Annotated in this window: 44 protein-coding genes (1 of these 44 cut by a window edge); 10 read left to right on the plus strand and 34 right to left on the minus strand. The window is 58.7% G+C overall.

The annotated features are described in order from the left end of the window. On the minus strand, positions 1 to 549 hold the start of the coding sequence (hflK, locus tag LOY31_RS29155) for a protease modulator HflK (RefSeq protein WP_258712657.1). 1,398 nt of this gene lie to the left of the window's left edge; only the first 549 of its 1,947 coding nucleotides appear in the window; its start codon is at positions 547 to 549; the stop codon falls past the left edge of the window. A 210-nt stretch (positions 550 to 759) separates the two neighbouring features. Here hflK and lpdA point away from each other — a divergent pair, with 210 nt between their 5' ends. Continuing rightward, positions 760 to 2,160, plus strand: a complete 1,401-nt coding sequence (gene lpdA, locus LOY31_RS29160; RefSeq protein ID WP_258712658.1) for a dihydrolipoyl dehydrogenase — start codon at positions 760 to 762, stop codon at positions 2,158 to 2,160. Positions 2,161 to 2,197: 37 nt separating this feature from the next. On the opposite strand, the gene LOY31_RS29165 is transcribed toward lpdA, so the two are convergent. After that, the gene (locus tag LOY31_RS29165) at positions 2,198 to 2,671 is read right to left on the minus strand and encodes an Lrp/AsnC family transcriptional regulator (protein WP_007954205.1); all 474 of its coding nucleotides are present in this window, start codon (positions 2,669 to 2,671) and stop codon (positions 2,198 to 2,200) included. 144 nt (positions 2,672 to 2,815) lie between these two features. Between LOY31_RS29165 and LOY31_RS29170 the strand changes: the two genes are divergently transcribed. Then, a complete protein-coding gene (locus LOY31_RS29170) occupies positions 2,816 to 3,445 on the plus strand; it encodes a LysE family translocator (protein WP_258712659.1) in 630 nt (209 codons plus the stop codon). Here LOY31_RS29170 and LOY31_RS29175 read toward each other — a convergent pair. From LOY31_RS29175 to LOY31_RS29205, 7 genes are read right to left on the minus strand one after another with little or no spacing between them, the layout of a single operon-like run. Beyond that, complete coding sequence (locus LOY31_RS29175) at positions 3,442 to 5,580, minus strand: hypothetical protein (protein ID WP_258712660.1); 2,139 nt, start codon at positions 5,578 to 5,580, stop codon at positions 3,442 to 3,444. The genes LOY31_RS29170 and LOY31_RS29175 overlap by 4 nt on opposite strands. Then, complete coding sequence (locus tag LOY31_RS29180) at positions 5,567 to 6,760, minus strand: DUF3142 domain-containing protein (protein ID WP_258712661.1); 1,194 nt, start codon at positions 6,758 to 6,760, stop codon at positions 5,567 to 5,569. The genes LOY31_RS29175 and LOY31_RS29180 overlap by 14 nt, the downstream gene beginning before the upstream one ends. A gap of 48 nt (positions 6,761 to 6,808) precedes the next feature. Next, positions 6,809 to 7,627, minus strand: coding sequence for a class I SAM-dependent methyltransferase (locus LOY31_RS29185; RefSeq protein ID WP_007954201.1), 819 nt, complete (start codon positions 7,625 to 7,627; stop codon positions 6,809 to 6,811). Then, a complete protein-coding gene (locus tag LOY31_RS29190) occupies positions 7,621 to 8,775 on the minus strand; it encodes an acyltransferase (RefSeq protein ID WP_258712662.1) in 1,155 nt (384 codons plus the stop codon). The genes LOY31_RS29185 and LOY31_RS29190 overlap by 7 nt, the downstream gene beginning before the upstream one ends. Then, a complete protein-coding gene (locus LOY31_RS29195; protein WP_258712663.1) occupies positions 8,772 to 9,668 on the minus strand; it encodes a class I SAM-dependent methyltransferase in 897 nt (298 codons plus the stop codon). The genes LOY31_RS29190 and LOY31_RS29195 overlap by 4 nt, the downstream gene beginning before the upstream one ends. Further along, positions 9,665 to 10,969, minus strand: a complete 1,305-nt coding sequence (locus tag LOY31_RS29200) for a glycosyltransferase (protein ID WP_258712664.1) — start codon at positions 10,967 to 10,969, stop codon at positions 9,665 to 9,667. Before LOY31_RS29200 ends, LOY31_RS29195 begins: the two co-directional genes overlap by 4 nt. After that, a complete protein-coding gene (locus tag LOY31_RS29205; RefSeq protein WP_258712665.1) occupies positions 10,963 to 12,510 on the minus strand; it encodes a glycosyltransferase in 1,548 nt (515 codons plus the stop codon). The genes LOY31_RS29200 and LOY31_RS29205 overlap by 7 nt, the downstream gene beginning before the upstream one ends. Before the next feature lie 426 nt (positions 12,511 to 12,936). On the opposite strand from LOY31_RS29205, the gene LOY31_RS29210 reads away from it, so the two are divergent. Genes LOY31_RS29210 through LOY31_RS29245 form a run of 8 tightly spaced genes read left to right on the plus strand, consistent with a single transcriptional unit; the run spans position 12,937 to position 21,922 of the window. Then, complete coding sequence (locus LOY31_RS29210; RefSeq protein WP_258712666.1) at positions 12,937 to 13,851, plus strand: GDP-mannose 4,6-dehydratase; 915 nt, start codon at positions 12,937 to 12,939, stop codon at positions 13,849 to 13,851. Further along, complete coding sequence (gene gmd / locus LOY31_RS29215) at positions 13,848 to 14,819, plus strand: GDP-mannose 4,6-dehydratase (protein WP_007954189.1); 972 nt, start codon at positions 13,848 to 13,850, stop codon at positions 14,817 to 14,819. Before LOY31_RS29210 ends, gmd begins: the two co-directional genes overlap by 4 nt. A 3-nt stretch (positions 14,820 to 14,822) precedes the next feature. Then, positions 14,823 to 16,265 (plus strand): mannose-1-phosphate guanylyltransferase/mannose-6-phosphate isomerase, encoded by a 1,443-nt coding sequence (locus LOY31_RS29220; protein WP_258712667.1) that lies wholly within the window; start codon positions 14,823 to 14,825, stop codon positions 16,263 to 16,265. Continuing rightward, positions 16,266 to 17,063 (plus strand): ABC transporter permease, encoded by a 798-nt coding sequence (locus LOY31_RS29225; protein WP_258712668.1) that lies wholly within the window; start codon positions 16,266 to 16,268, stop codon positions 17,061 to 17,063. Continuing rightward, the gene (locus LOY31_RS29230) at positions 17,063 to 18,313 is read left to right on the plus strand and encodes an ABC transporter ATP-binding protein (RefSeq protein ID WP_127800772.1); all 1,251 of its coding nucleotides are present in this window, start codon (positions 17,063 to 17,065) and stop codon (positions 18,311 to 18,313) included. The genes LOY31_RS29225 and LOY31_RS29230 overlap by 1 nt, the downstream gene beginning before the upstream one ends. Next, on the plus strand, positions 18,310 to 19,677 hold the full coding sequence (locus tag LOY31_RS29235; protein ID WP_258712669.1) for a glycosyltransferase family 1 protein: 1,368 nt from the start codon (positions 18,310 to 18,312) through the stop codon (positions 19,675 to 19,677). Before LOY31_RS29230 ends, LOY31_RS29235 begins: the two co-directional genes overlap by 4 nt. Further along, positions 19,661 to 20,791, plus strand: a complete 1,131-nt coding sequence (locus LOY31_RS29240) for a glycosyltransferase family 1 protein (protein ID WP_258712670.1) — start codon at positions 19,661 to 19,663, stop codon at positions 20,789 to 20,791. Before LOY31_RS29235 ends, LOY31_RS29240 begins: the two co-directional genes overlap by 17 nt. Further along, complete coding sequence (locus LOY31_RS29245) at positions 20,792 to 21,922, plus strand: glycosyltransferase family 4 protein (RefSeq protein WP_258712671.1); 1,131 nt, start codon at positions 20,792 to 20,794, stop codon at positions 21,920 to 21,922. 84 nt (positions 21,923 to 22,006) lie between these two features. Here LOY31_RS29245 and LOY31_RS29250 read toward each other — a convergent pair whose 3' ends face one another. From LOY31_RS29250 to rpmH, 25 genes are all read right to left on the minus strand, one after another. Continuing rightward, on the minus strand, positions 22,007 to 24,826 hold the full coding sequence (locus LOY31_RS29250; RefSeq protein ID WP_258712673.1) for an ATP-binding protein: 2,820 nt from the start codon (positions 24,824 to 24,826) through the stop codon (positions 22,007 to 22,009). 136 nt (positions 24,827 to 24,962) lie between these two features. Then, positions 24,963 to 26,993, minus strand: a complete 2,031-nt coding sequence (locus LOY31_RS29255; protein ID WP_258712674.1) for a pyridoxamine 5'-phosphate oxidase family protein — start codon at positions 26,991 to 26,993, stop codon at positions 24,963 to 24,965. A 45-nt stretch (positions 26,994 to 27,038) separates the two neighbouring features. Continuing rightward, the gene (locus LOY31_RS29260) at positions 27,039 to 27,665 is read right to left on the minus strand and encodes a glutathione S-transferase family protein (RefSeq protein ID WP_258712675.1); all 627 of its coding nucleotides are present in this window, start codon (positions 27,663 to 27,665) and stop codon (positions 27,039 to 27,041) included. A 104-nt stretch (positions 27,666 to 27,769) separates the two neighbouring features. Continuing rightward, the gene (locus tag LOY31_RS29265; protein WP_258712676.1) at positions 27,770 to 28,696 is read right to left on the minus strand and encodes a LysR family transcriptional regulator; all 927 of its coding nucleotides are present in this window, start codon (positions 28,694 to 28,696) and stop codon (positions 27,770 to 27,772) included. Between the two features lie 73 nt (positions 28,697 to 28,769). Continuing rightward, on the minus strand, positions 28,770 to 30,602 hold the full coding sequence (gene glmS, locus LOY31_RS29270; protein ID WP_221534993.1) for a glutamine--fructose-6-phosphate transaminase (isomerizing): 1,833 nt from the start codon (positions 30,600 to 30,602) through the stop codon (positions 28,770 to 28,772). 2 nt (positions 30,603 to 30,604) lie between these two features. Next, entirely contained in the window at positions 30,605 to 31,381 is a 777-nt protein-coding gene (locus LOY31_RS29275) for a DeoR/GlpR family DNA-binding transcription regulator (protein ID WP_007954166.1), read from the minus strand. A gap of 130 nt (positions 31,382 to 31,511) precedes the next feature. After that, entirely contained in the window at positions 31,512 to 32,879 is a 1,368-nt protein-coding gene (gene glmU / locus LOY31_RS29280; RefSeq protein WP_007954165.1) for a bifunctional UDP-N-acetylglucosamine diphosphorylase/glucosamine-1-phosphate N-acetyltransferase GlmU, read from the minus strand. Between the two features lie 118 nt (positions 32,880 to 32,997). Then, positions 32,998 to 33,423, minus strand: a complete 426-nt coding sequence (locus LOY31_RS29285) for a F0F1 ATP synthase subunit epsilon (protein ID WP_007954164.1) — start codon at positions 33,421 to 33,423, stop codon at positions 32,998 to 33,000. A gap of 45 nt (positions 33,424 to 33,468) precedes the next feature. Continuing rightward, positions 33,469 to 34,845, minus strand: coding sequence for a F0F1 ATP synthase subunit beta (atpD, locus tag LOY31_RS29290; protein WP_007954162.1), 1,377 nt, complete (start codon positions 34,843 to 34,845; stop codon positions 33,469 to 33,471). Positions 34,846 to 34,872: 27 nt separating this feature from the next. Then, positions 34,873 to 35,733 (minus strand): F0F1 ATP synthase subunit gamma, encoded by an 861-nt coding sequence (gene atpG, locus LOY31_RS29295; RefSeq protein ID WP_007954161.1) that lies wholly within the window; start codon positions 35,731 to 35,733, stop codon positions 34,873 to 34,875. Between the two features lie 50 nt (positions 35,734 to 35,783). Next, positions 35,784 to 37,328 carry a F0F1 ATP synthase subunit alpha gene (gene atpA / locus LOY31_RS29300; RefSeq protein WP_085606310.1) on the minus strand — a complete coding sequence of 515 codons (1,545 nt, stop codon included), beginning with the start codon at positions 37,326 to 37,328 and terminating at the stop codon, positions 35,784 to 35,786. Positions 37,329 to 37,349: 21 nt separating this feature from the next. After that, positions 37,350 to 37,886, minus strand: a complete 537-nt coding sequence (locus LOY31_RS29305) for a F0F1 ATP synthase subunit delta (RefSeq protein ID WP_007911956.1) — start codon at positions 37,884 to 37,886, stop codon at positions 37,350 to 37,352. A 12-nt stretch (positions 37,887 to 37,898) separates the two neighbouring features. After that, complete coding sequence (locus tag LOY31_RS29310; RefSeq protein ID WP_007954149.1) at positions 37,899 to 38,369, minus strand: F0F1 ATP synthase subunit B; 471 nt, start codon at positions 38,367 to 38,369, stop codon at positions 37,899 to 37,901. A gap of 58 nt (positions 38,370 to 38,427) precedes the next feature. After that, positions 38,428 to 38,685: a F0F1 ATP synthase subunit C gene (gene atpE, locus LOY31_RS29315; RefSeq protein WP_003097235.1), complete on the minus strand. Its 258-nt coding sequence runs from the start codon at positions 38,683 to 38,685 to the stop codon at positions 38,428 to 38,430. A gap of 134 nt (positions 38,686 to 38,819) precedes the next feature. Then, entirely contained in the window at positions 38,820 to 39,689 is an 870-nt protein-coding gene (gene atpB / locus LOY31_RS29320) for a F0F1 ATP synthase subunit A (protein WP_007954148.1), read from the minus strand. A gap of 16 nt (positions 39,690 to 39,705) precedes the next feature. After that, on the minus strand, positions 39,706 to 40,113 hold the full coding sequence (locus LOY31_RS29325; RefSeq protein WP_003229783.1) for a F0F1 ATP synthase subunit I: 408 nt from the start codon (positions 40,111 to 40,113) through the stop codon (positions 39,706 to 39,708). Between the two features lie 148 nt (positions 40,114 to 40,261). After that, positions 40,262 to 41,134 (minus strand): ParB/RepB/Spo0J family partition protein, encoded by an 873-nt coding sequence (locus LOY31_RS29330; RefSeq protein ID WP_064600630.1) that lies wholly within the window; start codon positions 41,132 to 41,134, stop codon positions 40,262 to 40,264. A gap of 9 nt (positions 41,135 to 41,143) precedes the next feature. After that, on the minus strand, positions 41,144 to 41,941 hold the full coding sequence (locus tag LOY31_RS29335; protein ID WP_007954142.1) for a ParA family protein: 798 nt from the start codon (positions 41,939 to 41,941) through the stop codon (positions 41,144 to 41,146). Between the two features lie 18 nt (positions 41,942 to 41,959). Next, positions 41,960 to 42,604 carry a 16S rRNA (guanine(527)-N(7))-methyltransferase RsmG gene (rsmG, locus tag LOY31_RS29340; RefSeq protein ID WP_007911906.1) on the minus strand — a complete coding sequence of 215 codons (645 nt, stop codon included), beginning with the start codon at positions 42,602 to 42,604 and terminating at the stop codon, positions 41,960 to 41,962. Continuing rightward, positions 42,601 to 44,499: a tRNA uridine-5-carboxymethylaminomethyl(34) synthesis enzyme MnmG gene (mnmG, locus tag LOY31_RS29345; RefSeq protein ID WP_007954140.1), complete on the minus strand. Its 1,899-nt coding sequence runs from the start codon at positions 44,497 to 44,499 to the stop codon at positions 42,601 to 42,603. The genes rsmG and mnmG overlap by 4 nt, the downstream gene beginning before the upstream one ends. 551 nt (positions 44,500 to 45,050) lie before the next feature. Beyond that, on the minus strand, positions 45,051 to 46,421 hold the full coding sequence (mnmE, locus tag LOY31_RS29350; protein ID WP_085606314.1) for a tRNA uridine-5-carboxymethylaminomethyl(34) synthesis GTPase MnmE: 1,371 nt from the start codon (positions 46,419 to 46,421) through the stop codon (positions 45,051 to 45,053). A gap of 81 nt (positions 46,422 to 46,502) precedes the next feature. Then, positions 46,503 to 48,185 carry a membrane protein insertase YidC gene (yidC, locus tag LOY31_RS29355; protein ID WP_074689782.1) on the minus strand — a complete coding sequence of 561 codons (1,683 nt, stop codon included), beginning with the start codon at positions 48,183 to 48,185 and terminating at the stop codon, positions 46,503 to 46,505. 2 nt (positions 48,186 to 48,187) lie between these two features. After that, the gene (gene yidD / locus LOY31_RS29360; protein ID WP_010465488.1) at positions 48,188 to 48,433 is read right to left on the minus strand and encodes a membrane protein insertion efficiency factor YidD; all 246 of its coding nucleotides are present in this window, start codon (positions 48,431 to 48,433) and stop codon (positions 48,188 to 48,190) included. Then, on the minus strand, positions 48,426 to 48,827 hold the full coding sequence (gene rnpA, locus LOY31_RS29365; RefSeq protein WP_011336726.1) for a ribonuclease P protein component: 402 nt from the start codon (positions 48,825 to 48,827) through the stop codon (positions 48,426 to 48,428). Before rnpA ends, yidD begins: the two co-directional genes overlap by 8 nt. 16 nt (positions 48,828 to 48,843) lie before the next feature. Continuing rightward, the gene (gene rpmH / locus LOY31_RS29370) at positions 48,844 to 48,978 is read right to left on the minus strand and encodes a 50S ribosomal protein L34 (RefSeq protein WP_003213577.1); all 135 of its coding nucleotides are present in this window, start codon (positions 48,976 to 48,978) and stop codon (positions 48,844 to 48,846) included. Positions 48,979 to 49,546: the final 568 nt, after the last annotated feature.

Genomic DNA, 49,546 nt, shown 5'->3' on the forward strand with positions numbered 1-49,546 from the left:
CTGCGCCAGCTGTCGCTCGAGCACCAGCAGAGCGAACGCCAGCAGCAACGCGATGGCCGCGCCGACCGTGGCGGACAACCCCACTCCCGCCGCCGGCAGCGTCAGATTCCACATTTGCTCGATGCTTAACAACACCAGCACCGACCACCCGCCCAGCCACAATGTGGCCGCGCCGATCTGCCCGAGCAGGTGCAAACTGCGCTGACTCATCCGATCCAGCAGCCGTTCGTACCAGCCTTCCGGCGCAGTTTCCTCAGCAGCCGTAACCGGCACGACGGGATTGATCACCCGCGCCCGCCATTGCGTCACCCACCACGCCGATTGCAGACCGGCCACCAGCACCAGCAACGCCGCGCTCTGATTGACCAGCAACGCGGGCCACAGCGATTGCGGCGCAAACAGCCCGACAAAAAACGCCAGTACCCACCCTGCCCCGGCCAACGCACCCAGACCGATCGCCAGGCGACGCAAGCGCCGGCCCTGCGTTGCCGCTTGCTGAAAGCGCGGCAATCCGTTCACCGGCGTGCCTTCATCCAGATCGACTTGCATATCCCCCCAAAACCCTTGGCTCACTGCACATATCGTTACGATATAACGAAAGTCGTGAAATATTTGTACTCATTTGCATCATTCAAAGATGCGCAACCTGTCGCTTGCCTGAAGCCTTGACCGAAATGTCTGGAAACGCACATATTACGTTCGTAATTTTCAGTGCGAACTACTTTTACCGATCCGCATCCTTCAGCCAGGAGTAAGAGCATGAGCAACTATGACGTGGTGATTCTGGGCGGTGGCCCCGGCGGTTATAACGCAGCGATTCGCGCCGGCCAGCTGGGCCTCAAGGCCGCGTGCGTCGAGGGCCGCGTCACGCTGGGTGGCACCTGCCTGAACGTCGGCTGCATGCCGTCCAAGGCGCTTTTGCATGCGTCAGAACTGTACGAAGCGGCGCTGGGTGCGGAGTTCGCCAACCTCGGCATCGAGGTCAAACCCACGCTCAACCTTGCACAAATGATGAAGCAGAAAGACGAAAGCGTGAGCGGCCTGACCAAAGGCATCGAATTCCTGTTCCGCAAGAACAAGGTCGACTGGATCAAGGGCTGGGGCCACATCGACGGCCCCGGAAAAGTCAGCGTGACCGGCGATCAGGGCAGCCGGATCGAGCTCACCGCGAAGGACATCGTCATCGCCACCGGCTCCGAGCCCACTCCCCTGCCCGGCGTGGAGATCGACAACAAGCGCATCCTCGACTCGACCGGTGCGCTGTCCTTGAGCGAAGTGCCCAAGCATCTGGTGGTGATCGGCGCAGGCGTAATTGGCCTCGAACTCGGTTCGGTCTGGCGCCGGCTCGGCGCGCAAGTAACCGTGGTGGAATACCTCGACCGCATCTGCCCCGGTGTCGACGGCGAAGCCGGCAAGACTTTGCAGCGCTCACTGAGCAAACAAGGCATCAGCTTCAAGCTGAGCTCGAAAGTGACCAGCGCCACCTCCTCCGACACTGGCGTACAGCTCAGCGTCGAACCTGCCGATGGCGGCAGCGGGGAAATCCTTGAAGCCGATTACGTGCTGGTGGCCATCGGACGTCGTCCGTACACCCAGGGCCTGGGCCTGGAAAACGTCGGCCTGAGCACCGACAAACGCGGCATGCTCGCCAACAAACAGCATCGCACCGAAGCACCCGGCGTGTGGGTGATCGGTGACGTAACATCCGGGCCGATGCTCGCACACAAGGCCGAAGACGAAGCCATGGCCTGCATCGAACAGATTGTCGGCAAGGCCGGCGAGGTCAATTACGACCTGATTCCCAACGTGATCTACACCCGCCCGGAGCTGGCCAGCGTCGGCAAGACTGAAGAGCAGTTGAAGGCCGAAGGCCGGGCGTACAAGGTCGGCAAATTCCCATTCACCGCCAACAGCCGGGCGAAGATCAATCACGAGACCGAAGGTTTTGCCAAGGTCATCGCCGACGAGCGCACCGATGAAGTCCTCGGTGTGCACCTGGTCGGTCCGAGCGTCAGCGAAATGATCGGCGAGTATTGCGTGGCCATGGAATTCAGCGCCTCGGCCGAGGACATCGCCCTGACCTGTCACCCACACCCAACCCGCTCCGAAGCGTTGCGTCAGGCGGCGATGAATGTCGAGGGGATGGCGACGCAGATGTAAGCACTGTGCGAATACTTCCCGCGCAATGCGGGAAGTATCAGGACGGCAGATGCCCCAGCGGCAACGCGCCGGGCGTTTTCACCGTGTGGATCGCAAAATTGCTGCGGATATCGCTTACTCCCGGCAGCTTCAACAGGCAACCGGTGAGAAAGCGGTCATAGGCGCGCAGATCCGGCACCACCACTTGCAGCAGAAAGTCCGATTCCCCGGACACCAGAAACGCCGAAATCACCTCTGGCAAAGCCGTCACCGCCCGGTGGAATGCCTCGGCCTGTTCGTCGTTGTGGCGCTCGACCTTGACCCCGACAAACACCGTCAGCCCCAACCCCACTTCATCGCGATCCAGATTGGCCTGGTATCCGCGAATCACCCCGGCCTCTTCGAGCATCCGCACCCGGCGCAGACACGGCGACGCCGACAGACCGATTTCGTCAGCCAGCTGCACATTGCTCAGGCGCCCGTCCCGTTGCAGCGCGGCGAGAATCTTGCGGTCGAAGGCATCCAGTTTCATGGTTGGCAGATCCTGATGGTTTACGCGGTGAAAGAGCGCAGATTATGCCAATTCAGCGCCCTTTAGAAGCTGACTACGCAACCACCTGCCCTGCCCTTCAGCCCTAGACTGAGGCGACCGAATCGACAACGAAAGGGGTGCGACATGGCGAGTCTCTGGCTGTTTTTCCTGGCTTTGGCGGTGGTCTATCTGCTGCCCGGTCCGGACATGATCCTGCTGTTGCAAACCGGCGCCCGCCAGGGTCGCGGCGCAGCGCTGGCCACGGCGGTGGGTCTTGCGATTGCCCGGGGTTGTCATGTCGCATTAGCCGCTTTGGGGTTGGCGGCGCTGTTCAAGGCGGCGCCGTGGACGTTCGATGGCGTGCGGATCGCCGGGGCGGCGTACTTGCTGTGGATCGGCATTCAATGCCTGCGCACCACGCTGCTGCCGGATCTGGACGCCGGCACCGTAACGGACAGTCATGCACAGTGGCACGCAGCCATCCGTCGTGGCCTGCTGACCAACCTGCTCAACCCGAAAGCACTGCTGTTCTGTTCGGTGCTGCTGCCGCAGTTCATCGTGGCAAATGGCGCACCGGTGCTGACCCAATTCGCCGTGCTCGGCGCGATGCTAGTGGGCGCAGGCCTGCTGTTCGACAGCGCCTACGCCCTGACCGGCGCCGCGCTGGGCCGCTGGCTGAAACACAGCCCGACGGCCCAGCGAGTGCAGCAGTGGTTGTTCGGCAGCCTGTTGATCGGCTTTGCCGTGCGCCTGACGTTCGTCCAGCAGGCTTAGGTTTTGCGGGCCTTGCGCTGGCGGCGGGTAATGATCACCAGCGCAATGAAGGTCAACCCGACAATGGTGCCGATCTGTACTGCACGCTTGTAGGGTCGCAACACTCCGCGTACAGCATCGACAACCTGGGTGACGTAGCGTTTGTCTGCGTTGGCGAAATCCGGATAAGGGCATTGCTGGCCGAAATAGCCGCCCCAGCCCATGTACGGACCTTCTTTCACATATCGCTGATACAGCGCGCTTTGCTCTTGCAGGCTGCTATTGAAACCGGCTGCCGAGCACAACACCGCAGCAAACGCCTGACTGGTGTGCGGCAGATTATCCGCCGCACGGCTGGCCAGCGCCGTGGCAACAAACCGATAGTGATAGCGCTCATCCGGCTGCGCTTCACTGGCCTTCTGGCGCTGCACTTCAGCCTCGCTCACCAAAGGCCCAACTTTCAGTTCGGTGGTTTCCAGGCTGTAGTTGCCGCCGAAGGTCGCGTAATCCGGGGCCATTTCGTAGCCCAGGATGTCCATGCCCCACTCACGGGCAGTCCACGCAGCATTGAACAGTGCGCTGGCACGTTTGGTCGGCCACCATGCCGAATCGGCTTTGAGGCGTTGCTCACCATAGAGCCGCGCCTTGTTCTGCAGATCCGCGCTGTCGAAATAGCCAACCGCTTCTTCGTAGTGCCCCTCACGCAACAAACGCCGCCCCAGCAGATTACGCAGACTGGCGGCCACCGGCAGCGGCACGTAATTGTCGCGATCCTGCTGGCTCAGCGCGGGCGGTGCCGGGACGTTGTTATCAACATAGTTTTTCAGTTCCTCGACCGTCAGCACTCGCTCGGCCACGGTCGCAGCGTCGAACCAGTAAATGCTTTGGCTGCGATACAACTGATCGAAAGCCTGCAGATACTCGCCACGTTGCAGCGCCAGAATCGCGCTTTCACCCTCGACCCGGCATTTGGGCTGCACGCTTTCGAGATTCCAGTCGGCGGTGCGCCGCTCGCCCCAGGACTCGTCCTGCGGGAACGCTTGCGCGGCTTTCGCATAAGCCGCAGCCGCCGCGTTCCTGTCGCCATCGCGCACCGCCAGTTTCGCCCGCAGCCACCACGCCAGACCGCTGTCGCCAGCGTGTTCGAGGAACGCCTTGGCGCTGGCGTAATCGCCCTGTTGGTAATTCATCGCCGCCAGACGATCAGCGTTATCGAGGCTGCCGCGCGTACTCGCTTGCAGCGCCTTGACCAGCTTCTTCTCGTTCGGCGGCTCATCGCCGAACGACCAGCCGATCCGGCTGATCAACGAGGCGGTCACCAGTTGCTGCACGGCTTTGCCACGCAGCAACTTCTTCAGTCGATCCTCGGGCTCTTCGGCCAGATCGTTCATCAACAGCTTCAGCGAGGTGTAGCCGACGTTCGAACCATGCAGGTTTTGCGTGGCGTAGAGTTCGATGGCCTTGTCCCAACTACCCGCCGTGCGCAGCGCGCGCGCTTCTTCGCCAAGGCTGGCCACGCCCAGTTCCAACGGATCGCTGAAACCGTCGATGCTCAGTTGCCGCGTCTGGTGGAAGGCTTCGATGGCGTTTTCCAAGGCTTCGAGTGCATCGCCCGCTTCGCTGCTCATGGCAAAGAAAGCCCGGCCCAGCGAATAAGCGGCCCAGGTGCTGCGCAACGCACGTTGATCGGCCGGCAGCGCCAGCAACTGACGGAAATACTCGACAGCCAGTTGATGGTCACCGGCGCCGAACGCCACGGCGCCCGCCACATACAGACGCAGTTCCGCCGGCAGGCTCGCGCCCTCCACTTCAACCTGACGTGCATCGGTCAGGCTGCGCAGTTGTTTGACCAGCACTTGCTGTTCAGGCGTCAGGCCGATCTGCTCGGCCTTGGCGCGCACCTCGGCGGGTTCTGGCGCCTCGGCGTAGATGTCATCCGGATTGTGGGTGGCGGCGGTGACGTTCTTCAGCCCGGCAATGGTTTTGCCGAGGCGACTGATCTCGAACCTGAAGTTGCCCTCCGGCATTTCCGCCAGCGATTGCCCGCGATCGTCGAGCAGACGCATCGGGAAATCCGGGCCGCAGGCCAGCGCCGAGCCCAGCGGCAGGCTGAGGCTCAGGCAAAGCAGATGGCGGGGCCAGTTACGGGTCAACATGCGAACCTCCTTGATCAATATTTGCGCAGCGTGCCCAACCAATCGCACGCTGCCCGCCTGCCGGCAATCGGCCGTCGCGCAGGCGGGTGAAGGTAAGCAGATCCGCCGTCTGTTGCAACGCATAACCGGCGAGCGCATCGGCGCCTTCGCAGCCCCGGGCTTTGAGGGTGATGCGGGCAGGCCAGGCGCTGTCGAGGTTGCCGACGTTACGCAGGGCGATGTCTTGCAGGCCGTTCTGTTCGGTAAACGTCAGGCCAAGCTGGCTGCTCAATACATCGCCTCGGGCGACCGCACGCAGTGTGCTCAGGCTCCAGGCTCTGCGGTCGTTGGCCAACGGCAGCCGAAACCAGATCAGACCGGCCAGGTGCGCCGGGCGATCCTCGCGTAACTCATTGGCCAACCGGCCCAGTTGTTGTGGATCGGCGAGCAATTCGCGTCGCTGGCCACCCCGTTCGAGTGGCACTTCGCTTTCCACCACCGGAGCGCCATCGGCATCCGCCAACAACGCCACGCCATAGGCCGGCAGCGCCAGATAAAACGGTTTGTCGGTCACCCGCCCCCAGGCCTTGGCCCAGCGCTGCGCCTGCTCGGGATCGAACAGACCGCGACGCGGATCACTGACGGCGTGCACCTGCAACACACTGCTGTCGACGGTCGCCAGCAGCGCCGGTAATTGCGGGCTGTCGAGCCAGGCAGGCAGCGTGGTGATGCTCAGGGGCAGATTGGCCGGCAATGCGCCGCGCAAGTGAGCGAGGAATTCGGTATAGGCCGACAGTCGGGCACTGCCGGCATCATGGTCGATCTCGACCCCGGCCAGCGTGAGCCCCTGCCCTTGCCAGTCATCGAGCACTTGAAGGATTTGCGCCGTGACCGCTTGCGGGTCGAGCGCCTTGAGCTGGCCGTCGAGGCGAATTACCGCGATCAGCGGCCGGGCATCGCGTTTCAACAACGCAGAATCGACGCGTGCCCGACTCCATCCGGCATTCGGGAAAGCCTGCAACGCCAAGACCCGCAACGTCGAAAAGTCGTTGCGACTGTCGTTCAGGGCCTGTACATGGGCTGGCGTCCATTGCCGTTGCCAGACATATAGCTGCTGATCGAGCGGCACTGCGTCCTGTCGTTCACAAGCACACAGCAACAACACAGCCACCAGGGCTGACCACCCGATGATAAAGCGCATACCTTGCAGATCCCTGAGACATCAGGCTGCAAGGTTACACAAAAGCGCTCAGGGCTTGCGGGCAATGATGACCTGACTTTTCGCCACCACCGCATCCAGCGCCTGCTTGATCTGCGCGCCGCGCGGCGAGTCGAGCACCGCTTGCCAGGTATCGGCCCAATGGTTGAGCAGCGGATGATCCGGGTTGCTGAATTCGACCTTGGCTTCCCAGAACAACATCATCCACATCGACCAGTAAAAGCCGTACTGGCTATGGCTGATGATCTCGAGTCCCGCCTCGCTGACCATCGCCTTGAACTGCTCTTCGCTGATGATGCGAATGTGGTTGGGCTTCTGGAAATACTCCGGCGCGGCGATGTCCTTTTGCAGGTCTTCGGAGCTGGGGTGCGGCACACTTAGCAAATACAGCGCGCCCGACTGGCCGACACGCACCAGTTCGGCAAGGAACTGCGCCGGATCGTCGACGTGCTCGATGACTTCAGTGGACACCACGCGAGTGGCGGTGCCATCGGCGATCGGCAGCGGATTGCAGTCGGTCACATGGCATTCGACGCCACGCGCCGGCGTATCGCTCAAGCGCTGGCGAGTCGCTTCGACCTTGGCGCCGTCGATGTCGGCAATGATGATCTTCGCCCCGCGCATGCCGCAGAAATGCACGTTGCCACCGTCGCCGCAGCCAACGTCGAGCAAGGTGTCATCAGCGGTCACCGGGAAGCCTTTGAACAGCTCACCGGTTTCCTGGTTGAACCAGCCGCTGAGCATCGCGTCGTGCAGGCCGAGCATGTAAGGGTCCACCTTGTCGGCGACCGGTGCGACAGCTTGTGCGGGGGCCGGAGCCGCCGTGAGTTTTTTCAGAAGGCTCAGCATGAGGTGGCTCCAGAGGACGAGACGACGGTTCGCGAGGTGGCGAGGCGTTTCACCAGCGTGGCGCCTCGATTGCGCATGGGCATTTCGATCAAGCGGTAATTGAGTTCGCTGAGCAGCACGATCAGGCCACCGGCTATCAGCAGCGTCACGATCGGATGCCCGGCCGGGCTCGGCAGACCGGCGCCCTGCAAACGGAAGGTCAGTTCCCGCACCAGTTGATAGGCCGGGATGTGGATCAGGTAAATGCCGTAGGAGCGGCTGCCGATCCATGCCATCAGTCGTTGCAGGCCCCCGGCCGGCAGCAGGTAATTGCGGTCGTACGAAGCAATCCACACCAGTACGGCGCTGAGCACGGCGATAGACCCGATGCGGTAACCGGCAAAAGTGAAACGGTCGGTGGCCATGAAACTCAGCAGCGCTCCGAGGCCGACCAGCGCGAACACTCCGGCCCATGGCCGCCGCAGAAATACCGGCTCCCAGCGGCGATAACCGGGCTGCACGCTCCACATCGCCAACAGCACGCCCAGCGCCAGCGCATCGGTACGAATCACCATCAGCAGCGGCGTGCGCACGGTGAACAATTGCACCGCCACCAGCGCCAGCAATGCCCACACCAGATGCTTGCGGCACAGCATGATCAATAGCGGGAACAACAGGTAGAACTGCTCCTCCAGCGCCAGGCTCCAGTAGACGAAGCTACTGCCGTATTCGTAATGAAAGAACGCATCGGCAAAGCGGAAATTGGCGTACTGCAGCACCCCGGCCAGGGTGGCCTGGACGTTGGCGGACCACGTGCCGAACGCGCCTGATCGATTCAGAAACACGCACGCCAGCAGCATCAGCGCCAGCCACAGCCAGGCCGACGGCAGAAGACGAAACGCCCGGCGCAGCCAGAAATTGCGCGTCTGCTCCCAGTACTCCTGGCGATTGCTGCAGCCGCGCAGCGCCGGGATCAGGCTGCGGGCGATGACAAACCCGGAAATCGCAAAAAACAGGTCGACGCCCCACCACGGCTGCGCCCAGGCATGAACCCTTTCAAGCAGCGGCACCGGGTCGGTGAACAGGCTGCCCTGCAAGTGATGAAACAGCACGCCGAGTACCGCGACAGCGCGCAGGACTTCGATGTCCATGATCCGCTTGCCGCTCATGACACACGTCCTGCATCGAGCGGTTTGCGGGCGATGATCACCTGACTCTTGGGCATGAAACGGTCGAGCATCTGTTTGATCGCCAAGCCATCGGGCTGCGCCAGCAAGTCCTGCCAGGTTCTGGCCCAACTCTCCATCAATGGTGGATACGGCGCCTGGATCCGGTCGCGCACGGCCCCGCCGAGGTCACGTCCGCCAGCCCGTTCGCTGGCCCAGAAAAAGATCATGCCCATGACCCAGAAAAAGCCCGTGGCCTGACGATGCTCGATCACTAGGCCGGCATCCTCCACCAGTGCCGCGAAGCGTTCCGGGGTGAAGATCTGCACATGGTTGGGTGACTGGTAATAACCCGCCGGGGCAATGCCCTGCTGCAAATGCTCGCCCACCGGCGCCGGCACACTGAGCAGGTACAGCGCACCGGGACGGCCCATGCGCACCAGCTCGGCCATGAACGGCTCGGGCTGATCGATGTGCTCCAGCACTTCCATGCACACGACCTTGCTCGCACAGCCGTCGCTCAGCGGCAGTGGCAGACTGTTGCTGACCAGACCGAGGCTGGCCTTGCGGCTCTGCGCTTCGACTTGCCGGGCAAGATCGCGCACCTTGTCGTGTTCGCTGTCGGTGAAGATCACCGAGGCGCCCTGGCGCACGGCAAACAATGTCGCTACGCCCTCACCGCAACCCACGTCGAGCAGGGTGTCGTCCGCGTCAATGGCAAAGCCCTTGAGCAACTCGCCACTGTCGCCGTGAAACCAGCCGTCGAGCATGGCGTCGTGCAGGCCGACGTCCCGCGGCGACACGCCGGCAGCCAGCGGTTCAGGCGCAGCAACCGGCAAAGAGACCGGCAACGATCGCGCCACCGGACGCAAACGCCTCAGCAATGCGCGGATCATGTGCCCGTGGCTTCCGTTGCAGCGACAGCGCGAGATTCCTGCACTTGAGCGAGGAAATCACGCAAACGCTGCTCGGCCACCGCCTGACTGCAGAACGCCTGGAGACTGGCAACGGCTTGCGCCGACATTTGCGCATAACGCTGGGGATCGTTCTTCGCCACTGCATAGCTGTCGCGATAGGCCACACAGACCGACGCCCAGTTGGTCATGTAGCGCAATGTGCGGAACGCCTTGCGCGGGTCGTGAGGCCAGGCGGTGAGTTCATCGGTGGACTCGACCAGGAACGCGTTGTCGGTGCTCAGGTAATCGATCATCGCCGTGGTGCGCGGCGCCACGGCCGGTTTGCCGCAGGACATGAATTCCATCAGCGGCAGGCACTGACCCTCGCCGTAGGAAGTGTTCACCACGTAACGGGTGGCCTGCACCAGACGCTCGTAGTCCGTGTCCGCGAGGTAGCCGTAAATCAGCACGATGCGGCAGCGGTAGGACTGGTTTTTGTAAAGGTGATGAAGAATGTCGCCGAGCGCTTCTTCGGCATCGTGGTGCGTGAGCTTGAGCACCAGCGTTGCGTCTTCGACGTCGCGGAATGTCACGCAGAAAGCGCTGAGCATGTCTTCCCAGTTCTTGCGCCCGTCACCGGGATTGAACACCGATGTGTAGACGACACCGTCCAGCAGCAGCTCCTGCTCGCGAACCGGCGCCTGGAAATCGATGCCTTTGCCACGGCGCAGGTGTTTCGGGCCGAACGCATTGAGATCGAGCTGACGGCTGTCGACGACCAGCCCTTTGATCGTCAGGCGCACCGGCCCTGTCGAGGCCTGCCCCTGAAGCTGCGCGCCCCGGGCCGCGAAGCGATCCCACACCGGCGCCGGCACCGCGACAATCGGGTAATCGGCGCCCATGGCTTCGCGCACGGCGTTGACCGTGTAGGTGGAATGGGTGATCGCCGCGCCGCAGGCCCGGAGCACCGTGCGCCAGTCATTGCGCGGCTCGTTGTCGAAGGGTTCGTTGGGGATGGTGCTGAATTCCCAGGCGAACACCGGCAACGTCGGACATGCCAGGTGGATCGGCGTTCGGTGCGGCGGCGAGAACGACAGGAACACGCAGGGCTCGCCACGGGACAGGCATTCCAGATACAACGCATCGACTTCGCGCGCCGGATCGACGACTTCCACCACACGCCCAAGGCGTTCGAGCACCGGCCGGTACTCCTTGAGCACGAAATAATAGCTGTACTCCGAACGCCCCAGGTTCTGCGCGATGGTGTGCTGGTTGGTTTCCGAATGAATGATGATCAGCATGAGGCGTTGTCCGTCACAGGGGCGGCATCGGCAGCCAGCGGCACGAGGCCGAAAAAGTCCGCCATGCGCCGCTGTACCGGAGCAAACGCGCAGTAGTCGTGCATGCGTTCGACAGCGGCGGCAGACATGCGCGCGTATTCCTGCGGCTGTGCCTTGGCCATCCGGTAGCTGTGCTCATAGGCGCTTTTGAGCGAAGCCCAGTCCGGTCGATAGCGCAGGGTGCGGTAGAGGATGCGGGTGTCCTGGGGCCAGATCGTCAGCTCTTCGCTGGACTGCACGACGAAGGCCACCGTGTCGTCGATGTAATCTTCCATGGCCGTGTGGTCCGGGGCGATCACCGGTTTGCCGCTGGACATGAACTCCATCAATGGCAGGCACAGGCCTTCGCAGCGTGAGGCGTTCACGTAGAAACTCGCAGCCTTGTAGAGCCGCGCGTATTGCGCATCGTCCAGATAACCGTGCATCACCAGCACCCGGCAGGCGAACGGTGTCAGTTGCGCAAGCAGGGTCATCAGTTCGCTGTAGTAGGACGCCAGATCGTTCTGGGTAATCTTCAGCACCAGCGTCGCGTCGGGCGTTTCGCGAAAGGCCCAGCAGAACGCGGTGATCAGGTGGTGCCAGTTCTTGCGCCCGTCTTTGGGGTTGAACACGGTGACGTAGATCACGCCTTCCACCGCGGTCTCGACCACAGAAGAGGTGTCCGGCAGATCCAGCGGGGGTGGCTCGACCACCGCCACCGCATGCGGAGCGGCGATGGCCGGGAAACGTTTTTCAAGCCAGGCGTGTGCGCTGTCCGACAGCAGATCCTGCACACCTTCCCAGTACCAGTGGTGCAGGAATTTCACCCGTTCTTCACCCGCGCCCAGCAACCACAGACGCAGATAATGGCGGGCAATGACCAGGCGTCGTTTGACCGTCAGCGGTGGCGGGCGCAGTGCCTCGATTTCAGCCAGTTGTTCGGCGGTCAGCGGTTTGGGCAGCAAATCGTCGGCAGACAGTCCCAGCGTACGGCTGTCGAAAATGCAGCCCTTGATCGCCAGGGTCGCGCCTGGATTGATCGGCGCACTGACGTGCTGCTCACGAATGGCGGCGAAGTTTTCCCACAAAGGCGTCGGCAGCACGAGTACCGGAAAGTCCTCGCCCATGGCGCGGTGAATCGCGCGGGCGGTGTGGCTCGACAGCGTGATGACCCGTCCCTGTCGTGCGAGCATCTGCGTCCAGTCGTGGCGCGGATCATCGTCCCACGACTCGCCGGGGATCGAATCGAACTCCCATGCGATCACGCAGATCGTCGGGCATTCAACGTCGGTCGGCGTATTTTGCGGCGGCGTGAATGACAGGAAAACGCTGCTTTCACCGGCACCGAGCAGGGCTCGATAGAGTGGATCGACTTCGGCGCGGCTGGATACCACATGCACCCGACCCAGGCTTTCCAGCACCGGGCGATAGGCCTTGAGCACGAAGTAGTAGCTGTATTCGGGACGCCCGAGACTCTGGCTGATGGAGCGGTCGTTGACGTCCGAGTAGAGAATGAAATTCATGGCATCCCACGGTGAAACCGCCATCCCGGCAACTTCACGCTATGACGGCCGGGCGTCGGATCGAACCGGTATCAGCGGTGTTCGTCCTGCGTCATCGGGCACGTCTCTGTTCTTGTTTTAATGTTCGGTTTGACCCTGTCGCACGATCCTTGCGAAATGCCGCCGGGGATCGCGACGAGGGGCATTCTAAACACATCCGCCGAGGATTCGGGAACCGCCCGGCGAGAAAAACCCGACTACTCTGACGAGAACTGACCAGTCACGGTTTGGCCGGTTGAAATTGCTGCGCAATTGGCACAGATTGGCAACCAAACAACTACAACAACGGCTTCACCCGTCGTTCTGCCGGATTTTTCTCTCGGTCTGACAGACATTCCCTTAAAGCCTGTGGGAAGTGGTGAAAGTTAAAGACCAAGGGGTCGCTGTTTGAAAAAAAGTCTGTTCATCACGGGTCTCAGTGGATTCGTGGGACAACACATCCAGTCACGTCTGCAAGGGGAAGACGCGTCGTGGGAGCTGCTGCCTGCCGCCTCACCCTACGACCTGACAAAACCGGACAGCCTCATCGACCTGTGGCCTCACCTGCCCGATGCGGTCATTCACCTGGCTGGCCAGACCTTCGTTCCCGAAGCCTTTCGCGATCCGGCACGCACCTTCGATATCAATCTGCATGGCACCTTGAACCTGTTGCAGGCACTCAAGGCCCGGGGCTTCAAGGGTACGTTCCTGTATGTCAGCTCGGGCGACGTCTACGGCCAGGTTGAAGAACCCGCACTGCCGATCACCGAACAACAACCACCCTGCCCGCGCAATCCTTATGCAGTGAGCAAACTGTCGGCCGAATTTCTCAGCCTGCAATGGGGGTTGAGCGAAGGCTGGCCGGTGCTGGTGGCGCGCCCGTTCAACCACATCGGCACCGGGCAGAAAGAAAGCTTCGTCATCGCCAGCGCCGCGCGACAGATCAACCGCATCAAACAAGGCCTGCAAGCGCCGCAACTGGAAGTCGGTGACATCGATGTCACCCGCGATTTCCTAGATGTCGGCGACGTGGTTTCGGCCTACTTCGCGTTGCTGGAAAAAGGCACGCCAGGACAGGTCTACAACATTTGCTCAGGTCGTGAGCAAAGCATCCGCAGCCTCATCGAACAGATGGGCGACCTGGCCGAGGTCGAGCTGCAACTGGTTCAGGACCCGGCGCGCATGCGCCGCGCAGATCAGCGTCGCGTTTGTGGCAGCCATCAACGGCTGGCCCGAACCACAGGATGGACGCCGAAAATCACTACACAACAATCCCTGCGGGCGATCCTGTCCGACTGGGAGACGCGAGTACGACAAGAATGACAAAAAGTGCATTGATCACAGGGATTACCGGCCAGGACGGCGCCTATCTGGCCAGACTGTTGCTCGACAAGGGTTACAAGGTTCACGGCCTGGTGGCACGACGCAGCAGCGACTCGCGATGGCGTCTGCGCGAGATGGGCGTTGAAGCCGACATCGTTTACCTGGACGGCGACATGGCCGACGCCTGCTCGGTGCAGCGCGCGGTGATCAAGTCGGCACCGGACGAGGTGTATAACCTGGCGGCCCAAAGCTTCGTCGCGGCTTCCTGGGACCAACCGGTGACCACCGGCATCGTCGATGGCCTGGGCGTGACTCACCTGCTCGAAGCGATCCGTCAGTTCAGCCCGCACACGCGTTTCTATCAGGCTTCCACCAGCGAAATGTTCGGCCTGATCCAGGCCGAGCAGCAGGACGAGAACACCCCGTTCTACCCGCGCAGCCCTTACGGCGTGGCCAAGCTCTATGGTCACTGGATCACCGTCAACTACCGCGAAAGTTTCAACCTGCACGCCAGCAGCGGCATTCTGTTCAACCATGAATCGCCACTGCGCGGCATCGAATTCGTGACCCGCAAGGTCACCGATGCGGCAGCCCGGATCAAGCAGGGCAAACAGCAGGAGCTGGCCCTGGGCAACATCGACGCCAAGCGCGACTGGGGCTTCGCTGGCGATTACGTCGAGGCCATGTGGCTGATGCTGCAACAGGACAAGCCTGACGATTTCGTGGTCGCCACCGGCGTCACCACCACCGTGCGCGAGATGTGCCGCATCGCCTTCGATCATGTCGGTCTCAACTACCGCGACTACGTGAAGATCGATCCGGCGTTCTTCCGCCCGGCTGAAGTCGAAGTGCTGCTCGGCAACCCGGCCAAGGCCCAGCGTGTGCTCGGCTGGAAACCCAAGACCGACCTCGACACCCTGATCCGCATGATGATGGATGCGGACATGAAACGCGTCGCCAAGGAGTAGGCCATGCTGATCCCCGTGATTCTGTCCGGCGGTGCCGGCACCCGTTTGTGGCCGGTGTCCCGCGAGGGCCATCCCAAGCCGTTCATGACCCTGCCCGACGGCCAGTCGCTGCTGGGCAAGACCTACCGCCGCGCCGCCGCGCTGCTGGACGGCTGGGGCGACATCGTCACGGTGACCAATCGCGAGTACTACTTCCAGAGCAAGGATCACTATCAGGCCGCGCGCCTGTCCCGGCATCGCGGGCACTTCCTGCTCGAGCCCACCGGACGCAACACCGCGCCGGCCATCGCGGCGGCAGCACTGTCGCTGCAAGCCCTGCACGGTGATGCGGCAATCATGGTGGTGATGCCCGCCGACCATTTGATCGTCAATGAAGACGCGCTCAAGAGTGCAGTCGAGCACGCGGTCAACCTGGCGAAGGACGGTTATCTGGTGACCTTCGGCGTAGTGCCGACTACCCCGGAAACCGGCTTCGGCTACATAGAAACAGGAGCGCCGCTGGATGCCAGAGGCGCGGCCAAAGTGCAGCGTTTTGTGGAAAAACCCGATCTGCAAACCGCCACCCATTACCTGGAAAGCGGCAACTTCCTGTGGAACTCGGGGATGTTCTGCTTCACCACCGCGACCCTGATCGCCGAGCTGGAGCTCCACGCCCCCGAGCTGCTGGAGCAGACCCGCGCCTGCATGGCCGCCAGCGAACCGCTGGAAACCACGGGTTATCTGCAACAGGAACTGTCGCCGCAGCTGTTCGCCGAGATCACCGACATCTCCATCGACTACGCGTTGATGGAGCGTTCAGAGAAAGTCGTGGTGGTGCCCGCCGGTTTCGACTGGAGCGACATCGGTTCGTGGGGCGCAGTCGCCGCGCTGGTGCCGGCCGACGCGGATAACAACCGTGCGAGCGGAGAAGCGATCTTCATCGACAGCCGCAATAACTTCGTTCAAAGCGAAGGCCGGCTGGTGGCCGCTGTGGGTGTGGAAGACCTGATCGTCATCGACACCGCCGACGCCGTGCTGGTGGCCCATGCCGACCGTGCGCAGGATGTGCGGCGGGTGGCCAAGCAGCTCAAGGACAAATCCCACGAGGCCTATCGCCTGCATCGTACGGTCAGCCGTCCGTGGGGCACCTACACCGTGCTCGAGGAAGGCCCGCGCTTCAAGATCAAACGCATCGTGGTCAAACCCGGCGGCAAGCTGTCGTTGCAGATGCACCATCACCGCAATGAGCACTGGGTGGTGGTCGAAGGCATGGCCAAGGTCACCAACAACGGCAGCGGCACGACCCTGGTGGCGAAAAACGAATCAACGTTCATCGCCGCCGGTCACAAGCATCGTCTGGAGAACCCCGGCGTGATCGACCTGGTGATCATCGAAGTGCAAAGTGGCGAATACCTGGGAGAGGACGACATCGTCCGCTTCGAAGACCAATATGGCAGGACGGTGTGAATGCTGCTTTCCCTGTACCGCTCGCTGCACGACTACCGGGGTTTCATCCTCGGTAGCGTCAAGCGGGAGTTTCAAGCGCGGTATCGCAATTCGCTGTTCGGCGCGCTGTGGACGGTACTCAACCCGCTGTCGATGATCATCGTGTACACGGTGATCTTTTCCCACATCATGCGCGCCCGTCTGCCCGGCGTGGACGACGGCATGGCCTACAGCGTCTACCTGTGTGCCGGGCTGCTGACCTGGGGCCTGTTCTCGGAAATCACCCTGCGCAGCCAGAACATGTTTCTGGAAAACGCCAACCTGCTGAAGAAAATCAGCTTCCCGCGCCTGTGTCTGCCGGTGATCGTGTTGCTCAATGCCGGCATCAACTTCGCGATCATCATCGGCCTGTTCCTCGGTTTTCTGTTGATCACCGGACGCTGGCCGGGCATGGCCCTGTTGGCACTGGTGCCGCTGCTGGCGCTGCAAGTGCTGTTCTGCGCCGGGCTGGGGATGATCCTCGGCGTGCTCAACGTGTTCTTTCGCGATGTCGGGCAATTGTTCGCCATCTGCCTGCAATTCTGGTTCTGGCTGACGCCGATCGTGTACCCGCTGAGCATCCTGCCCGAGTGGGTGCAGCGCCTGCTGCAGCTCAATCCGCTGACCAACCTGATCGGCAGTTACCAGAACCTGTTTCTCTACGGTCAGTGGCCGGTGTGGAGTTCGCTGGTGCCGATCTTCGTGATCGGCCTGCTGTTGTGCGCGGTCGGCCTGCGCCTGTTCCGCCGCCGGGTCGGCGAAATGGTGGATGAACTCTGATGGGGCACATACGCGTCACCGGCCTGGGCAAGGCCTACAAGCAGTACCCCACTCGCTGGAGCCGTCTGGCCGAATGGCTGATTCCGTTTTCGCCCATGCGTCATCGCCAGCACTGGGTGCTGCAGGATGTGAATTTCGAAATCGCCCCCGGTGAAGCGGTGGGCATTGTCGGGGTCAACGGCGCCGGCAAAAGCACCCTGCTGAAAATGATCACCGGCACCACTCAACCCACCTGCGGCCAGATCCAGCTCGAGGGCCGGGTCGCGGCGCTGCTGGAACTGGGCATGGGTTTTCACCCGGACTTCACCGGTCGACAGAATGCGGTGATGGCCGGGCAACTGCTGGGCATGCAGGTCGAAGACATCGAAGCACTGATGCCCGACATCGAACGCTTTGCGGAAATCGGCGAGGCCATCGATCACCCGGTGCGCACCTATTCCAGCGGCATGCAGATGCGCCTGGCCTTCAGCGTTGCCACCGCGCGCCGCCCCGACATCCTGATCGTCGACGAAGCGCTGTCGGTGGGCGACGCCTACTTTCAGCACAAGAGCTTCGACCGCATCCGCAGCTTCCGCAAGGCCGGCACCACACTGTTGATCGTGTCCCACGACCGTTCGGCGATCCAGTCGATCTGCGACTCGGCGATCCTGCTCGAAGGCGGCCACATGGTCATGCACGACAAGCCCGAAGCGGTCATGGATTACTACAACGCCCTGCTCGCCGAACGCGAAGGCCAGACCGTGCGCCAGGAACTGCTCGATGGCGGCCAGGTGCGCACCGTGTCCGGCACCGGCGAGGCCGGGATCCTCAGCGTGCGCCTGCTCGATGAACGCGAACGTTCGATCGAAGCCGCCGAAGTCGGTCAGCCGGTGACGCTGGAAGTCGAGGTGGAAATCCGCCAGGACATCGAACGGCTGGTGCTCGGCTTCATGATCAAGGATCGCCTCGGCCAAGCCATGTACGGCATCAATACCCACCGCCAGAATCAGGCGCTGGATGACCTGCGCGCAGGCGAGCGCATCACCTATCGCTTCGCGTTCGTCATGGGCCTGGGCAAGGGCAACTATTCAATCGCCCTTAGCCTGTCGCGGCTGGATTCGCACCTGGACCGCAACTTCGAATGGCGTGACTACGGCCTGGTGTTCCACGTGATCAACAACCGTCGGGAAGATTTCGTCGGCTGTTCCTGGCTGGGCGCCAGCACCTCGATCACCCGCCATGCGGACAGCCTCGCGGAGCGTGCGCCATGACCCGCCTGCTGGTCGAATGCACCCACGTGTTCAAACACCCGAAGGTCAATTCGGGGATCCAGCGGGTGGTGCGCAATGTCATCAAACAGTTGCCGCCGAGCGCCGAAGGCGTCGAATGCGTACCGGTGGTTCTGCTCAAGGGCCAGCTATACCGTGTGAAGCGTCTGGCGCCGCTGGATTCGCCGCTGTTCAATGCCATCGTCACGTTTGGCGAACGCCTGGAGCGGCTGGCCCATCGCTTCTGGCAACTGCATCAGCGGCTTGACACGCGTTGCCGCACAAAACTGGCAAGACGCCTGTTGTACGTCGGCTATCGCCTGACCTCGTTCGGTGCATTCGGAGTACCGTTGCGGCTGGTCGGGCAGGTCAATCGCTATCAATTGCCTCAACGCTGCGAACCGCTGCAACACCAGCCGGGCGATCAACTGGTGCTGCTGGATTCGTCCTGGCATTCTGACTTTTTCCTTCATGCCGAGCGCCTCAAGCACGAAGGTCTGGGCATCGTTGCGGTGATCTACGACCTGATTCCCCTGTCCCACCCGCAGTTCTACGACACGCGGCTGGTCGAGGTGTACAGCGAGTGGTTCGACTGGATCGCCCGCAATGCCGACGGCTTCATGGCGATTTCAGCCACGGTGCGCGATCAGGTGCATGCAGAACTGCAACGTCGCCTTGGTTCGGCACAAGTCGGCAAACGCTGGTTCGACTACTTTCACCTCGGTTCGGAGCTGGATCTGCAAAGCGTCGAAGCCGCCGTCAAACCGCGTCTGCAACAGCTATTCGCCACACCCGAACCGGTGTTCCTGATGGTCAGCACCATCGAGCCGCGCAAGAACCACGACTATCTGCTGGATGCCTTCGACCATGCGTGGGCAAACGGTTCGAACGCCCGGTTGTGCATTGCCGGGCGCATTGGCTGGAAGTGCGACGCGCTGCTCGCCCGGATTCGCCATCATCCCGAGCTGAACCGGCGCCTGTTCATGTTCAACGACTTGAGCGACACCAGCCTTGAGCACGCCTACGCCCATGCCAGCGCACTGGTGTTTCCGTCGTTCGTCGAAGGTTTCGGCCTGCCGCTGGTGGAAGCCATGCAGCGCGGGTTGCCGGCGATGGGCAGCGACATCCCGGTGTTCCGCGAGATTGGCGGTGAATTCATGGCGTATTTCGATCTGCAATCGCCGCAAAGTCTCGCCGAGCTGGTGCAGACCTTTGAGCGCAACGGTCGATTCCCCGCCGCCCGCGATGTCAGCGACTGGCAATGGATCGGCTGGCGTGAAGCCAGCGCGCAACTGGCCGAGCGTACCGCGCGCCATGTGCTGGAGGCGCCTCAGGTGCCAGCGAGGCAACATGCGCATAGCCCTTAACGCCCGAATCCTCCAGGCGCCGCGCACCGGCATTGGCCATTACGTGGCCGAACTGGTGAATGCCTTGCACGCTGAAACCGATATCGAGATGGCGCTGTTCCATGGCTGGGGCTGGAGCTCGCAACTGCCGGAAGCGGCGATGCCCGGTTATTCGCGCCTGACGCCATTGCTGCGGCAGATCCCCGGCGCCTATCAGGCGCGCCGCTGGCTGGAGCAGAAACGCTTCGATCAGGGCCCTGCGCAACCGGTCGATCTGTATCACGAACCGAGCCTGTGGCCGCTGGCCTTCGATGGCCCGACCGTGATCACCCTGCACGATCTCACGCACCTGCATTTCCCCGAGACCCAGCCACCGGCACGGCTGCGGGAAATCGAGCGGCGGCTCGCCGACGGCGTACGCCAGGCGCGGATCATTCTGACCGACTCGCAAGCCATCGCTGACGAGGCCCGGGACTATTTCGGATTGCCCGCCGAGCGCTTCGTGGTCGCGCCGCTGGGTGTCGCCGAGCGTTTCCATCCGCGCGAGCCGCAAGACATCGATGCGGTGCTCAAGGCCCATGCGGTCGAGTTCCGGGAGTATTTCCTCTGCGTCGGCACTCTGGAGCCGCGCAAGAACCTGAACCTGGCCCTGCGCGCCCACGCGCTGTTGCCAGACCTGGTGCGCCAGCGTTTTCCGCTGTTGATCGTCGGCATGGCCGGCTGGCAGCGCGACCAGTTCAGTGAAGAATTGCAGCAAGCGCTGGCTTGCGGGCACGTGTGCCTGCTCGGCTACTTGCCCGATGAACAAGTGGCGCAACTGCTGGCCGGCGCCCGGGCGCTGATTTTTCCGTCGCTGTATGAAGGTTTCGGCCTGCCGGTGCTGGAAGCGATGGCCAGCGGCACACCGGTGGTACTCACCCGCTCTTCGGCCATGCCGGAAGTGGCGGGGGACGCCGGCAACTATATTGAAGCTGACGATGCAGACGGCTTGCGTGATGCGATGAGCCGACTGATCGATGATCGAGCGCACTGGCAGGCATGCCGGGAAGCCGGATTGCAGCAGGCACGGCTTTTTTCCTGGAAGCGTTGCGCGCAGGCCACGGCCGGCGCCTACCACCAGGCCATGGGAGGTTGAATGCGAGTTCTGCATTTTTTCAAAACGTACCTGCCTGACTCGGTCGGCGGTATCGAGCAAGTCATCTTTCAACTCTGCGAGAGTGGCGCCCAGCACGGCATCGACGGCCAGGTGCTGACTCTCAGCGCCAATCCCGAACCTGCCGTGGTACGCCTCGGCCAGCACGAAGTGCATCGGGCAAAACTGGATATCCAGTTCGCCTCCACGGGTTTTTCCTGGAGCGTGTTCAAGCAGTTTCGCGAACTGGCCGCCGAAGCCGACGTGATCAACTATCACTTCCCTTGGCCATTCATGGATCTGGTGCACTTCGCCAGCGGCGTGAACAAACCGACGGTGGTGACGTACCACTCGGACATCATTCGCCAGAAGCACCTGCTCAAACTCTATCGCCCGCTGATGAACCGCTTCCTCGCCAGTGCCGACCGGATTGTCGCGGCTTCGCCGAACTACCTGCACACCAGCGATGTATTGCAGCAATTCCAGGACAAGACCCGCGTCATCCCGTATGGCTTGAACAAGGCCGGTTATCCACAGCCCGACGTCGAGCGCATGAACCGCTGGCGCCAGCAGCTTGGGGATAAGTTTTTCCTGTTTGTCGGGGTGATGCGCTATTACAAAGGCCTGCACATCCTGCTCGATGCATTGAAGGATGTGGACTACCCGGTGGTGATCGTCGGCGCCGGCCCATTGGAACAGGAACTGCACGCCCAGGCCGCCGCGCTGGACCTGCGCAACATTCACTTCCTCGGCCGTTTGAGCGATGAAGATAAGGTCGCCCTGCTGCAACTGAGCTACGCCATCGTCTTCCCTTCGCATCTGCGCTCGGAAGCGTTCGGCATTTCGCTGCTGGAAGGCGCGATGTACGGCAAGCCGATGATCTCCAGCGAGATCGGCACCGGCACCAGCTACATCAATATCCACAACGAGACGGGACTGGTGGTGCCACCGAGTCATCCACAGGCGTTTCGCGAAGCGATGCGCACCCTGTGGGAAAACCCGGCCCGCGCCGCCGAAATGGGCCTCAAGGCTGAGGCCCGCTATCGGCAGTTATTCACAGCCGACGAAATGGGCCGCAAGTGGACCGAGTTGTATCAGGAGCTGCTGGAGGAAAAGGCGTTGTCCTACGCCTGACTTTCTAATTGGAAGACATAACTATCCTTCAATCAAGGTTTCTGAATTTACTTATCAGAAACCTTGGAAATTCAAAAAAACTATTTAAGCAAGTATCTCTTCCATATAGCTGACAAGCTTAATATATAAAGCTTTAATATCAGCACGACTCACGCTTTTATCTTTCAAATTATCGTGTACCCAACTAACAAACCTATCACTTAAATCAAACTCTAACGGATCGCCTCTAACACCAAACTTCCCTGGAAGAACCATATATCCAGCGTTTTGAGACTTAGTTCTAATAATTCTTGCCCAAGGAATGGATTTTTCTATTTCTAGTTTTCGAAATTCCCCCCATACAGGAAAGAGAACCCTATTCCCGATCTCCCAAAAGACATTCCCGTTTCCGGTCAAAACATCTTTAAAATATTGATGACACAAGGGGCAAACATCATCTTTAAAAAAAGAAATTAGGGGTGTCACGCTGTCCTTTTGACTACTTTCTTGCAAATACAGGCCTGCCTCATTTGAAAATCTTAGTATAAGCTTTAAGTTTGCCTCCTGAGCCCCACCGTGCAAAACATATGTTCCATCACCATATACGTTACCAATTTCTTTATGAGATAAATTCATGATAACTTTGTTAATCGTACCGTTTTCTACCAACTCCAAAACATTAGATAACTTTATAGGCTGATGCTTTTCAAATTTAATAAAATGAGAAAGCACGTACGACTTGTACTTATCCCGTTCCACTTCACTGGATTGATTCAATATATAAAAAACGGCCGCAAATATTTTATCTTCAGGTGAAAACTCAAGAAAATACTTGTCTACGTACTCTAAAAGACTTCCAACGAGATCCTCAGCTGCCTTTTCTTTCGCCTCTTTTAGTATTTTTTCCCTATTGTAAGAAATGAAATCGCTAGCCTGGTAGCCATAATAATCAATACAACATGCAACCATCGGTATCGATGGATGCAAATCACTAAATTCTTGGCCTCTAAAAAGAGTCCTAAATCTTCCAGACCCGAAATCAAAAAACTCCACACTAGACAAAATTGTATTATGTTTTTTACTGAAGTACGCTCTACTACCTTCTTTGCTCAAAGTTTCATCTGAAGCAATAATTTTGATCGGACTGCCTTTGCTAAAATCATGAACTGCACGAAATAAATTTATTTCTTCATAACCACTCAGATCTGTTTCTTCATCTGTAAAATCATAGACATTTAGCTTTCTCAACAGCTGCTCGCCTTCTGTTCCAAATGGGACACTCATTCTAGATGGGAAGGGAGCAACCACTATATCAACTTTGATGATTGCACCGTAGTCTATAGAATCGCTTGGTAAGTCTTCGATTATTACTGGATTCTCATTTGTTTTAGAAAAGCTAATTCTCATAGCCTCATGGCTAAATATACTTTTTGTAGTAATTGAAAAACTATCAGAAAGCAAATATATGCTTTGCAAACCAATACCGAAATTACCTGACGGTTTAAACCATTGCGGCATGTTCTCAACTAGACTCTGCTTAGCTTTATTTTTCGTTGATCCTCCAACCTTTAATATGGTTTTCAAATCATTTTTACTGATCCCCGCCCCTCTATCTTTAACGGTCATAGTCAGAAGACGTTCATCGATACCATGGATAGAAAACTGAACATCTATTTTTTTTCTATCATAAATCTCACTCAAAATATCTGAAAGTGGGTTAGTTTCCTTGATAAGCTCTCTATTTTCGACCCAAATAGATAACAGAGTGGAATCAACAGCATTCTGCAGAATCTCTCGCACACTTTCGAATTTTGAGGAATACAACCCTGTGCTTCTCAATAACTTGAGAATTTCATCCTGATCAACATTAAATCCTGGCTTCTTTCCTTTCTCTAGCACAACGTATGGTTTTACAAGTGAAACATCTGGGGGTGAAAGTGTTGGCAGTCTACCAAGTTTTTTCGACGGTACTATTTTGTGCCATCGTTGAGATTGTTTATGGTACTCCCTCTCTAGCCATTCAAACCATTCATATGCAACTACATAGGACTCCGGCGTTGGACAAACAGCTTCAATCTCTATCCTTTCAGAGTTCAATCTGAAATGCCGTATGCTCTTATGCTTATCTAAGTGAGCGTGACTCGTAGATGGTAGTTTTTCTCCACTCATTCGCATCATAACAGGGCAAAAACGATTGTCATCTATATCGAGTAAGTCACCCATTCGAAGAAGTGCTGCAACATAACGAGGGTGACAATCTTCAGTTGCCATGCCTGCTTCTGCAAAAGGAAGAGCCATCATTTCTTCGAAGCTTTGCCCATGCGCCTTACAAATAGAAGCTAGAGTCCCAAACAATCTCTTCGGGAGTAGCTCATTGCGTGGAGAGTCAAGTCCTATTTCGTAGAAAGGATCATTAATAATATTAGCTGAATTTTCAGGATGCTTCCTGCGATACCACTCGGCAATAAGTTGAATATATTCATTAAAAAACGCATGGGCTGCTGCCCCACTTGGAACTATCGCTTGCTCGGCAATCCACTTTTCGGCAAAATCATGGAGTGGATCTTCAGTTTGCATTGCGATATCTCTAACAAACTCAGCGAATGCTGGGCTTTCCATATCTTGAATCTGCTTATGAGTAACAATCATCCCTATATCATGATTGTAAGCAGCTTCTAAGATTAGCCACATATCTGTAGCGCTAAGATATTCAATTTTATCGCCAAGTAATCTTTCAATATTTACAATAATTTGCTTTGAATGAGAGGCATCATGACGGCTGTAATGAGGAAAAATGCTACTGATATTTTGGAGAGCTTTAGATATTAATTCTTTGTCGAATCGCCACTGAGACTCTAAGAGTTTTAGATGTGGATGTCGACGACAAGATTTTCTAAATGCAGCTTCCAAGCTAACAATACGCATTCTTCTATGAACTCCTAAAATATTCTTACCGAATCTGGCACCAGTTTTATAGCACGAAATATGCTAAAAATTTAGCGATACAATACCTTAGTGACATGTGTTCAAAGACAATTCACCCTCTACAACTCTTTTTTGTTTACAAATCCAGCACTAACGGCTGGGCACTCTGCGCAGGCACCGCGCAGCAGATCAGCACCTGCCCCTCCTCCGGCACTTCCGCCGGAGGCTGTGGATAATTCACCGCGCCGCTGATCAGCCGCGTCTTGCAGGTGCCGCACGAACCACCGCGGCAACTGAATTCCGGGCGCAGGCCGCGGCTTTCCGCCAGCTCCAGCAAACTGCCGCCATCGGGCTGCCAGCGCGCTTCCTTGGCCGAACGCTCGAACAACACCGGCACCGACGTGGTCGCGGCGGGCAATTGCTCGATCACGATCGCATCCGGATCGGGTTGGCGCTTGAGGGTCGAAGGGCCGAAGGTTTCCGCGTGTATTTGCCCGTCCCGCACATCCAGTTCACGCAACGTGTCGTAGATGCCCTGGGTAAAACCGCCGGGGCCACAGAGCACAAAGTCGACCTGATCAAAATCTTCCAGCGTCAGCAGATTGCGCAATAGATCGCCATCAATGCGACCGCGAATATCGAAATCCTCGCCTTGCACCAGATCGTCCTCTGGCTGGCTGAGCACTCGCAACACCTTCACGGCGTCACCGGCATCCTCCAGCAACCGATCCAGCTCCGCGCGAAACGGCTGGTCGGCAAGGCTGCGGGAACTCTGAACAAACAATGTCGGACGAATCCGCCGAGTCCGCAGACCTTGGTACACCACCTCACGCAACATCGACAGCAACGGCGTGATGCCGACCCCGGCGGCGAGCAGCACCAATGGCTTGCGCTCCAGCGCAGCCACGGTGAAATGCCCCTGTGGAGAACGAGCCTCCAGCACATCGCCGACGCGAATCTGTTCATGAAGGTGCGTCGACACCCGCCCTTCGCGTTTCACGCTGATCCGGAAGAAATCATCCGAAGGCGCGCCCGACAGGCTGTAAGTGCGGATGTGCATCTCGCCATCGAGGTTGAACCGCAGCGGCAGATGCTGCCCGGCCAGAAACACCGGAAGACCCGCGCCATCGTCCGGCTCCAGATAAATCGAGCGGATGTGGCGGCTTTCCTTTTCAATCCGTGTCACGCGCATCGGACGCCAGGCATCCCCCAGCGCTTGCGCCTGCAACCGCGCATCGGCCTGAGCCCAGGTGCCGGTCAGCAGGCTGGTGGGTGACATGCCGTCGAAACGCCAGCGCAGAGCCAATGCCGCCGGACGTCGAACCAGTTTCTCCACTTCAAATGTCCACAACCGCTCGGCGCCCTGAAAGGCTTCGATTTGCGGCGCTTCGAGAATGACCTCGGTGCGGCCGCTGAGCTGCAACACATCGCCTGTGGAAAAGTCGATGAACAGCAACCCGGCCAAGGGATTGAGCAGCAGGTTGCCTAGGGTATTGAAGTGCAGATTGCCGGCAAAATCAGGGATTGTCAGGCGATTGCCTTCGATCCGCACAAAACCTGGCTGACCGCCGCGGTGGGAAACATCGACTGAACGCTCACCTTCGACATCAACGTAACTGGCGACGAAGAAAGTGTCGGCGCTCTCGATCATCGCTATGGCGGCGTCATCGAGGCTGTCACGGTGTTCGGCCTTGCGGGTCTGCGGATCCGTCAGTGGCACCCGCTGAAACTGGCGCAGCTGAATGTACTGTGGGCAGTTACCGAACGACTGATCCACCGTCAGCGCAAAACCGTCCGCATCAAGGCTGACAATATGGCCATTGAGCCGATTGCGCCGGCGAGTATGCAGCTCGATGCCAAGCAATCCGATCGCGGCACCGGCCTGCAACTGCGCCGGATCATCGGCAGCCGGAAGACTGGCGAACTGCAGTTGCGTCGGCTCGGGAGAGTGGGCGAAACCCGGTTCGCCCTCCAGCAGGCTGGCCCAGGGACGGCCCTCGGCATCCACCGCGCCGTACAGCATGAAGGGCAATTGCTGATAGAACTGACGGTGCTGATCCGGCATCCAGGTGCGAATCACCTTACGACCGAATTCCGCCATGCGTTCGGCAACGCCGACATGGGCCTGCAACTGTTGCTCGCCAGCGTGCCACGGTGAACGTTCCATCTCGGCCTCTCCCCTGCACCGTCGGCGCAGTGTGGATGATCAATGTCAGGCGGTGGTTTGCAGACCGGCGACGGTGCGCGGCATGCCGACAAAACCGGGCAACGCTTCGATACGCGCCAGCCAGGCGCGAACGTTAGCGTAGTCGTCCAGCGACACATTGCCTTCCGGCGCATGGGCGATGTAACTGTAGGCCGAGACATCGGCAATAGTGGGCTCAGTGCCGGTCAGGTACGGGGTTTTGCCCAGTTCCGCATCCATCACCTTGAGAAAGTTGTGCGCACGGGTGATGACTTCTTCGGCGTTGAACTTCGCCCCGAACACCGTGATCAGGCGTGCGGCGGCGGGACCGAAAGCAATCGGACCGGCAGCCGCGGATAACCAGCGCTGTACATGCGCGGCGCCGATCGGATCGGTCGGCAGCCAGCGGCCGTTGCCGTATTTCTGAGCCAGGTAGACGAGGATTGCGTTGGAGTCGGCCAGCACCACGCCGTTGTCATCGATGGCCGGCACTTGCCCGAAGCTGTTGATGGCCAGGTAACCGGGCTGTTTGTGCTCGCCTTTGGCGAGATCGACAAACACCAGCTCGGTCGGCAATTGCAGCAGGGACAGCATCAGTTCGACGCGATGGGCGTGGCCGGAACGCGGGAAGTTGTAGAGTTTGATCGCTTGCATGGTCGACTCCGCTGAACGAATGCGCCGTTCAGGATGGACGGCGGCCGTGGCAGCCATCTTCCACCTATCGCGAAAACAACAGAATCACCAGCAAACGCAATCCATTATTTCATTGGATGAAATAAAGCCGCATTTTTCAACGCTGGGTGTTCACGCAATGCGTTCACCATGAAGTCGACAAAACTGCGCACCCGCGCCGGCGCCTTGCGCCCGCCCTGATACACCACGTGGATCGGCAGCGCAGGCAGTTCGAATTCGGCGAGGACGATTTCCAGTTCACCGCAAGCCACCTTGCTGGCCACCTGATAAGACAGCACCCGGGTCAGCCCCAGGCCCAGCGACGCCGCCGTGATCGCAGCCTGATTAGCGGTAACCACCAGACGCGGCTCCGGTTTTACGCCAATCAGTTCACCGTGTTCCATGAATGGCCAACTGCGCTGCTGGCCGATGGCCGATGTCGCCACCACCGGCGCCCCGGCCAAGGCCTGTGGGTGAGTTGGCCGGCCATGGACCGCAAAGAATTCCGGCGAGCCGCAAATCACCCGCCGCACCTCACCGACCCTGATCGCATGCTGATTGCTGTCCGGCAACTCGCCAATGCGCACCGCGACGTCGACGCCCTCCTCGACCATGTTCACCACCCGGTCGAGCAACAGGGCATTGATGGAAACGTCCGGGTATTGCGTCAGATACCGCGCCATCACCGGCGTGACAAACTGTTCGCCGAATAACACCGGCGCCGTCACCGTCAACTGCCCACGGGGCTGGGTATGACTGCCGGCAGCGGAGTCCTCCGCTTCCTGCACCTCGGCGAGAATTCTCCGACAGTCTTCCAGATAACGCAGACCCGCTTCACTCAAATGCACGCTGCGGGTGGTACGGATCAACAACTGCGTACCGATCCGCTGCTCCAGCGCCGCCACCGCCCGGGTCACACTGGCCGCCGACAAACCCAGACGCCGCGCCGCAGCGGAGAAGCCCTGCTCCTGGGCGACGATGGCGAAAACCTGCATTTCCTGGAAGCGATCCATGGTGCCCTCGATCCGGATAAAAAAATCGCAGCCGGAGCTGCGATTTTATGGGGGTGATTCAACTGTGGATAACTTATTCCACCGTCACCGACTTCGCCAGGTTACGCGGCTGGTCAACGTCAGTGCCCTTGAGCACAGCAACGTAGTACGACAGCAGTTGCAGCGGAATGGTGTAGAGGATCGGCGACAGGATGTCGTGGATGTGCGGCATCTGCACCACGTGGGTACCTTCGCCGTTGGTCATACCGGCCTTCTCGTCAGCGAATACGATCAACTCGCCGCCACGTGCACGGACTTCCTGCAGGTTGGACTTGAGCTTCTCCAGCAGTTCGTTGTTCGGAGCCACGGTCACGACCGGCATGTCGTTATCCACAAGCGCAAGCGGGCCGTGTTTCAGTTCGCCAGCCGGGTAGGCTTCGGCGTGGATGTACGAGATTTCCTTGAGCTTCAACGCCCCTTCCATCGCCACCGGGAATTGCGCGCCACGGCCCAGGAACAGCGTGTGGTTCTTCTCGGCGAACAGCTCTGCGATTTTTTCGACTGTGCTGTCCATGGCCAGCGCTTCGCCCAGACGGGTTGGCAGACGACGCAGTTCTTCGACCAGTGTGGCTTCGACGCCATCGGCCAGAGTGCCGCGCACCTGGCCCAGGGACAGAGTCAGTAGCAGCAGACCGACCAGTTGCGTAGTGAAAGCTTTGGTCGAAGCCACGCCGATTTCACGACCGGCCTGGGTCAGCAGAGTCAGGTCGGATTCGCGTACCAGCGAACTGATGCCGACGTTGCAGATCGCCAGGCTTCCCAGGAAACCCAACTCCTTGGCGTTGCGCAGGGCGGCCAGGGTGTCGGCGGTTTCACCGGACTGGGAGATGGTCACGAACAGGGTGTCCGGCTGCACCACCACCTTGCGGTAGCGGAACTCGCTGGCGACTTCGACCTGGCAAGGAATGCCGGCCAGCTCTTCGAGCCAGTAACGGGCAACCATGCCGGCATGGTAGCTGGTGCCGCACGCCACGATCTGCACGTTGCGCACTTTGGCGAACAGTTCGGCCGCTTGCGGGCCAAACGCCTGCACCAGCACCTGATCCGAACTCAATCGACCTTCCAGGGTGCGCTGCACCACGGACGGCTGCTCGTGGATTTCCTTGAGCATGTAGTGACGGAACTCGCCTTTGTCGGCGGCTTCGGCGCCATCGGTGTACTGGACGGTCTGGCGCTCGACGGCTTTGCCGGTCACGTCCCAGATCTGCACCTTGTCGCGCTGGATTTCGGCGATATCGCCCTCTTCCAGGTACATGAAACGGTCGGTGACCTGACGCAGGGCCAGTTGGTCGGAAGCGAGGAAGTTTTCGCCCAGGCCCAGACCGATCACCAGCGGGCTGCCGCTGCGAGCAGCAACCAGGCGATCCGGCTGTTGCGCGTGGATAACCGCCAGACCGTAGGCGCCATGCAGTTCCTTGACCGCTGCCTTCAGAGCGTCGGTCAGGTCAGGCAACGCCTTGAGTTTTTCAGTCAACAGGTGGGCGATGACTTCAGTGTCGGTATCGGAACTGAACACGTAGCCCAGCGCCTTGAGTTGTTCACGCAGCGCCTCATGGTTTTCGATGATGCCGTTGTGCACGACGGCAACGTCACCGGAGAAATGCGGGTGGGCATTGCGTTCGCTCGGCGCACCGTGCGTGGCCCAGCGGGTGTGGGCAATGCCGAGACGGCCTACCAGCGGATGTTCGGCGAGCGCCGCGTCGAGTTCGCTGACCTTGCCGACACGACGGGTGCGTTCCAGCGTGCCGTCATTGGTGTACACCGCCACACCGGCACTGTCATAACCCCGGTATTCCAGGCGCTTGAGGCCTTCGACCAGAATGGCGGTGATGTTACGTTCAGCTACCGCGCCGACAATTCCACACATGCTTATTTCTCCTGACTGACAGTCGCGCAAATCAAGTTGATACCGCGAGCCTGAATCTGAGCGCGTGCCTCAAGGGGCAGGCGATCATCGGTAATTAGGGTATGGACGCTGCTCCATGGCAGCTCCAGGTTGGGAATCTTGCGGCCGATCTTGTCGGCCTCGACCATGACGATCACTTCCCTCGCCACTTCCGCCATCACCCGGCTCAGGCCGAGCAATTCATTGAATGTGGTGGTACCACGCACCAGGTCGATGCCATCGGCACCGATAAACAACTGGTCGAAGTCGTAAGAGCGTAGTACCTGCTCGGCGACCTGGCCCTGAAAGGATTCCGAATGCGGATCCCAGGTGCCGCCAGTCATCAGCAGCACAGGCTCGTGTTCGAGTTCGCTCAGGGCGTTGGCCACGTGCAGGGAGTTGGTCATCACCACCAGTCCCGGCTGTTGGCCAAGCTCGGGGATCATGGCGGCAGTGGTGCTGCCGCTGTCGATGATGATGCGGGCATGCTCGCGGATGCGTGAGACGGCAGCGCGGGCGATCGCCTGTTTGTATTTGGAAACGTTGAGGCTGGTGTCTGCCACCAGCTCATGCGGCATGGTGATGGCTCCGCCGTAGCGACGTAGCAGCAAGCCATGACTTTCCAGAGCAGCGAGATCCTTGCGAATCGTAACTTCCGAAGTTTCGAAGCGCTTGGCCAGTTCATCCACACTCACTTCGCCCTGCTCATTGAGCAAAGCCAGAATATTGTGACGACGCTGAGGTGTGTTGCGTTTCGACATGGCTGACTAAGTTTCGATTCGAAAGATAACGGAAGCAATCAAAACCTATCAGCTGCAAATCGTCAAGCTGTGCCCAATAAAAAAGACCGCCGGCGGCGGTCTCTTTCATACTTCGAGCACTGTGGATAACTCAGCTCTTCTTGATCTTCTCCGGTCGCTTCCAGCCATCGATGTTCTTCTGCCGCGCACGGCCAACGGCCAACTGGGCGTTATCCACATTCTGGGTAATGGTCGACCCGGCTGCAGTGGTTGCACCGGCGGAGATATCCACAGGCGCCACCAGCGAGTTGTTGGAGCCGATGAACACGTCCTCTCCCAACACGGTTTTCCACTTGTTGGCGCCGTCGTAGTTGCAGGTGATGGTGCCGGCGCCGATGTTGGTTCGCGCACCGATCTCGGCGTCGCCCAGGTAAGTCAGGTGTCCAGCCTTGGCGCCCTCGCCCATGCGCGCGTTTTTCAGTTCGACAAAGTTACCCACATGGGCGCGGGCCTCCAGCACAGTGCCCGGACGCAGACGGGCAAACGGGCCGGCATCGCTGCCTTCACCCAACACCGCACCTTCGATGTGGCTGTTGGCCTTGACCACCACGCCTTTGCGCAGGGTGCTGTCCTTGATCACGCAGTTCGGGCCGATCACTACATCGTCTTCGATGACGACTTTGCCTTCGAGAATTACGTTGATGTCGATCAGCACGTCGCGACCCACGGTCACTTCGCCACGTACATCAAACCGGGCCGGATCGCGCAGAGTCACACCCTGAGCCATCAGGCGACGGCCAGCGCGCAACTGATAGTGGCGCTCCAGTTCGGACAGTTGCTTGCGATCGTTGGCGCCCTGCACTTCCATCGGATCATGGGGTTGTTCGGTCGCAACTACCAGGCCATCACCGACCGCCATTTCAATCACGTCAGTCAGGTAATACTCACCCTGGGCGTTATTGTTCGACAGACGACTCATCCAGTCAGCCAGATGGCTGGCAGGCACGGCGAGAATGCCGGTATTGCCCTCGGTGATCGCACGTTGCGCTTCGCTGGCGTCCTTGTGCTCGACGATCGCGGCGACCTTGCCGCTGGCGTCACGCACGATGCGGCCGTAGCCGGTCGGGTCGTCCAGTTCGACGGTGAGCAATCCCATTTGGCCGGGCACGACGTGCTTGAGCAGACGCTGCAGGGTCTCGACTTCGATCAGCGGCACGTCACCGTAGAGAATCAGAACGGTATCGGCCGTGATGAACGGCACAGCCTGGGCAGTCGCATGACCGGTGCCCAACTGCTTGTCTTGCAATACGAAATTGAGATCATCGGCGGCCAGACGTTCGCGCACGACATCGGCACCATGGCCGATGACGACGTGAATGCGCTGGGGATCAAGTTGGCGGGCACTGTGGATAACATGGCCGAGCATGGAGTCGCCGGCAATCGGGTGCAGCACTTTTGGCAGCGCGGAACGCATGCGGGTGCCTTGACCGGCCGCGAGGATAACGATTTCAAGAGACATGACTGGCTACCAATCCTGGGTGGTCAGCAACTGCGACCGGGTTTCGGGAATTCTGAAAAGAAAAAAGGGTAGCCGAGGCTACCCTTTTTTATCAATCGCACAACAAGTGGCTGACGGATTAACCGCCAAACTTCTTGCGGATCTGCTGGACGGTGCGCAGCTGAGCTGCAGCCTCGGCCAGACGTGCGGACGCAGCTCCGTAGTCGAAATCTGCGCTCTTCTCGTGCAGAGCAGCTTCGGCAGCCTTGAGAGCTGCTTGAGCCTGAGCTTCATCCAGGTCGGCGGCACGTTGCACGGTATCGGCAAGCACCTTGACCATGTTCGGCTGAACCTCGAGGAAACCACCGGAGATGTAGAACACCTCGGCTTCCCCGCCTTGCTTGATCAGGCGGATCGGACCTGGCTTCAGATTAGTGATCAGCGGCGCGTGGCCCAGAGCGATACCAAGATCACCCAGAGCACCGTGCGCAATCACCATCTCGACCAGGCCGGAAAAGATTTCTCCTTCCGCGCTGACGATGTCGCAATGGACTGTCATAGCCATCTGATTGCCTCAACCTAAATTAGCGCCCGTTGCCGGGCGCCTGGATTACAGTTTCTTGGCTTTCTCGATCGCTTCTTCGATGCCGCCGACCATGTAGAACGCTTGTTCTGGCAGGTGGTCGTAGTCACCGTTGAGGATGCCTTTGAAGCCAGCAATGGTGTCTTTCAGGGAAACGTATTTACCCGAAGCACCGGTGAAGACTTCAGCCACGAAGAACGGCTGCGACAAGAAGCGCTGGATCTTACGAGCACGGTTTACCAACTGCTTGTCGGCTTCCGACAGCTCGTCCATACCCAGGATCGCGATGATGTCCTTCAGCTCTTTGTAACGCTGCAGCACGTACTGAACACCACGAGCGGTCTCGTAGTGATCGTTGCCGATCACGTTCGGGTCCAGCTGACGCGAAGTCGAGTCCAGTGGGTCTACCGCCGGGTAGATACCCAGGGAAGCGATGTCACGGGACAGAACGACGGTGGCGTCCAGGTGAGCAAACGTGGTCGCTGGCGACGGGTCAGTCAAGTCGTCCGCTGGTACGTATACGGCCTGGATCGAAGTAATCGAACCTTGCTTGGTCGAAGTGATGCGCTCTTGCAGCACGCCCATCTCTTCAGCCAGGGTCGGCTGGTAACCTACTGCCGAAGGCATACGGCCCAGCAGTGCGGATACTTCGGTACCGGCCAGGGTGTAACGATAGATGTTGTCGACGAACAGCAGAACGTCGTTACCTTCGTCACGGAACTTCTCGGCCATGGTCAGACCGGTCAGCGCTACGCGCAGACGGTTTCCCGGTGGCTCGTTCATCTGACCGTAGACCAGGGCTACCTTGTCGAGAACGTTGGAGTCCTTCATCTCGTGGTAGAAGTCGTTACCCTCACGAGTACGCTCACCCACACCGGCGAACACGGAATAACCGCTGTGCTCGATGGCGATGTTACGGATCAGTTCCATCATGTTTACGGTCTTGCCTACACCGGCACCACCGAACAGACCGACTTTACCGCCCTTGGCGAACGGGCAAACCAGGTCGATAACCTTGATGCCTGTTTCCAGCAGCTCGTTGCCACCGGCTTGTTCAGCGAAGGAAGGAGCGGCGCGGTGGATACCCCAGCGCTCTTCTTCGCCGATCGGGCCAGCTTCGTCGATCGGGTTGCCCAGTACGTCCATGATCCGGCCCAGAGTCGCTTTACCGACCGGTACGGAGATGGCTGCGCCAGTGTTGTTGACGTCCAGACCGCGCTTCAAGCCTTCGGTGGAGCCCATCGCAATGGTACGAACCACGCCGTCGCCCAGCTGCTGCTGAACTTCCAGAGTGGTTTCGGCGCCTTGAACCTTCAAGGCGTCGTAGATGCTCGGTACGCTGTCGCGTGGAAATTCCACGTCGATAACGGCGCCGATGATTTGAACGATACGTCCGCTACTCATAGCTGGATCCTCTGAATATTTGAACCGTTAAACCGCGGCAGCGCCGCCGACGATTTCCGAGATCTCTTGGGTGATCGCAGCCTGACGCGCCTTGTTGTAGATCAGCTGCAAATCGCTGATCAAATCACCGGCGTTGTCGGTAGCGTTCTTCATCGCGATCATCCGCGCAGCCTGCTCAGCCGCGTTGTTCTCGACCACCGCCTGGTACACCTGCGACTCCACGTAACGCACCATCAAGCCGTCAAGCAGCTCTTTGGCGTCAGGTTCGTAGAGGTAGTCCCAGTGGTGCTTGAGTTCTTGATCCGGGGTCGCCACCAATGGAATCAACTGCTCCACGGTAGGCTGTTGCGTCATGGTGTTGATGAACTTGTTGGATACCACGGACAGGCGGTCAATACGGCCGTCCAGGTAGGCATCCAGCATCACCTTGACGCTGCCGATCAGATCATTGATCGACGGCTCTTCACCCAGGTGGCTGATAGCTGCAACGACGTTACCGCCGAAGTTGCGGAAAAAGGCCGCACCCTTGCTACCAACGACACACAGATCGATCTCGACGCCGTTTTCGCGGTTTACCGCCATGTCCTTGACCAGGGCCTTGAACAGGTTGGTGTTCAAGCCGCCGCACAGACCACGGTCACTGCTCACTACGACATAACCGACGCGCTTTACTTCGCGATCGATCATGAACGGGTGGCGGTATTCCGGGTTGGCGTTGGCCAGATGCCCAATTACCTGGCGGATACGCTCCGCATAAGGACGGCTAGCAGCCATGCGCATTTGTGCCTTGCGCATTTTGCTGACCGCCACTTTTTCCATGGCGCTGGTAATTTTTTGCGTGCTTTTGATGCTCGCAATCTTACTGCGAATCTCTTTTGCGCCTGCCATGTAACACCTATCAGGTTAGCAAGCGGGAGCCTTGCGGCTCCCGCTGCGGCTTACCAGGTTTGGGTGGCCTTGAACTTCTCGATACCAGCCTTCAGGCCAGCGTCGATTTCGTCATTGAAGTCACCTTTAACGTTGATCTTCGCCATCAAATCGGCGTGATCGCGGTTGAAGAAAGCAATCAGCGCTTGTTCGAAGCTGCCGATCTTGGCGATTTCAATGTCAGTCAGGAACCCACGCTCAGCGGCATACAGCGACAGCGCCATGTCAGCGATCGACATCGGTGCGTATTGCTTCTGCTTCATCAGCTCGGTAACGCGCTGACCATGCTCAAGTTGCTTGCGGGTCGCTTCGTCCAGGTCAGAAGCGAACTGGGCGAATGCCGCCAGTTCACGGTACTGAGCCAGAGCGGTACGGATACCACCGGACAGCTTCTTGATGATCTTGGTCTGAGCGGCACCACCCACACGGGATACCGAAACACCGGCGTTCACTGCAGGGCGGATGCCCGAGTTGAACATGGCCGATTCCAGGAAGATCTGACCGTCGGTGATGGAAATCACGTTGGTCGGAACGAACGCGGAAACGTCGCCAGCCTGGGTTTCGATGATCGGCAGTGCGGTCAGGGAACCGGTTTTGCCGGTCACTGCGCCGTTGGTGAACTTCTCTACGTACTCTTCCGAAACGCGGGATGCGCGCTCCAGCAGACGGGAGTGGAGATAGAACACGTCGCCTGGGTAAGCTTCACGGCCTGGTGGACGGCGCAGCAGCAGGGAAATCTGGCGGTAAGCCACTGCTTGCTTGGACAGATCGTCATAAACGATCAGCGCGTCTTCACCGCGGTCGCGGAAGAATTCACCCATGGTGCAACCGGAGTACGGAGCCAGGAATTGCAGTGCTGCAGATTCCGAAGCGCTCGCTGCAACGATGATGGTGTTAGCCAGTGCACCGTTTTCTTCCAGCTTGCGAACCACGTTGGCGATGGTCGATTGCTTCTGACCGATTGCCACGTAGACGCAGAAAATGCCGCTGTCTTTCTGGTTGATGATCGCGTCGATCGCCAGAGCGGTTTTACCGATCTGACGATCACCGATGATCAGCTCACGCTGGCCACGGCCGACAGGGATCATGGCATCGACAGCCTTGTAGCCAGTCTGTACAGGCTGGTCTACCGACTTACGCCAGATCACGCCCGGAGCAACTTTCTCGACCGCGTCGGTCTCGGTGTTGCCCAGTGGACCTTTGCCGTCAACAGGGTTACCCAGTGCGTCGACAACGCGACCCAGCAGTTCCTTACCAACCGGAACTTCGAGGATGCGGCCGGTGCACTTGGCGCTCATGCCTTCAGCCAGAGTCGTGTATGCGCCCAGTACAACGGCACCTACGGAGTCTTGCTCCAGGTTGAGGGCCATACCGTAGACGCCGCCCGGAAACTCGATCATCTCGCCGTACATGACGTCGGCCAGACCGTGAATCCGCACGATACCGTCAGATACGCTGACGACAGTGCCTTCGTTACGGGCTTGGGAGGTCACATCGAGCTTTTCGATGCGGCCCTTGATAATTTCACTTATTTCGGAAGGATTGAGTTGCTGCATTGCTCTGCTGCCCCTTCAAACTCAAGATTTCAATGCTTCGGCAAGTTTCGCGATTTTGCCGCGAATCGAGCCATCGATAACCAGGTCGCCGGCGCGGATAACGACACCACCTATAAGGGCAGCATCCTCCGCAACTTGCAGGCGCACTTCCCGGTTGAGTCGTGCACTGAGAACCTTGGCGAGTTTGTCTTGCTGTTCTTGGTTCAATGCAAAAGCACTGGTCACTTCAACGTCTACCGATTTCTCTTGTTCGGCCTTGTACAGGTCGAAAAGAGCGGCGATCTCCGGCAGAAGCGGGAGACGGTCGTTTTCGGCAACGACATTGATGAAGTTCTGTGCCTTGGCATCAAACTTGTCGCCGCACACGTCAATGAACGTGGCGGCCTTTTCTGCGCTCGTCAGTCGCGGGGCCTTGAGCACGCGCTGCATGGTGTCATCTTGTGACACCGCTGCAGCCAGGCCGAGCATGGCTGACCAATTGGCCAGTTGCTGGTGGGCCTGAGCGTGCTCGAAGGCCGCCTTAGCGTAAGGTCGGGCCAACGTGGTCAGTTCTGCCATGATCGCCCTCGCTTAGATTTCAGCAGCCAGTTGGTTAACCAGCTCTGCGTGCGCGTTTTGATCGATTGTGGCACCCAGGATCTTCTCGGCGCCGCCGACAGCCAGCAAGCCCACTTGGGCGCGCAGCTTGTCTTTGACACTGTTCAGTTCCTGTTCGATCTCGGCTTGAGCCTGAACCTTCACACGGTCAGCGTCGACACGGGCCTTTTCAACGGCCTCTTCGACAATCTGGTTACCGCGTTTCTTGGCTTGCTCGATGATTTCAGCTGCCTGAGCTTTCGCTTCGCGCAGTTGCTGACCCGCTTTCTCTTGGGCCAACTCCAGGTCGCGAGCTGCACGGCTGGCAGCGTCCAGACCATCAGCGATCTTCTTTTGACGTTCGTGCAGAGCTGCGATGACCGGAGGCCATACGAACTTCATGCAGAACAGTACAAAAATCAGGAACGCAACGGACTGGCCAATCAGGGTCGCATTAATGTTCACGCCAACACCTCGCAGTTACGTTGTCCATCACACCAAATCACTCGGAAAATCCGAATGATTAGCCAGCGATTTGACCAACGAACGGGTTCGCAAAGGTGAAGAACAGAGCGATACCAACACCGATCATGGTTACGGCGTCGAGCAGACCGGCAACGATGAACATTTTAACTTGCAGCATTGGAACCATTTCTGGCTGACGCGCTGCGCCTTCCAGGAACTTGCCGCCCAGCAGGCCGAAACCAATTGCGGTACCCAGTGCGCCCAGGCCGATCAACAGTGCAACAGCGATAGCGGTTAGACCAACTACAGTTTCCATCTTTCCTCCCGACTTTTACGTCGTATGGTTTAGGTTTTTTAGATTAAAGCGGTAAAACAAATCGTTTCATGGTGCCCCGTGAGGAGCCCCTTCCCGTTTGACCGGGAAGGACATCAGACTAGTCGAGACTGGTCTTAATGGTTTTCTTCGTGCGCCATCGACAGGTAGACGATGGTCAGCATCATGAAGATGAACGCCTGCAGGGTGATGATCAGGATGTGGAACACAGCCCACGCCCACTGCAGGACAACACCCAGGCCGCTGAGCCAGAGCAGGCCGCTGCCGAACATCACAGCGATCAGGATGAACACCAGCTCGCCGGCATACATGTTGCCGAACAGACGCAGAGCCAGAGAGATCGGTTTGGCGATCAGGGTCACGAATTCCAGCAGGAAGTTCACCGGGATCAGCAGGGCCTGAACGAAGATGTTCTTGCTGCCGAACGGGTGCAGGGTCAGCTCGCCGATGAAGCCGCCGAGGCCCTTGACCTTGATGCTATAGAAAATGATCAGTGCGAAAACCGAGAACGCCATGCCCAGGGTCGCGTTCGGGTCGGTAGTCGACACGGCGCGGAACGGGATGTGGTGGTCGCCGGAGATCAGGATGGCCAGCTGAGGAATCCAGTCGACCGGTACCAGGTCGACGGCGTTCATCAGGAACACCCAGACGAAGATGGTCAGTGCCAGCGGTGCAATCACCGGGCTACGGCCATGGAAGCTGTCTTTCACGCTGCCATCGACGAATTCGACCAGGACTTCAACGAAGTTCTGCAGTGCACCCGGCTGACCGGAAGTCGCCTTCTTGGCCGCCATGCGGAAAAGAAGAACGAAGATCAGACCCAGCGCGACCGACCAGCCGAGAGTATCGACGTGGAAAGCCCAGAAGCCCATTTCCTTGGCTTCTGCTGCGGTGTGGGCAAAGCCCCAGCCGCCGTTGGGTAGCTGACCGAAGGTCAGGTTCTGCAAGTGGTGCTGGATATAGCCCGAAGCGGTTGTTTCTGCCATGGTTGCCTCAAACGCCCTAAGGTCTCGAAAGTCTTGTTCTCATCAGCAGGGGAGCGAACCAGCTGACCGACTGAGTCAGCACGAAGGCGCCGAATACAGCGATCGGCGCCAGTGGCTTCACACCTGCGAACACCAGTGCAAACAGCACTGCCGTCAAAATCAGTTTGCCTGCCTCGCCGGCATAGAAAGACCGGACGATGGACTGGGCTGCTCGGGCGCCGGAAAACCGAAATGCCTTGTGAGCGAAATAAACATTGGGCAGCAAGGCTATCAGGCCTCCGCAAAGTCCCGAGTATCCGGCAACGACTCCGTGCCATTGCCAGAGCGCCAAAGCGGCAATGAGCAAAATGACAAATTGAGCCATTAACACCGGAAAAACCGCCAGGCGATGGAACGGCAGGCGGTTTGGCTTGCGGGTTTCCATCACTATTGCTCTCCAATGGTCGGCTGCCGAAATTCAATAACTTGGCATAATTTGTGCCGACAAAATGCGCGCAGAGTATAGGGGCGGTTCTGCCCCTATTCAACTGTCAGGTAGTGATTTCCGACTGCGCGCTACAAGAGCAATTGTTTCAGCGGATGTGTGCGAGCACACCTTGAAGCTCGTCGAGGGAGTTGTAACCGATCACCAACTGACCCTTTCCCTTCTTGCCGTGGCGAATCTGCACCGCAGAGCCTAGGCGCTCGGCCAGACGTTGCTCGAGACGAGCGATATCCGGGTCGGGTTTGGACGGTTCGACCGGCTCCGGTTTGCCACTCAACCACTGACGAACCAGTGCCTCGGTTTGGCGCACGGTGAGGCCGCGTGCGACAACATGTCGCGCCCCTTCCACCTGCTGATTGTCCGGCAGACCGAGCAATGCACGGGCATGACCCATTTCCAGGTCACCGTGGGACAGCATGGTCTTGATGACTTCCGGCAGGGCAATCAGGCGCAAAAGGTTGGCCACGGTGACGCGGGACTTACCCACAGCCTCGGCAACCTGTTGCTGGGTGAGCTGGAATTCCTGCTGCAAGCGCTGCAGGGCCACCGCTTCTTCGATAGGGTTCAGATCTTCGCGCTGGATGTTCTCGATCAGCGCAATGGCGATCGCGGTTTCATCCGGCACGTCGCGGACCATCGCAGGAATGGTTTCCTGGCCGGCCTGCTGACTGGCGCGCCAGCGGCGCTCGCCAGCGATGATTTCAAAACGGCCACCACCAATCGGGCGAACCACGATCGGCTGCATCACGCCCTGAGCCTTGATCGACTGCGCCAGCTCTTCCAGCGCCTGCGGATCCATGTCCCGGCGCGGCTGGTACTTGCCACGCTGCAGGAGGTCCAGCGGCAGGTGCTGCAACTCACGGCTGTCAGCCTGCGCTGCCTGTTCTTCCAGCGAACTGACAGTCGGACCGCTCAGCAGCGCATCCAGTCCTCGTCCGAGACCTCGTTTCTTGACGGCCATGGGGATTCCTTAAGTTGGCTGGGCAGCGGCGATGCGTGAATTTTTGCGCTGACGGCGAACCATCTCGCCGGCCAGGGCCAGATAAGCCAGCGCGCCACGCGATTGCTTGTCGTAGGCGAGCGCCGGCATGCCGTAGCTCGGGGCTTCAGCCAGACGGATATTGCGCGGGATCACCGTGTCGTACAGCTGATCGCCGAAGTGTTCCTTGAGCTGGGCCGAAACGTCGTTCATCAGACTCAGGCGCGGGTCGTACATGGTCCGCAACAGGCCTTCAACTTTCAGGTTCGGGTTCAACAGCTCGGCGATGCGCTTGATGTTATCCACAAGGTCGCTCAGACCTTCGAGCGCAAAGTACTCGCACTGCATGGGGATAATGACCCCGTCAGCGGCGACCAGTGCGTTCAATGTGAGCATCGACAGCGACGGCGGGCAGTCGATCAGAATGTAATCGTAGTTTTCACGGATCGGCGCCAGCGCACTGCGCAGACGGCTTTCCTTCATCTGCATTTCCAGCAGCACCACTTCGGCCGCCGTCAGGTCGCGGTTGGCCGGCAGCAGTTGATAACCGCCGTGTTCAGAGTAGTGCATGGCCTGAGCCAGATCGCATTCGCCGATCAGCAGGTCGTAGACCGAGTTTTCCAGGCCATGTTTATCCACACCGCTACCCATGGTGGCGTTGCCCTGTGGATCGAGATCGATCAACAGCACCCGGCGCTTGGTCGCGACCAGGGATGCTGCGAGGTTGATGCAGGTGGTGGTCTTGCCCACACCACCCTTCTGGTTCGCTATCGCGAATACCTTAGCCATTCTTGCTTGTGTTCCCAATCATGCCGTGCGGCGCAGTATCAGCAGATGGCGTTGGCCTTGGCAACCGGGTACGGCCAGGGCGTGTTCGCTATCGAGTTTGAAGTCTGCCGGCAATGCTACCAGCTCATCGGCCGGATGGACGCCCTTCATTGCCAGCCAGCGCGTATCGGCGTCGCCGAGGTGGCGAGTCCAGTTGGTGAAGTTCTCCATGCTGCTGAACGCCCGGGAAATGATCCCGTTGAACGGCTGTGCAGGCTGGAATGCTTCGACGCGACTGTGGATAACTTGCAGGTTATCCAGTTTGAGTTCGAGTTTGACCTGGGTCAGGAAGCGGGTTTTCTTGCCGTTGCTGTCCAGACAGGTCACTTGCGAGTCCGGATACAGGATCGCCAGAGGGATCCCCGGCATGCCGCCGCCGCTGCCGACATCCAGCCAGCGGCCGTTTTCGATGAACGACATCACGCTGAGGCTATCGAGCAAGTGACGGGAAACCATTTCGTCCGGATCGCGAACGGCGGTCAGGTTGTAGGCCTGGTTCCATTTGATCAACAGGGCCAGATAACCCAGCAGCAATTCGTGCTGGGTTTCAGTGAGATTGACACCGAGCTCGCGGGCTCCTGTGGATAACTCTTCGGCGTGTTGCGAAGTGACCTTAGAACTCAAGCGCTTTGCTCCAACTGACGGCCCGCGCCGCGTTTTTTCAAATGAATCATCAACAGCGAAATCGCTGCCGGGGTCACACCCGGGATCCGCGAAGCCTGGCCCAGCGTCTCGGGACGAGTCGCGCCAAGCTTGCTCTGGATCTCCTTGGAGAGACCGGAAATGTTGGTGTAATCGATATCCACAGGCAGTTTCGTGTCTTCGCTTGCACGCAGACGGGCGATTTCGTCCTGTTGACGGTCGATGTAACCGGCGTATTTGGTCTTGATCTCGACCTGTTCGGCGACCTGTGGATCTTCGGCGCCCTGCCCGGTCACTTCGACCAGACCAGCGTAGTCGATTTCCGGACGGCTCAAGAGATTGAGCAGGTTGTATTCGTGAGTCAGCGGCGTGCCGAATTTCTCGGCAATCGCATCGCCCTGCGGAGTGCCCGGGCGAACCCAGGTGCTTTTCAGGCGCTGCTCTTCGAGTTCGATGCTTTCGCGTTTCTTGCAGAACGCCGCCCAGCGCGCGTCATCGACCAGACCCAGCTCGCGACCTTTTTCGGTCAGACGCAGGTCGGCGTTGTCCTCACGCAGGATCAGGCGGTACTCGGCACGGGAAGTGAACATGCGGTACGGCTCTTGAGTACCGAGGGTGATCAGATCGTCGACCAATACCCCGATGTACGCTTCATCGCGACGCGGGCACCAGGCTTCTTTGCCTTTCGCACGCAGTGCAGCGTTCGCGCCAGCCAGCAAACCCTGGGCGCCGGCTTCTTCGTAACCGGTGGTGCCGTTAATCTGACCAGCGAAGAACAGACCGCCGATGACTTTGGTTTCCAGGCTGTACTTCAGGTCGCGCGGATCGAAGTAGTCGTACTCGATCGCATAACCCGGACGCACGATGTGCGCGTTTTCCATGCCGCGGATCGATTGCACGATCTGCAACTGCACATCGAACGGCAGGCTTGTGGATATCCCGTTCGGATACAGCTCATGGGTGGTCAGGCCTTCCGGCTCGATGAACACCTGATGGCTTTCCTTGTCGGCAAAGCGGTGGATCTTGTCTTCGATCGACGGGCAATAACGCGGGCCGATGCCTTCGATTTCACCAGCAGCGGAATACATCGGCGAACGGTCGAGGTTCGCGGCAATGATTTCGTGGGTGCGGGCGTTGGTATGAGTAATCCAGCAACTGACTTGCCGTGGATGTTGTTCCTTGTTGCCCATGAACGACATCACCGGGATCGGCGTATCGCCTGGCTGCTCGGTCATCACCGAGAAATCCACAGACTTGCCGTCGATACGCGGTGGCGTACCGGTTTTCAGGCGACCGACACGCAACGGCAGTTCACGCAGACGATGCGCCAGGGCGATCGACGGTGGGTCACCGGCACGACCGCCGGAAAAATTCTGCAACCCGATGTGGATAAGTCCGCCGAGGAACGTACCGGTGGTCAACACCACGGAATCCGCGAAGAAACGCAGACCCATTTGTGTGACGACACCACGTACTTGTTCCTGCTCGACGATCAGGTCGTCAGCAGCTTGTTGAAATATCCACAGGTTCGGCTGGTTTTCCAGAATTTCGCGGACAGCGGCTTTGTACAAAATCCGGTCGGCTTGCGCACGGGTCGCCCGTACGGCCGGGCCTTTGCGGCTGTTCAACACGCGAAACTGGATACCGCCCAGATCGGTGGCCATGGCCATCGCGCCGCCGAGGGCGTCGATTTCCTTGACCAGATGGCTTTTGCCGATGCCACCGATAGCCGGGTTGCAACTCATGGCACCGAGGGTTTCCACGTTGTGCGTCAGCAGAAGGGTTTTTGCACCCATGCGTGCTGAGGCCAGTGCTGCCTCGGTACCGGCATGACCGCCGCCGATGACGATCACTTCAAAACGGGAAGGGAAATCCACCACGCACCTCGTGCCTGCTTAAGTAGGTAATTCAGGAATAGTTTGAGATCAGGTTTCTGGACCTGGTCGGCAAGTATAGGGACTTCGCCCTTCCTAAAGAACCCTTTGCACAAAATTTAACCAGCTGTGGAGAACTCGCGGTTAAAAGAATAAAAAAGAGAGAAATTTATAAAACCTTTGTTTTAAAGCTTATTCTTACTGCCCATGATTTCTGTGGATAGATTTCTACAGGCCTTTATTTTCGATGTGTACAGAGATTCAAAACCCTGTGGCCATGTCGCCATGAGGCCCTTGGATAACCGGTGTAAGCCTGTGGATGAATGAGGTGGTTATCCACAGCGGCAGTTATGTTCAGTTTTCAGGCCCTGTTATCAACTGCCCTCAGCGGCAGTTATTCACAGGGCTTAATCCACAGAAATCAGGTGAATGAAGGAATCGCGGACACGGAAAATCCGCTCAGGAACAGGAATCTGTCCGGCACTGGAGGAAGGAAATACTAGAAGGGGGGACAGACAGGTCGCGAACGGACCTGTCTGTGGACAACGGAAGGGTTATTTACCGATGCAGAAGCTGGAAAAGATTCGTCCCAGCAAATCATCTGAACTGAAGGCGCCGGTGATTTCCCCGAGAGACTGCTGGGCCTGACGCAGGTCTTCGGCCAACAGCTCACCAGCACCCGCCAAGGTCAGTTGGGCACGTCCATGTTCCAGGGCATCACTGGCATGACGCAGGGCTTCGAGGTGCCGGCGGCGTGCGCTGAAGCTGCTTTCCGATGTTTGTTCGTAGCCCATGCAGGCTTTGAGGTGATCACGTAGCAGGTCCAGACCTTCACCGGCAGACTTGGCGCTCAGGCTGATCGTCACGTGGCCATCGTCACTGACTTCCAGGGCAATAGGTTCACCGGTGAGATCAGCCTTGTTACGAATCAGGGTGACCTTCGCCGGATCTGGCCGGGTTTCAAGGAATTCCGGCCACAGGGCGAATGGATCGGCGGCCTCTGGCGCAGTGGCATCGACGACCAGCAGCACTCGGTCAGCCTCGCCGATGGCTTTCAACGCTCGTTCAACGCCGATCTTTTCCACATGGTCATCGGTATCACGCAGACCGGCGGTGTCCACAACGTGCAGCGGCATGCCGTCGATGTGGATATGTTCGCGCAGGATGTCCCGAGTGGTGCCGGCTATTTCGGTCACGATCGCGGCTTCACGACCGGCCAGTGCGTTGAGCAGGCTGGATTTGCCGGCATTCGGACGACCGGCAATCACCACGGTCATGCCGTCACGCAGCAACGCACCCTGCCCGGCTTCGCGCAATACGGTGGATAACTCGTTACGAACCTTGTCGAGCATGCTCAGGACATGGCCATCAGCGAGGAAGTCGATTTCTTCTTCCGGGAAGTCGATAGCCGCTTCTACATAGATCCGCAGGCCGATCAACTGTTCGGTAAGGTTGTGCACGCGTTGGGAAAATGCACCCTGCAATGAACGCAGGGCATTGCGCGCGGCCTGTGCGGAACTGGCTTCGATCAGGTCGGCGATGGCCTCGGCCTGCGCCAGATCGAGTTTGTCATTGAGGAACGCTCTTTCGCTGAACTCACCGGGACGGGCCAGACGGCAACCCAGTTCCAGACAACGCTTGAGCAACATGTCGAGGACGATCGGGCCACCGTGGCCCTGCAGTTCCAGTACATCTTCGCCGGTGAACGAGTTCGGTCCGGGGAAATACAGAGCCAGACCTTCATCCAGCACCTGTTGATCGTCACTGAAGAACGGGCCGTAGTGGGCAAACCTTGGTTTCAGTTCACGGCCGCTGATGGCTTTGGCCGCAACGCTGGCCAGCGGCCCGGAAATTCGAACGATGCCCACGCCGCCACGGCCCTGGGCGGTAGCGACAGCTGCGATGGTTTCACGAGGTGCGCTCATAAACCGGTATCCAGACAAAAATGGCAGATAGCAAAACGCCCCACTAGGGGGCGTTTTGAGTGGTGTTATCCACAGAGTAAGTTACGCCTCGGCTTTTTTCGTCGCCGCTTCGATCTTACGCGTGATGTACCACTGTTGGGCAATCGACAGGCAGTTGTTCACAACCCAGTACAGCACCAGACCTGCCGGGAACCACAGGAAGAAGAAGGTGAAGATGATTGGCATCATTTTCATCACCTTGGCCTGCATCGGATCCGGAGGTGTAGGGTTCAGACGCTGCTGGATGAACATGGTCGCGCCCATGATGATCGGCAGGATGAAGAACGGATCCTTGATCGACAGGTCGGTAATCCACAGCATGAACGGCGCCTGGCGCATTTCCACGCTTTCCAGCAGAACCCAGTACAGGGAAAGGAAAACCGGCATCTGCACCAGGATCGGCAAGCAGCCACCCAGCGGATTGATCTTCTCTTTCTTGTACAGCTCCATCATGGCTTGCGACATTTTCTGCCGGTCATCGCCATGTTGCTCTTTCAGTGCAGCCAGTTTCGGAGCCACGGCGCGCATGCGGGCCATCGACTTGTAGCTGGCGGCCGACAGAGGGAAGAAGATCCCTTTGATCAGCATGGTCAGGAAGATGATCGACCAGCCCCAGTTGCCGACGATGCTGTGGATATGTTGCAGCAGCCAGAAGATTGGCTGGGCAATGAACCACAGAATGCCGTAGTCGACAGTCAGTTCCAGACCTGGGGACAACTCTTTCAGCACAGCCTGGCTTTTCGGACCGGCGTAAAGAACAGCGCTGGTCTCGACTTTCGCACCCGGTGCAGCGGTCAACGAAGGACCGGTGTAACCGATGATGTAGTTGCCTTTGCTGTCTTTACGGGTCTGGACGATGTTGTTTTCGCCCTTCGGAGCAACCCATGCAGTCACGAAGTAGTGTTGCAGCCAGGCTACCCAGCCACCAGTGACGGTCTCCTTGAGCTGAGCTTTGTCCATGTCCTTCATGGACACTTTCTTGTACGGCTCGGAACTTGTCCACAGGGCGGCGCCCAGGTAAGTCGCGGTACCGGTAGCAGTTGTGGACGAAGGATCGGCGCTTGCATCGCGCTTCAGCTGGGCAAACATCGAACCGGACCAAGGCTGAGCGCTCTGGTTGTCGATCAGATAGGTCACGGTCACGTCATACAGGCCACGTTTCAGAGTGAAACGTTTGATGTAATTGACGCCGTCCTTGCTGAATTTCAGGTCGACGACCAGTTGGTCCTGACCGTCAGCCAGTTGATAAGTCTTCTTCTCCGAGGAGTAGATCGGACGACCGGCCGGGTTTGCATCCGGACCGTTGGTGCCAATCAGACCGCTCTGTGCCAGATAAGTACGTTCGCCACCGTTGTCGAACAGCTGGAACGGAACGTCCGGACGATCCTGACGACGTGGATACAGCGGCAAGGTCAGCTGGGCAACATCGCCACCTTGTGGATCGATCGCGAGATCGAGCACGTCGGTCTTGATCTGGATCAGATCCTTGCTGACAGCGACCGGCGTTTCGGCAGGTGCGCTGGTATCGCTTGCGGCGCGCGGAATATCGTCACTGGCAGCAGCATTATTGCCAGTGGCGGTGTCCGGCAAACCGGATGTAGTCGTACTGGAAGCAACATTCTGAGTCGGCAGGGCAGCCTGGCCATAGTCCTGGTTCCATTTAAGGACCATGACGTAGGACACGATTGCCAGGGCGACGATCAGGATCGTGCGTTTGATATCCATGATTACTCGGCCATCGAAGAAGAACGGGAGGTAGGGATAGGTGGAACCGGGTCATAACCACCGGGATTCCACGGATGACAGCGACCTAAACGACGAAAGGTCAGCCAGCCACCGCGCAGAAGGCCATGATTTTCGATGGCTTCATACGCGTAGCAAGAACAACTGGGGTAGAAACGACAGTGACTGGCCATCAGGGGACTAATGGCGTAGCGATAAAACTGGATCGGAACGAGTGCCAGTTTACGCATCTGGACTGTCTACCCCTACAGTTTCGGTTTTGACTGCTGGTACCGGCTTGTTGCGTGCCAGACGTTTCCAGAGTTTGCCGAAATGCTGAATCAATTCGGGGTTTTCTACGTCACCCAAACCTTTGCGCGCGACGATAACGATGTCCCAGCCGACCAGTGAATCCTGGTGCAGGCGAAACGATTCGCGCATAAGACGTTTGAGGCGATTGCGCTCGACGGAGAGCTTGACGCTCTTTTTCCCGATAACCAGCCCGAGACGGGGGTGATCGAGATCGTTGTTGCGCGCAAGGAGCAGGAGATTTTTCCCCGGAACCTTGCCGGTAGGGGAGTCAAAGACTGCCTTGAAATGCCGGGGAGTAAGCAGACGCTTTTCCCGACTGAAGTCCTGACTCACCTCCAGTGCCGGATTATCAAACTGCCAGACGTGCGCGGCCTTTGGCGCGACGACGCGACAGTACGGCACGACCGTTCTTGGTAGCCATGCGAGCACGGAAACCGTGGGTACGAGCGCGTTTGATAGTGCTTGGTTGGAAAGTACGTTTCATGTCGTGTTACCTGGTTCGTCCACAACGGGCCGGAATGGCCCCCGTTTTAAGAGACCGGGGATTCTAGAGAAAGCAAGCCAATAGGTCAATTTCCAACCAACGTTTCCTTATAAATAGATCTTCGGAGCTGACAGGACCTGATTACCCGGTTTGCCAAAGATAAAAATAAAGAAGGGAATTATTTAAAGCTTTTCTGTAAAGCTTGTAAAAGCTAGGTGCACGGTTCGCTGTGGATAACTGGCTCAAGACCTTGTTTCAAGCGATGTACAGAGAATGACAACTACAGTGGAAAACCGTGTTCAGCCTGTGCTGCACTGTCGGATAACCTGTGTGTGGAATAGGTGGTTATCCACAGGCTGGTTATCCACCGACTTTCGCCCCCAGTTGTCCAGTGTGCTCAGATAGGGTTATCCACAGAGCTTATACACACACCGTCGGTCGCCTTTTTCGCGTTTAACGCATTGATAAATCATGTCCACCGGGCAACCTGCATGTGGATAAGTGGACGACTGGCCGCTACAATGGCCGCTTGTTTTTGCCTCACCGGCTTTCAACTTAGGGGATATCC

This window comes from Pseudomonas sp. B21-021 (assembly GCF_024749205.1).
GTDB classification, from domain to species: domain Bacteria; phylum Pseudomonadota; class Gammaproteobacteria; order Pseudomonadales; family Pseudomonadaceae; genus Aquipseudomonas; species Aquipseudomonas paraglycinae.

Excerpts from the sequence above, each read along its gene's own strand:
- yidD (WP_010465488.1), bottom strand. The coding sequence starts at position 48,433 with ATGCGTAAACTGGCACTCGTTCCGATCCAGTTTTATCGCTACGCCATT.
- LOY31_RS29265 (WP_258712676.1), bottom strand. The coding sequence starts at position 28,696 with ATGGATCGCTTCCAGGAAATGCAGGTTTTCGCCATCGTCGCCCAGGAG.
- glmS (WP_221534993.1), bottom strand. The coding sequence starts at position 30,602 with ATGTGTGGAATTGTCGGCGCGGTAGCTGAACGTAACATCACCGCCATT.
- atpB (WP_007954148.1), bottom strand. The coding sequence starts at position 39,689 with ATGGCAGAAACAACCGCTTCGGGCTATATCCAGCACCACTTGCAGAAC.
- atpE (WP_003097235.1), bottom strand. The coding sequence starts at position 38,685 with ATGGAAACTGTAGTTGGTCTAACCGCTATCGCTGTTGCACTGTTGATC.
- LOY31_RS29220 (WP_258712667.1), top strand. The coding sequence starts at position 14,823 with ATGCTGATCCCCGTGATTCTGTCCGGCGGTGCCGGCACCCGTTTGTGG.
- glmU (WP_007954165.1), bottom strand. The coding sequence starts at position 32,879 with ATGTCTCTTGAAATCGTTATCCTCGCGGCCGGTCAAGGCACCCGCATG.
- LOY31_RS29255 (WP_258712674.1), bottom strand. The coding sequence starts at position 26,993 with ATGGAACGTTCACCGTGGCACGCTGGCGAGCAACAGTTGCAGGCCCAT.
- LOY31_RS29335 (WP_007954142.1), bottom strand. The coding sequence starts at position 41,941 with ATGGCTAAGGTATTCGCGATAGCGAACCAGAAGGGTGGTGTGGGCAAG.
- LOY31_RS29325 (WP_003229783.1), bottom strand. The coding sequence starts at position 40,113 with ATGGAAACCCGCAAGCCAAACCGCCTGCCGTTCCATCGCCTGGCGGTT.
- LOY31_RS29250 (WP_258712673.1), bottom strand. The coding sequence starts at position 24,826 with ATGCGTATTGTTAGCTTGGAAGCTGCATTTAGAAAATCTTGTCGTCGA.
- LOY31_RS29195 (WP_258712663.1), bottom strand. The coding sequence starts at position 9,668 with ATGATCCGCGCATTGCTGAGGCGTTTGCGTCCGGTGGCGCGATCGTTG.
- lpdA (WP_258712658.1), top strand. The coding sequence starts at position 760 with ATGAGCAACTATGACGTGGTGATTCTGGGCGGTGGCCCCGGCGGTTAT.
- yidC (WP_074689782.1), bottom strand. The coding sequence starts at position 48,185 with ATGGATATCAAACGCACGATCCTGATCGTCGCCCTGGCAATCGTGTCC.
- LOY31_RS29285 (WP_007954164.1), bottom strand. The coding sequence starts at position 33,423 with ATGGCTATGACAGTCCATTGCGACATCGTCAGCGCGGAAGGAGAAATC.
- atpD (WP_007954162.1), bottom strand. The coding sequence starts at position 34,845 with ATGAGTAGCGGACGTATCGTTCAAATCATCGGCGCCGTTATCGACGTG.
- atpA (WP_085606310.1), bottom strand. The coding sequence starts at position 37,328 with ATGCAGCAACTCAATCCTTCCGAAATAAGTGAAATTATCAAGGGCCGC.
- atpG (WP_007954161.1), bottom strand. The coding sequence starts at position 35,733 with ATGGCAGGCGCAAAAGAGATTCGCAGTAAGATTGCGAGCATCAAAAGC.
- gmd (WP_007954189.1), top strand. The coding sequence starts at position 13,848 with ATGACAAAAAGTGCATTGATCACAGGGATTACCGGCCAGGACGGCGCC.
- LOY31_RS29225 (WP_258712668.1), top strand. The coding sequence starts at position 16,266 with ATGCTGCTTTCCCTGTACCGCTCGCTGCACGACTACCGGGGTTTCATC.
- LOY31_RS29185 (WP_007954201.1), bottom strand. The coding sequence starts at position 7,627 with ATGCTGAGCCTTCTGAAAAAACTCACGGCGGCTCCGGCCCCCGCACAA.
- LOY31_RS29240 (WP_258712670.1), top strand. The coding sequence starts at position 19,661 with ATGCGCATAGCCCTTAACGCCCGAATCCTCCAGGCGCCGCGCACCGGC.
- LOY31_RS29260 (WP_258712675.1), bottom strand. The coding sequence starts at position 27,665 with ATGCAAGCGATCAAACTCTACAACTTCCCGCGTTCCGGCCACGCCCAT.
- LOY31_RS29200 (WP_258712664.1), bottom strand. The coding sequence starts at position 10,969 with ATGCTGATCATCATTCATTCGGAAACCAACCAGCACACCATCGCGCAG.
- LOY31_RS29165 (WP_007954205.1), bottom strand. The coding sequence starts at position 2,671 with ATGAAACTGGATGCCTTCGACCGCAAGATTCTCGCCGCGCTGCAACGG.
- LOY31_RS29175 (WP_258712660.1), bottom strand. The coding sequence starts at position 5,580 with ATGTTGACCCGTAACTGGCCCCGCCATCTGCTTTGCCTGAGCCTCAGC.
- LOY31_RS29190 (WP_258712662.1), bottom strand. The coding sequence starts at position 8,775 with ATGAGCGGCAAGCGGATCATGGACATCGAAGTCCTGCGCGCTGTCGCG.
- LOY31_RS29205 (WP_258712665.1), bottom strand. The coding sequence starts at position 12,510 with ATGAATTTCATTCTCTACTCGGACGTCAACGACCGCTCCATCAGCCAG.
- LOY31_RS29275 (WP_007954166.1), bottom strand. The coding sequence starts at position 31,381 with ATGTCGAAACGCAACACACCTCAGCGTCGTCACAATATTCTGGCTTTG.
- rpmH (WP_003213577.1), bottom strand. The coding sequence starts at position 48,978 with ATGAAACGTACTTTCCAACCAAGCACTATCAAACGCGCTCGTACCCAC.
- LOY31_RS29180 (WP_258712661.1), bottom strand. The coding sequence starts at position 6,760 with ATGCGCTTTATCATCGGGTGGTCAGCCCTGGTGGCTGTGTTGTTGCTG.
- LOY31_RS29330 (WP_064600630.1), bottom strand. The coding sequence starts at position 41,134 with ATGGCCGTCAAGAAACGAGGTCTCGGACGAGGACTGGATGCGCTGCTG.
- LOY31_RS29230 (WP_127800772.1), top strand. The coding sequence starts at position 17,063 with ATGGGGCACATACGCGTCACCGGCCTGGGCAAGGCCTACAAGCAGTAC.
- LOY31_RS29170 (WP_258712659.1), top strand. The coding sequence starts at position 2,816 with ATGGCGAGTCTCTGGCTGTTTTTCCTGGCTTTGGCGGTGGTCTATCTG.
- LOY31_RS29305 (WP_007911956.1), bottom strand. The coding sequence starts at position 37,886 with ATGGCAGAACTGACCACGTTGGCCCGACCTTACGCTAAGGCGGCCTTC.
- LOY31_RS29235 (WP_258712669.1), top strand. The coding sequence starts at position 18,310 with ATGACCCGCCTGCTGGTCGAATGCACCCACGTGTTCAAACACCCGAAG.
- mnmE (WP_085606314.1), bottom strand. The coding sequence starts at position 46,421 with ATGAGCGCACCTCGTGAAACCATCGCAGCTGTCGCTACCGCCCAGGGC.
- LOY31_RS29245 (WP_258712671.1), top strand. The coding sequence starts at position 20,792 with ATGCGAGTTCTGCATTTTTTCAAAACGTACCTGCCTGACTCGGTCGGC.